The 57,671-nt window shown below is 68.1% G+C and carries 45 protein-coding genes, 1 pseudogene and 1 riboswitch (2 of these 47 cut by a window edge); of the genes and pseudogenes, 15 read left to right on the top strand and 31 right to left on the bottom strand.

The features are described 5' to 3' along the window. From ARGLB_RS10615 to ARGLB_RS10605, 3 genes are all read left to right on the top strand, one after another. Nucleotides 1-504 carry the 3' portion of an SGNH/GDSL hydrolase family protein gene (locus ARGLB_RS10615; protein ID WP_050934333.1) on the top strand. It extends 369 nt beyond the left edge of the window, so the window shows 504 of its 873 coding nt (coding positions 370-873); the start codon falls outside the window, past its left edge; its stop codon occupies nucleotides 502-504. Nucleotides 505-572: 68 nt separating this feature from the next. Further along, a complete protein-coding gene (locus ARGLB_RS10610; RefSeq protein WP_003802081.1) occupies nucleotides 573-1,742 on the top strand; it encodes a winged helix DNA-binding domain-containing protein in 1,170 nt (389 codons plus the stop codon). Nucleotides 1,743-1,823: 81 nt separating this feature from the next. Continuing rightward, on the top strand, nucleotides 1,824-2,441 hold the full coding sequence (locus ARGLB_RS10605) for a hypothetical protein (RefSeq protein WP_003802079.1): 618 nt from the start codon (nucleotides 1,824-1,826) through the stop codon (nucleotides 2,439-2,441). A gap of 648 nt (nucleotides 2,442-3,089) precedes the next feature. Here ARGLB_RS10605 and ARGLB_RS24515 read toward each other — a convergent pair. Next, nucleotides 3,090-4,587 (bottom strand): annotated as a pseudogene (locus ARGLB_RS24515) (HNH endonuclease signature motif containing protein). Here ARGLB_RS24515 and ARGLB_RS23850 point away from each other — a divergent pair. Beyond that, nucleotides 4,546-4,866, top strand: coding sequence for a hypothetical protein (locus ARGLB_RS23850; RefSeq protein WP_003802071.1), 321 nt, complete (start codon nucleotides 4,546-4,548; stop codon nucleotides 4,864-4,866). The pseudogene ARGLB_RS24515 and the gene ARGLB_RS23850 sit on opposite strands and share 42 nt — an antisense overlap. A gap of 143 nt (nucleotides 4,867-5,009) precedes the next feature. Here ARGLB_RS23850 and ARGLB_RS10595 read toward each other — a convergent pair whose 3' ends face one another. Together ARGLB_RS10595 and mmsB are read right to left on the bottom strand one after the other, a co-directional pair. Beyond that, nucleotides 5,010-6,494, bottom strand: a complete 1,485-nt coding sequence (locus ARGLB_RS10595) for a CoA-acylating methylmalonate-semialdehyde dehydrogenase (protein WP_003802068.1) — start codon at nucleotides 6,492-6,494, stop codon at nucleotides 5,010-5,012. A gap of 61 nt (nucleotides 6,495-6,555) precedes the next feature. Further along, nucleotides 6,556-7,515 (bottom strand): 3-hydroxyisobutyrate dehydrogenase, encoded by a 960-nt coding sequence (mmsB, locus tag ARGLB_RS10590; protein ID WP_373279108.1) that lies wholly within the window; start codon nucleotides 7,513-7,515, stop codon nucleotides 6,556-6,558. Between the two features lie 55 nt (nucleotides 7,516-7,570). Here mmsB and ARGLB_RS10585 point away from each other — a divergent pair, with 55 nt between their 5' ends. Next, nucleotides 7,571-8,503, top strand: a complete 933-nt coding sequence (locus ARGLB_RS10585) for a LysR family transcriptional regulator (protein ID WP_003802064.1) — start codon at nucleotides 7,571-7,573, stop codon at nucleotides 8,501-8,503. A gap of 56 nt (nucleotides 8,504-8,559) precedes the next feature. On the opposite strand, the gene ARGLB_RS10580 is transcribed toward ARGLB_RS10585, so the two are convergent. From ARGLB_RS10580 to metX, 3 genes are all read right to left on the bottom strand, one after another. Next, a complete protein-coding gene (locus ARGLB_RS10580) occupies nucleotides 8,560-9,696 on the bottom strand; it encodes an alcohol dehydrogenase catalytic domain-containing protein (protein ID WP_003802062.1) in 1,137 nt (378 codons plus the stop codon). A gap of 102 nt (nucleotides 9,697-9,798) precedes the next feature. Next, on the bottom strand, nucleotides 9,799-11,181 hold the full coding sequence (locus ARGLB_RS10575) for an MFS transporter (RefSeq protein WP_003802059.1): 1,383 nt from the start codon (nucleotides 11,179-11,181) through the stop codon (nucleotides 9,799-9,801). 214 nt (nucleotides 11,182-11,395) lie between these two features. Further along, nucleotides 11,396-12,568, bottom strand: coding sequence for a homoserine O-acetyltransferase MetX (gene metX, locus ARGLB_RS10570; RefSeq protein WP_003802057.1), 1,173 nt, complete (start codon nucleotides 12,566-12,568; stop codon nucleotides 11,396-11,398). Nucleotides 12,569-12,580: 12 nt separating this feature from the next. Then, a riboswitch (SAM riboswitch) is annotated at nucleotides 12,581-12,696 on the bottom strand. A 230-nt stretch (nucleotides 12,697-12,926) separates the two neighbouring features. Here metX and ARGLB_RS10565 point away from each other — a divergent pair. Then, nucleotides 12,927-13,565: a VOC family protein gene (locus ARGLB_RS10565; protein ID WP_003802054.1), complete on the top strand. Its 639-nt coding sequence runs from the start codon at nucleotides 12,927-12,929 to the stop codon at nucleotides 13,563-13,565. A gap of 129 nt (nucleotides 13,566-13,694) precedes the next feature. On the opposite strand, the gene ARGLB_RS10560 is transcribed toward ARGLB_RS10565, so the two are convergent. Further along, complete coding sequence (locus tag ARGLB_RS10560; protein ID WP_003802052.1) at nucleotides 13,695-14,474, bottom strand: CPBP family intramembrane glutamic endopeptidase; 780 nt, start codon at nucleotides 14,472-14,474, stop codon at nucleotides 13,695-13,697. A gap of 119 nt (nucleotides 14,475-14,593) precedes the next feature. On the opposite strand from ARGLB_RS10560, the gene ARGLB_RS10555 reads away from it, so the two are divergent. Then, nucleotides 14,594-15,274 (top strand): histidine phosphatase family protein, encoded by a 681-nt coding sequence (locus ARGLB_RS10555; protein ID WP_043418715.1) that lies wholly within the window; start codon nucleotides 14,594-14,596, stop codon nucleotides 15,272-15,274. Here ARGLB_RS10555 and ARGLB_RS10550 read toward each other — a convergent pair. The 5 genes from ARGLB_RS10550 to tdh form a co-directional block, all read right to left on the bottom strand. Continuing rightward, nucleotides 15,271-16,059, bottom strand: coding sequence for a DeoR/GlpR family DNA-binding transcription regulator (locus ARGLB_RS10550; protein WP_003802049.1), 789 nt, complete (start codon nucleotides 16,057-16,059; stop codon nucleotides 15,271-15,273). The genes ARGLB_RS10555 and ARGLB_RS10550 overlap by 4 nt on opposite strands. Nucleotides 16,060-16,170: 111 nt before the next feature. Next, on the bottom strand, nucleotides 16,171-17,382 hold the full coding sequence (locus tag ARGLB_RS10545) for an amidohydrolase family protein (RefSeq protein WP_003802047.1): 1,212 nt from the start codon (nucleotides 17,380-17,382) through the stop codon (nucleotides 16,171-16,173). An 11-nt stretch (nucleotides 17,383-17,393) separates the two neighbouring features. Continuing rightward, nucleotides 17,394-18,512, bottom strand: a complete 1,119-nt coding sequence (locus ARGLB_RS10540; protein WP_003802046.1) for an NAD(P)/FAD-dependent oxidoreductase — start codon at nucleotides 18,510-18,512, stop codon at nucleotides 17,394-17,396. Nucleotides 18,513-18,540: 28 nt separating this feature from the next. Next, nucleotides 18,541-19,737, bottom strand: coding sequence for a glycine C-acetyltransferase (locus ARGLB_RS10535; protein WP_003802044.1), 1,197 nt, complete (start codon nucleotides 19,735-19,737; stop codon nucleotides 18,541-18,543). A gap of 106 nt (nucleotides 19,738-19,843) precedes the next feature. Further along, the gene (gene tdh, locus ARGLB_RS10530) at nucleotides 19,844-20,890 is read right to left on the bottom strand and encodes an L-threonine 3-dehydrogenase (protein WP_003802042.1); all 1,047 of its coding nucleotides are present in this window, start codon (nucleotides 20,888-20,890) and stop codon (nucleotides 19,844-19,846) included. Nucleotides 20,891-21,024: 134 nt separating this feature from the next. Between tdh and ARGLB_RS10525 the strand changes: the two genes are divergently transcribed. Then, a complete protein-coding gene (locus ARGLB_RS10525; protein WP_043418742.1) occupies nucleotides 21,025-21,933 on the top strand; it encodes a LysR family transcriptional regulator in 909 nt (302 codons plus the stop codon). Between the two features lie 77 nt (nucleotides 21,934-22,010). Here the strand turns inward: ARGLB_RS10525 and gatB are convergent, their stop codons facing one another. The 4 genes from gatB to ARGLB_RS10505 all read right to left on the bottom strand — a co-directional run bounded on the left by gatB (nucleotide 22,011) and on the right by ARGLB_RS10505 (nucleotide 27,002). After that, nucleotides 22,011-23,519, bottom strand: a complete 1,509-nt coding sequence (gene gatB / locus ARGLB_RS10520; protein ID WP_003802038.1) for an Asp-tRNA(Asn)/Glu-tRNA(Gln) amidotransferase subunit GatB — start codon at nucleotides 23,517-23,519, stop codon at nucleotides 22,011-22,013. Beyond that, the gene (gene gatA, locus ARGLB_RS10515; protein ID WP_003802036.1) at nucleotides 23,519-25,081 is read right to left on the bottom strand and encodes an Asp-tRNA(Asn)/Glu-tRNA(Gln) amidotransferase subunit GatA; all 1,563 of its coding nucleotides are present in this window, start codon (nucleotides 25,079-25,081) and stop codon (nucleotides 23,519-23,521) included. The genes gatB and gatA overlap by 1 nt, the downstream gene beginning before the upstream one ends. A 3-nt stretch (nucleotides 25,082-25,084) precedes the next feature. Next, nucleotides 25,085-25,381 carry an Asp-tRNA(Asn)/Glu-tRNA(Gln) amidotransferase subunit GatC gene (gatC, locus tag ARGLB_RS10510; RefSeq protein ID WP_003802035.1) on the bottom strand — a complete coding sequence of 99 codons (297 nt, stop codon included), beginning with the start codon at nucleotides 25,379-25,381 and terminating at the stop codon, nucleotides 25,085-25,087. Between the two features lie 127 nt (nucleotides 25,382-25,508). After that, nucleotides 25,509-27,002: a CitMHS family transporter gene (locus ARGLB_RS10505; RefSeq protein ID WP_003802032.1), complete on the bottom strand. Its 1,494-nt coding sequence runs from the start codon at nucleotides 27,000-27,002 to the stop codon at nucleotides 25,509-25,511. A gap of 233 nt (nucleotides 27,003-27,235) precedes the next feature. Here ARGLB_RS10505 and ARGLB_RS10500 point away from each other — a divergent pair, with 233 nt between their 5' ends. Both ARGLB_RS10500 and ARGLB_RS10495 read left to right on the top strand, forming a co-directional pair. Beyond that, complete coding sequence (locus tag ARGLB_RS10500) at nucleotides 27,236-28,963, top strand: sensor histidine kinase (protein ID WP_003802030.1); 1,728 nt, start codon at nucleotides 27,236-27,238, stop codon at nucleotides 28,961-28,963. A gap of 24 nt (nucleotides 28,964-28,987) precedes the next feature. Then, nucleotides 28,988-29,650, top strand: a complete 663-nt coding sequence (locus ARGLB_RS10495) for a response regulator (protein WP_003802029.1) — start codon at nucleotides 28,988-28,990, stop codon at nucleotides 29,648-29,650. A 6-nt stretch (nucleotides 29,651-29,656) separates the two neighbouring features. On the opposite strand, the gene ARGLB_RS10490 is transcribed toward ARGLB_RS10495, so the two are convergent. Then, the gene (locus tag ARGLB_RS10490) at nucleotides 29,657-30,040 is read right to left on the bottom strand and encodes a RidA family protein (RefSeq protein WP_003802026.1); all 384 of its coding nucleotides are present in this window, start codon (nucleotides 30,038-30,040) and stop codon (nucleotides 29,657-29,659) included. 39 nt (nucleotides 30,041-30,079) lie between these two features. Then, nucleotides 30,080-30,592 carry a GNAT family N-acetyltransferase gene (locus tag ARGLB_RS10485; protein WP_003802024.1) on the bottom strand — a complete coding sequence of 171 codons (513 nt, stop codon included), beginning with the start codon at nucleotides 30,590-30,592 and terminating at the stop codon, nucleotides 30,080-30,082. A 283-nt stretch (nucleotides 30,593-30,875) separates the two neighbouring features. On the opposite strand from ARGLB_RS10485, the gene ARGLB_RS10480 reads away from it, so the two are divergent. From ARGLB_RS10480 to ARGLB_RS10460, 5 genes are all read left to right on the top strand, one after another. After that, nucleotides 30,876-32,000 (top strand): ABC transporter substrate-binding protein, encoded by a 1,125-nt coding sequence (locus ARGLB_RS10480; protein WP_003802021.1) that lies wholly within the window; start codon nucleotides 30,876-30,878, stop codon nucleotides 31,998-32,000. After that, on the top strand, nucleotides 31,997-32,878 hold the full coding sequence (locus ARGLB_RS10475; RefSeq protein WP_003802019.1) for an ABC transporter permease: 882 nt from the start codon (nucleotides 31,997-31,999) through the stop codon (nucleotides 32,876-32,878). The genes ARGLB_RS10480 and ARGLB_RS10475 overlap by 4 nt, the downstream gene beginning before the upstream one ends. Beyond that, complete coding sequence (locus tag ARGLB_RS10470; RefSeq protein ID WP_003802017.1) at nucleotides 32,854-33,618, top strand: ABC transporter ATP-binding protein; 765 nt, start codon at nucleotides 32,854-32,856, stop codon at nucleotides 33,616-33,618. The genes ARGLB_RS10475 and ARGLB_RS10470 overlap by 25 nt, the downstream gene beginning before the upstream one ends. A gap of 60 nt (nucleotides 33,619-33,678) precedes the next feature. Next, nucleotides 33,679-35,037, top strand: coding sequence for an LLM class flavin-dependent oxidoreductase (locus tag ARGLB_RS10465; protein WP_003802014.1), 1,359 nt, complete (start codon nucleotides 33,679-33,681; stop codon nucleotides 35,035-35,037). A 116-nt stretch (nucleotides 35,038-35,153) separates the two neighbouring features. Beyond that, nucleotides 35,154-35,666, top strand: a complete 513-nt coding sequence (locus ARGLB_RS10460; RefSeq protein WP_003802013.1) for a cupin domain-containing protein — start codon at nucleotides 35,154-35,156, stop codon at nucleotides 35,664-35,666. A gap of 42 nt (nucleotides 35,667-35,708) precedes the next feature. On the opposite strand, the gene ARGLB_RS10455 is transcribed toward ARGLB_RS10460, so the two are convergent. From ARGLB_RS10455 to ARGLB_RS10395, 13 genes are all read right to left on the bottom strand, one after another. Then, a complete protein-coding gene (locus ARGLB_RS10455; protein ID WP_003802011.1) occupies nucleotides 35,709-36,548 on the bottom strand; it encodes an inositol monophosphatase family protein in 840 nt (279 codons plus the stop codon). Next, nucleotides 36,545-38,836: an NAD-dependent DNA ligase LigA gene (gene ligA, locus ARGLB_RS10450; protein WP_003802009.1), complete on the bottom strand. Its 2,292-nt coding sequence runs from the start codon at nucleotides 38,834-38,836 to the stop codon at nucleotides 36,545-36,547. Before ligA ends, ARGLB_RS10455 begins: the two co-directional genes overlap by 4 nt. A 50-nt stretch (nucleotides 38,837-38,886) precedes the next feature. Continuing rightward, a complete protein-coding gene (locus ARGLB_RS23235) occupies nucleotides 38,887-39,537 on the bottom strand; it encodes a hypothetical protein (RefSeq protein ID WP_139023312.1) in 651 nt (216 codons plus the stop codon). 88 nt (nucleotides 39,538-39,625) lie between these two features. Continuing rightward, nucleotides 39,626-44,098, bottom strand: coding sequence for a type VII secretion EssC family protein (locus tag ARGLB_RS10440; RefSeq protein WP_003802005.1), 4,473 nt, complete (start codon nucleotides 44,096-44,098; stop codon nucleotides 39,626-39,628). Further along, complete coding sequence (locus ARGLB_RS10435; RefSeq protein WP_003802002.1) at nucleotides 44,095-44,799, bottom strand: hypothetical protein; 705 nt, start codon at nucleotides 44,797-44,799, stop codon at nucleotides 44,095-44,097. Before ARGLB_RS10435 ends, ARGLB_RS10440 begins: the two co-directional genes overlap by 4 nt. A gap of 75 nt (nucleotides 44,800-44,874) precedes the next feature. Next, complete coding sequence (locus tag ARGLB_RS10430; RefSeq protein ID WP_003802000.1) at nucleotides 44,875-46,482, bottom strand: serine/threonine-protein kinase; 1,608 nt, start codon at nucleotides 46,480-46,482, stop codon at nucleotides 44,875-44,877. Further along, entirely contained in the window at nucleotides 46,479-48,359 is a 1,881-nt protein-coding gene (locus ARGLB_RS10425) for an FHA domain-containing protein (protein ID WP_003801999.1), read from the bottom strand. The genes ARGLB_RS10430 and ARGLB_RS10425 overlap by 4 nt, the downstream gene beginning before the upstream one ends. Further along, on the bottom strand, nucleotides 48,346-49,224 hold the full coding sequence (locus ARGLB_RS10420; RefSeq protein ID WP_003801995.1) for a PP2C family protein-serine/threonine phosphatase: 879 nt from the start codon (nucleotides 49,222-49,224) through the stop codon (nucleotides 48,346-48,348). Before ARGLB_RS10420 ends, ARGLB_RS10425 begins: the two co-directional genes overlap by 14 nt. Further along, a complete protein-coding gene (locus ARGLB_RS10415) occupies nucleotides 49,221-50,576 on the bottom strand; it encodes an RDD family protein (protein WP_373279106.1) in 1,356 nt (451 codons plus the stop codon). The genes ARGLB_RS10420 and ARGLB_RS10415 overlap by 4 nt, the downstream gene beginning before the upstream one ends. Beyond that, complete coding sequence (locus tag ARGLB_RS10410; protein ID WP_043418738.1) at nucleotides 50,573-52,996, bottom strand: transglutaminase TgpA family protein; 2,424 nt, start codon at nucleotides 52,994-52,996, stop codon at nucleotides 50,573-50,575. The genes ARGLB_RS10415 and ARGLB_RS10410 overlap by 4 nt, the downstream gene beginning before the upstream one ends. Then, complete coding sequence (locus ARGLB_RS10405) at nucleotides 52,993-54,273, bottom strand: DUF58 domain-containing protein (protein ID WP_003801989.1); 1,281 nt, start codon at nucleotides 54,271-54,273, stop codon at nucleotides 52,993-52,995. The genes ARGLB_RS10410 and ARGLB_RS10405 overlap by 4 nt, the downstream gene beginning before the upstream one ends. A gap of 61 nt (nucleotides 54,274-54,334) precedes the next feature. Beyond that, complete coding sequence (locus ARGLB_RS10400; RefSeq protein WP_003801986.1) at nucleotides 54,335-55,306, bottom strand: AAA family ATPase; 972 nt, start codon at nucleotides 55,304-55,306, stop codon at nucleotides 54,335-54,337. Between the two features lie 63 nt (nucleotides 55,307-55,369). Then, nucleotides 55,370-57,671, bottom strand: the 3' end of a protein-coding gene (locus ARGLB_RS10395; protein ID WP_003801984.1) for an Ig-like domain-containing protein. Its footprint extends 3,788 nt past the window's final position; 2,302 of the gene's 6,090 nt are visible here — the last part of the coding sequence; its start codon lies beyond the right edge, outside the window — the gene reads right to left on this strand; the stop codon is at nucleotides 55,370-55,372.

Genomic DNA, 57,671 nt, shown 5'->3' with positions numbered 1-57,671 from the left:
CTGGCGATGAGCGGAGCCACCGTGGTGCTTTTCAACGGCCCGGACACAGGATCGTCCGTCCTTGGGCGGATCCGCAGCAAGGTGGCCATTTACAACGAAAACCTCCGTACCATCGCCGCCCGGCACGACGCGATCATCGCCGACATGTGGTCGCTCCGGCAGCTGAAAGACCCGCAGATGTGGAACGAGGACCGGCTGCACTTCTCGCCGCTGGGACACCACACCATCGCCGCCATGGTGCTCGAAGCCCTGAACGTCCAGCACAGCCTGGAGCCATTCTCGCCGAAGCCGCTCCCGCCGCGCAGCTGGCGCGAGGCCCGCAGCGAAGACCTGGTCTGGGCCCGCGAGTACTTTGTGCCGTGGGTAATCCGGCGCATGCGCCACCGGTCCTCCGGCGACGGCATCGCCCCCAAACGGCCGACGCCGGGACCCGTATTCGGTCCGGGTGTTCCGTTGGGTTCGGGTGAAGGGCCGCTGGGCCTGGGTGATCCCGTCCGGCATTAGCCGGCGGATGGCTGGGGCAGGTGACCGGTTGGTAACTGAACTGCCAAAGGTGAGGAGCGGCGTCGGGCATGGAACCCCATGAGGTGCTGCGGACCCGCCTGGCCGGCCAGCAGCTGAGGGATCCGCGGGCCGCCGCGGCGGAGGATGCCCTGAAAAACCTGCTGGCGGTCCAGGCGCAGGAGTTCCCCTACGCGCGCTGGTCGCTGGCCCAGCGGACCACCGGCGCGGCGGCCGCCGACGTGGAGCAGGCAGTTGCCGACGGACGGATCCTCCGGACCCACATCCTGCGGCCCACCTGGCATTTTGTGCACCGCGCTGACCTGCCATGGCTCCGGGCCCTGTCCGCACCACGGCTGCACCAGGCGAACGCCGGCACGTACCGCAAGACCGGGATCGACGATGCGGCAGCGTCCCGGAGCGCCGGCGTGCTGGCGGAAGCGGTGTCCGGCGGCGTGCACCTCACCCGTGAGCAGCTGGCGGCAAGGCTGCAGGGTGCGGGATTCCCGGCCAAGGGACTCGCCCTCGCATACCTGATCATGCACGCCGAGATCAGCGGGGTGCTGGTGAGCGGCGCTCCCGTCCGCAGTCCCGGCGGCGCGCTGCGGCAGACGTACGCGGCGTTCGATGAGCGCGTGGCCGGGGCCACCCCGGCTGCCGCGCCCTCACGGGAGGAATCGTTGGCGGCCCTGACTCTGAGGTATTTCGGAAGCCGCGGGCCCGCCACCGTCCGGGACTGCGCGGACTGGTCCGGACTCACGATGACTGATGTGCGCAGGGGGCTGGCACTGGCAGGAGAGATCGCTCCGGGCACCATCGTTTCCGCCGGCTTCGACGGCGCCGAGTTCTATCTCCGGCCGCCGGAGGCTGAGGAGGCGCAGGGGCGGGGCGGGGAATCGGCGCCGGCGGGTGCCTGGGATGGCCAGCCGCAGATCGACCTGATCCAGTGCTACGACGAATACATCATGGGCTATTCGGTCTCACGGCACTACTTCGGCGGAAGCGCGCCGGCCTATCCCTTTGGCGACAATCCCATGCACGTGGTCCTGCTCGACGGGGTACTGGCGGGCTCCTGGCGGCATTCCCTGGTCCGGCGGGGGTCCGCCGCACAGCGCTGCGTACTGGACATCCGGCTCTCCCGGCCGCTCGGATGGGAGCTGGAAAACGCGTTGGACCTGGCGGTGGCAAGGTACGGGGACTTCCTCGGCATGCCGGCGGTCCGGATTCCGGCTGGCACCTGACGTCCAGTGCGGCCCTCCAGCGATGATGTGCGCCCTGGGCATAAGGATCCTGGATGCGTTCCCCGGCGGGACTAAGCTGGAATGGACACTCACCGAGAGGGCCCCACCGTGTTCGACTTGTTTTTCTGGATCATCATTCTGGCCGTCCTGGTTCCCATGGGCATGCGGATGTACCGGCGGTCGGTCCAACAGCGGAACCAGGGGCCCGGCCTGCCCGGACAGTACCCCGGCCAGTTTCCCAACCAGATCGACGACCAGTTCGGCAACCAGCCAGGCAGCCGGTTCGGCGGCCCGTTCCAGGGCCGTCCGGACAACCGGCCCGGGGACGGCTACACGCAGCAGGACTACTTCAGCGGTGGATTGGCGTTTCCGCAGCGCGGTGGCCGGGAAGAGCTTCCGCCCCTGAATCAGCCCTACCCGGGTCAGCCGTACCCCAACCAGCCCGGTCCCGGCGGCACCGGTGCGCCGTCCTGGCGGCAGGGGCCGGTCCCCTACGAGGACAGCCCCGAATACCGGGCCAACCCGCCCCAACCACAACAGAACCCGGTTACTGGCCCGGCGCCCTCCGCTCCCCCGCCGCCGTCGGCCCCGCAGGGTTTCCGGGCGCGGAAACTGGCCGAACTGGACCAGCAGTACAGCGACGGCCAGATCTCCATGGAGGAGTACATGGCCCGGCGCAACGACATCATGAACGGTTAGGCAGCCGGCCGCCGCTGTAGGCTACGGGCTGACCGCCAGGGTGACAGGTGCTGCCGTCGAGGGTCCGCCGCAATCGGCCGTGCCACCGATCCGCTGCCAGTTCAATTGCACCTTTTCTTCCGCGAGAGTCCCGCCCACGGCGTCCAGAGCCCGTACGGTCGCTGATCCGGGAGAGTCCATGTCGAAGCTAAAGCGCCAGGTGTCCGCGCCGACGTTCTCGACCGCGATGCGGTGAACGGCAGGACCACCACCCGGGGGGAAACCGAGACCGTTGGCGCCGGTCGGTGTCGTGGTCGGGCTTGGAGATACCGGCTGCGGGGTGGGGCGTTCGGTCGCCCGGGAACACGCGTCCGGCGTGCACAGCTGGACCCAGGCGACGTTACGGGTGTCCCCAGCCAGGGCCACAGTGACTGAGTTGTTCCACCCGATTGCCGGGCAAACCCGCGCGCATCCCGTTACCGGCAGGAGCCCTGACAGCAGGACTGCAAGGCAGGCAGTGGATCTCAGCCGGGGCATGCGGCCAGCATAGATCCCCCAATGCCCGCAGGATAGGTGCCCGCAGGATAGGTGTCCGCCGGCCGTCGCGTTTGGCCGGTCCTTCCCGGCAGGCTGACCGGCAGCCGGTGGAGGCCCGCATCGGAACTGCGCCTACGCAGCGAGCGGATCCTGATTGCGTTCACGCTTCAGGGACTTGGCACGATGAAGCAGCTCCCGTTTGCGGCCTAGGCGTGTGGCTATAGTCGGGGTCCCAGACGCGGGCGGCGGTGCAGTGGAATGGCTGGTGAAGCTGGTTAGTCCGTGGTTTTCGGGCAGGCCGGGGTCAAGGCCGTTGAGTATGGCTTGGATTTGTGGTGGCCAGTGGGGTGGTTCCCAGTCGGGTTGTTCGCTGGGATAGTGGCGGCCGGTGGGTGAGGTCCAGCCGGGAGGGTCGTTGGCGGTGGCGGCGGTGGGGGCCCAGGCGGAGCCGTGTTTGAGGCGGTGGTGTTTGGGGCAGGGTTGGCTAAGGTTGCTGATCCCGGTGGGTCCGCCGCGGGCCCAAGCCAGGAGGTGGTCGGCGTCGTTGTCCAGGGAGTGGTTGTTGCAGGCCGGGAACGTGCATTTGGCGTCCCTGAGCCGGAGCCATTGCCGTATGGGTTTGGGGATGCGGTAGCTGGTCCGCCCGATTTCCAGGGGAGCGCCGTCGCGGGGGTCGGTCAGCACCCTGCGGAATGACGGTGCCTCGGCGACGAGTGCACGGGCCATGGAGGGCGGGATCGGCCCGTACCCGTCGAGCAGGGCCGGTTCCTCGGTCAAGCCGAGCAGGGAGAACGCCGGAACCGTGACCAGGACCTGGGCCACGGGCGAGGGGACGCCCCCGACCGGCGCAAGGCCTTCCCGTGCCCTTCAACAGTACTGCCGCCGGTGTGGCCGCTCCCCGGGCCACCCGCAACGCCGCCAGACCCGGTACCGTCCGCCGCCCCCTCGACGATTTCACCCGTGATACTGACCGGCGTGGGTTCGAGGCCGGTGTGAGGAGCCAGGTTGAGGCGATGTCGGCGCGCAGCTGGGTCAGGGTCCTGGCCTCGGCCGGTCCCTGCATGGCCCGGGCGGCGGCGGTGGTGCGGTCCCAGATCCCGGCCGCCTGCGCCGCGGGCAGGTTGGCCGAAAACCAGGCCATCCCGTCCCGGTCCGGGGCGTACTCCACCCGCCGGTCAGTGGCACTGCGGCTGTGGCGTGTTTCGATGCTGACCCGGTGGTGCCGCTCCCGCCAGGTGCGGACCTTCGCCCGGAACCGGCACGGAACAAGCTCCCCCGCCGGGCAGCCCCTGGCCGGGACCGGCGCGGCCGGGTCGAGGAAATGCGCCTCCAACGCTGCCGCCCCGGCCAGATCGAGGTCCGCGGTCTCGTCCACCATAATCCGGGCGTGCTGCCAAGAAACGGACCCTGCCTGCAGCGCGGACAACGTCAACCGCAGCCCGGTGATCAGGATGCCGGCCTCGAACCGAAGTGCACTGGCGGCGCGTTCGCTGATGGTCAGGACACCGGCGATCTCCGATGTCACGGCCATCTCCCTGACGGTACGGTCCTGCGGGGACGCGGCTGGCGGCGTCACGGCCTTCTCCACGTGGGCGTAACCGGCAACGAGCCGCACTTTCAAAGCCGCCATACGCGCTTCCATTTTGGCCAGCTCGGCCAAACCATCAAGGCACGCATCCGCCCGATCCCGCAACGGATCGGCCACGCCCCCGTCCACGCCCGAGATCTGCCCACCCTTCAGCGGGCCATTTCCCATAGCGAGATCAACAAAAACAGCCAGCGCACCGACCGAGGCGCCGATAGCCTCCACCGTCTCCACAGCTGCACTGCTTTCCATACCCGAAGCATCTCACCGGGCACCGACATTTTTACTGCGCGGGCGCGGCTCTGGGGCCACACCTGCCTGTGAGGACCGTTCGCGCGAAATCCCTTACGGCGCCGGGAAAAGGAACAGCCCGCGGCCCGCTGCTTGTGGCTGCGGGACGCGGGCTGAGGCATAGGCCGGTCGTGACCGGCCCAAACTCAAGTTTTGATGTAAACCGAGTTTCGAGTTTAGTCGATCTGCGGGAAGCCGAGGTCAATGACCGAGGTGGACGGATCCGGCCAGCGCGTGGTGACCACTTTGCCGCGGGTGTAGAACCGGATGCTGTCCGGACCATACATGTGGGTGTCGCCGAACAGCGAGTTCTTCCAGCCGCCGAACGAGAACGTGCCCACCGGGACGGGGATGGGAACGTTGACGCCCACCATTCCGGCATCGACGTCGAACTCGAACTGCCGTGCTGCGCCGCCGTCGCGGGTGAAGATGGCCGTGCCGTTGCCGAACTCGTTCTCGTTGACCAGCCGGACGGCGTCGCTGTAGGTGTCGACGCGGACCACCGACAGGACCGGGCCGAAGATCTCGTCGTCGTACACCCTCATGCCGGGCTTGACGTGGTCAACCAGGCTGACGCCGATGAAGAAGCCGTTCGAATCGAACTGCTGCGAGCGCCCGTCGACGACGACCGTGGCGCCTTCGCTTTCCGCTCCCGCAACGTAGGAGGCCACGCGGTCCCGGTGCTCCGCGGTGATCAGCGGACCCATCTGGGAGGCCGGATCGGTTCCCGGACCAATCTTGAGGCCCGCCATGCGGCTGGAGATCGCCTGCACCAGGTCGTCCGCGATGTTGCCCACTGCGACAAGGACGCTGACGGCCATGCAGCGTTCGCCCGCCGAACCGTAGGCAGCGGAAACCGCGGCGTCGGCCGCCATGTCCAGGTCGGCGTCGGGCAGCACCACCATGTGGTTCTTCGCCCCGCCCAAGGCCTGGACGCGCTTGCCGTGGTCGGCTGCCCGCTTGTAGATGGACTGCGCGATGGGCGTGGAGCCCACGAAACTCACCGCTTTCACATCGGGGTGCTCGAGCAGGACGTCGACGGCTTCCTTGTCCCCCTGGACCACGTTCAGCACGCCGGCGGGCAGCCCCGCTTCGGCAAAGGCCTCGGCGATGAAGATGGCGGCCGAGGGATCCTTCTCGCTGGGCTTCAGCAGCACGGTGTTGCCGCAGGCCAGGGCGCTGCCGATCATCCACAGCGGCACCATGGCCGGGAAATTGAACGGGGTAATGCAGGCCACCACGCCCACCGGCTGGCGCACGGAGTGGACGTCGATGCCGCTGGAGACCTGCTCCGAGCGCTCACCCTTGAGCATGTGGGACAGGCCCGTGGCGAACTCGATGTTCTCCAGGCCGCGGGAGATTTCCCCTTCGGCGTCGGAGAGGACCTTCCCGTGCTCACTGGTGAGAATGGCCGCTAGCTCGGGCTTGCGCTGGTTCAGGATTTCGCGGACCCGGAAGAAGATGTTGGTGCGCTTGGCCAGGCTGGTTGCCCGCCACGCCGGGAGCGCGGCGCGGGCGGAGGCGATCGCCTCTTCAGTCCGCGACGCCGAGGCGAGCGCCACCTGCTTCTCCTGTTCCCCGGTGGCGGGGTTGAAGACGGGACCGAAACGTTCGGCGTCGCTGACGCGGCTGCCGTTGATGAAATGCGGAATGGTTTCCAAGGGAAGTCTCTCTTCGTGCGTTGCTGGCAGGTGGGACTGGGAAAGTGTCTGGCCGTGAGGGCTACTTCGCGGAGCCCAGCGAGCCGTCGGCGAGCTTGATGATCATCGAGCAGTCCTTGCCCGCCTCACCGGCGTCAATGAGCTGCTGGAACAGCTGCTGGACGTGCTTTCCGATCTCGAGCGGCGTGCCGGTGTCCTCGGCGGCGCTGATGGCCAGGCCGATGTCCTTGTTCGCCAGTTCGGTGGTGAAGGTGGGCGCAAAGTCGTTGTTCGAGGCCGCGGTGGGGACGACGCCGGGCACCGGGTACCAGGTCCGCAGCGCCCAGGAATCGCCCGAGGAGACGGACGCGATGTCCCAGAAGACCTGCTTGTCCAGGCCCAGCCGGTCAGCCAGGACCGCACCCTCGGCGGTGGAGGCGAGGTTGATGAAGAGCATCAGGTTGTTGCAGATTTTCGCTGCCTGCCCGGTGGTGGCGCCGCCGGTGGGGATGATGTTGGCTGCCATCGGGCCGATGTAGCCGGTGGCGTCCGCAACGGCGCCCGCCTCGCCGCCCACCATGAAGGTCAGCGTCCCCGCCTTGGCACCGCTCATGCCGCCCGAGACCGGGGCGTCCACAAAGCGGAAGCCGGCGGCAGCAGCGGCGTCGTGCAGTTCCTGGGCGGACGCGATGTCGATGGTGGAGGAGTCCACCAGCAGCGTGCGGGTGTCGGCATGCGCGAGGACGCCGTCTTCACCGAGGTAGACCGCACGGGCGTGCTCGCCCTTGGGCAGCATGGTGAACACAACGTCAGCGCCGTCGACGGCCTCGGCAATGCTGCCGACCGGCTTTACGCCGGCCTCCTCTGCGGCGGCCAGCGCTGCGGGATTGAGGTCAAAACCGCGGACATCGTGCCCCGCCTTGGCCAGGTTCGCGGACATGTTGCCGCCCATGTTTCCGAGGCCAATCCAGCCGATTACTGCCATTCGTAAGCTCCTTTGCTTCGGATCCGGCCGCTCGGGCCGGAAGCTCTGTGTCCACAATCACACCCTGCTAGAGTGCAATCAAGGGGAAAAATTACAGGCGGTATGTGCACTGATGCACACAGATGAAAGGCCTGCCGTGGACCTGAGGCGGCTTCCGAGCCCGGACGACCTGCTGATCCTGCTGACAGTTGCGCGTCTGGGCAGGTTCAACGCGGTGGCGGAAACCCTGGGCACCACCCACACCACCATCTCCCGCCGGATCCTCGCCCTGGACAAGCAGCTTGGCGGGCGCACTCTTGAACGCAGCCCGCAGGGCTGGGAGCTGACCCAGCTCGGTGCCGCCGCCGTGGAGGCGGCGGAAGCCATCGAGAACACTCTTGGATCACTTTCCGGCCTGATCAGCCAGGACCAGAGCGCCCTGTCCGGGCTGGTGCGGGTGGCGACGACGGACGGTGTGGGAGCCGTGTTCGTTACGCCGGCGCTGGTCCGGCTGCAGCAACAGAACCCGCAGCTGAACATCGAGATGCTGAGCGCGACGCGGAAGGTCAGCCAGAACAGGTCCGGCGTGGACCTGGAAATCGTGGTTGGCCGGACGGATGTCAGCAACGCCCAAACGATCTTCCTGAGCAATTACTACCTGCGCCTCTACGCCAGCCCCGGCTACGCCGCGGAGCATGGACTGCCGGAAACGCTCGACGACGTCGGGCAGCACGGCTTTGTCTCTTACGTTGAGTCTGCGCTCCAGGTGGCCGAGTTGGGGCACCGCTGGTCCTCGCAGCTGCCGATGCCTACCTCGAGCTTCCAGGCCACGAGTGTCTTCGCCCAGGTGGAGGCGGTGCGGCAGGGCGCAGGCATCGGGCTGCTGCCGAACTTCATGGTGGCCGGGCAGCCGGATTTCGTTCCCGTGCTCGCCGGCGACTTCGAGCGCCAGCTGCCCATCTGGGCGGTGGCGCGGCCGGAGTCCCTCCGCTCGGCCGCGGTGCAGGCCGTCATCGCGTCACTCAAGGAGGAGGTCAAGGCCCGGGCGGGCCTGCTGGCGGGCTGACGCGCGCCTGCCAGCCGTCCCCCGTCAGGCCGCGCCCCCGTCAGGCCGTGCCCCCGTCAGGCCGTGAACAGCCGCCGCACCACTTGCCCGGACGCCAGCGCATCCAGTCCCTCGTTGATCTCGGTGAGCGGCCTGGTGTCGGTGTGCAGCAGTTCCACCGGCAGCCGGCCCTCCCGCCAGTAGCCGAGATAGAGCGGGATGTCCCGCCCGGGAACGGCATCGCCCATGTACGAACCGAGCAGGCGTTTGCCGGCCCCGGCGAACTGCAGCGCCGGCACTGTCAGCTCTGCCGAGGGATGGGGCAGGCCGACCGAGACGACGGCGCCGCCCCGGGTCACGTGCCCGAGGCACGCGGCGATCACGCCGGCCGAGCCAACCGCTTCGACGGCGACGTCGACCCCGTCCCCGGCGGCTTCCGCGATGAGTCCGGCCGCGTCCTCGGGCGTCCCCACGGCGGTGGCGCCGCAGTCGAGGGCGAGCTGGTGCTTGCCGGAATTGGGATCGATGGCGATCACGCTGCCGGCTTCCGCGAGGGAGGCGGCCATGACGGCGGAAAGGCCCACTGCCCCCAGCCCGAAGACGGCCACCGACTGGCCGGCCGTGACGGCGGCGGTGTTGAGCACAGCGCCCATGCCGGTGAGCACGGCGCAACCGAACATCGCCGCAACGGTGTCCGGGACGTCGTCGTCAATTACCACCACGGACTCCCGGGCCACTACGGCGTAATCGGCGAAAGCCGAGACGCCCAGGTGATGGTTGATGCGCTCCCCTGCCGGCGTCCGCAGCAGCGCCTCGCCGTGGAGCAGGTCGCCGGAGCCGTTGACCTCGGCCGCCTGGTGGCAGAGGGCGGGACGGCCGGACCGGCAGGCACGGCAGTCCCCGCAGCTCGGCACGAAGACCAGCACCACGTGGTCCCCCACGGACACGTCGGAGACGCCGCCGCCGACAGACACGACCCGCCCCACGGCCTCGTGGCCCAGTGCCATGGGCAGGGGCCGGACCCGCGAACCGTCCACCACGGAAAGGTCCGAGTGGCACAGGCTGGAGTAGGTGATGGCAACGCCCAGCTCGCCGGCGCGCGGCTCGGGCCGGGCCAGCTCCTGCACCACCAGGGGCCGGGCGTCCGCGTAGCTGGGCTTCTGCGATGCACTACCGGTGCTGGGGACGGCGGAGTAGAGGACTGCTGCTTTCATGGAAATCCTTGGTCTCGGTGAACGGGCAACTGCCCGGCCCCGCACGGGTGGCGGGTCCGGGCAGCTGCTGGATGCTCGTCAGGGTCGAGGCTAAAGCCGGGCTTACTTCTTGCCGGCTGCGAGCAGGTCGGCAGTGCCCTGGGCGTCGGCCGCGTCCACGTCGTGGAGCGAGATGCCGCGGGTTTCCTTCAGGAAGAACACCGCGACAGCGGTGATGGCGCAGGCAATCAGCAGGTAGATGGCCACCGGGACGGAGGACTTGTAGGTGCTCAGGAGCGACGCGGCGATGATCGGGGCCAGCGAACCGGCCACGATGGAGGTTACCTGGTAGCCGAGCGAGACGCCGGAGTAGCGCATCCGGGTGGGGAACATTTCCGCCATGATCGCAGGCTGGCCGGCGTACATGAGTGCGTGGAACAGCAGGCCGATCATGATGGACGCCAGGATGATGACGTCGTTCTTGGTGTCCATCATCGGGAAGGCGAAGAAGCCCCAGGTGGCACCGAGGATGGCCCCGGCCATGTAGACGGGCTTGCGGCCGAAGCGGTCCGACATCTTGCCCACCAGCGGAACGGCGGCGAAGTGCACGGCATGGGCCAGCAGCAGCAGCAGCAGGATCCGGGTCGTGTCGGCCTGGACAACCGTCTTCAGGTAAGTGATGGAGAAGGTCACCACGAGGTAGTAAAGGATGTTCTCGGCAAAGCGCAGGCCCATGGCGGTGAAAACGCCGCGCGGGTAGCGCCTGAAGACCTCGGCCACGCCGTAGCCCTTGTGCCCGGCCTCGACCTCTTTGCGGGCTTCGAGGAAGATCGGGGCGTCGTTGACCTTGGTGCGGATGTAGTAACCGATGAGGACGATCACCGCGGAGAGCCAGAACGCGACGCGCCAGCCCCAGCCGAGGAAGGCTTCCTGGGTCAGGGTGGAGGACAGGATGAACAGCACGGCCGTAGCGAGCAGGTTGCCCATGGGCACGGCGGACTGCGGCCAGCTGGCCCAGAATCCGCGGGACTTGCTGGGGCTGTGCTCTGCCACGAGGAGGACCGCGCCGCCCCATTCGCCGCCGACCGCGAAGCCTTGGGCGAACCGCAGGAAGACCAGGAGCGCGGGCGCCCAGTAGCCGATCTGCTGGAACGTCGGGAGGCAGCCCATGAGGAAGGTGGAGACACCGACCAGGATGATGCTCAGCTGCAGCAGCTGCTTGCGGCCGAACTTGTCGCCGAAGTGCCCGAAGACGATGCCGCCGATCGGGCGGGCAATGAAGCCGACCGCGTACGTGAGGAAGGCGGCGATGATGCCGTCCAGCTCGGTGCCGGCGTTGGGGAAGAAGGTCTTGCCGAAGACCAGGGTGGCAGCCGACGCATAGAGGAAGAACTCATACCACTCCACGACGGTGCCGGCCATGGACGCCGTGACAACTTTCTTGAGGCCTGTGGCCTTGATATCGGTTTCCTCTGCACGCCTTGCGGCGGAGCTTTCCGTACTCATTGCGAACTCCTTCGGCGTCTTCCTCGACGCCACGGGGACCAGTCGATGGCGAACTGGTGTGATGCGCACCACGAACGCCGGATTCAACGAGTATGGTCTGCCGATGACGCAAGCTCAACGCCAAATAGTGCAGGGCACATCTGCATAAATGCACATATGCGGCATCGGCATTGCCACGATACGGTCGGCTCGGCGGCACGGACCGGCCCTGGAGTCAGTTCAGGAGGTGTGCCCTGAGCTGGGCGTTCAGCTGGCCGATCTCCGTGAGGAAGCCGTCGTGGCCGATGGGCGAATCGATCATGTGGACATCCACGTCCCCGGGCAGGGCCTCGGCGAGTTCCAGCGACTGGGCGGGGAAGTACAGCCGGTCCGTCTCCACGGCGGCAACGAAGAAGTCCGCGGAGGCCCGCGCCAGGGTTTCCTTGAGCGTCCCTCTCCCCCGGGTGACGTCATGGCTCATGAGCGCTTCCGTCAGGGCGATGTAGCTGTTGGCGTCGAAGCGCCGGACCAGCTTGCTGCCCTGGTGGTCGAGGTAGCTCTCCACCTGGTACCGGCCACGGCCCGCCAGGGCGTCGGCCTGCAGCGGCTCTTCGGCGGCCTGGGCGTTCCTGCCGAACCGGAAATCGAGTTCGTAGGCAGACCGGTAGGTGATGTGCGCAATCCGCCGTGCGAGCGCCAGGCCCTCCACGGGTTCCGGCCCGCCGTAGTAGTCGCCGCCGTTGAAGTGGCGGTCCTGCCGGATAGCAAGAGTCTGCGCCTGGGCGAAGGCGATCTGTTCAGCCGTGCTCCTGGCACCGACGGAGATGACACCGCAGCGGCGCACCCGCTCCGGGAAAGTCACCGCCCATTCGAGGGCGCGGGCCCCACCCATGGATCCGCCCACCACGGCGTGCCAGCTGCTGATGCCGAGCCGGTCGGCGAGCCTGGCCTCGGCGAGGGTGGAGTCCCTGAGCGTCACCAGCGGAAAGCGTGAACCCCAGGGTTTGCCGTCCGGAGCGGCCGACGACGGCCCCGTGGACCCGTAACAGCCGCCCAGGATATTGATGGAAACGACAAAGAACCTGTCAGTGTCCGCCGGCGCACCGGGCCCGGCGAACTGTTCCCACCAGCCCTCCTCGTCACCGGCACCCCGCGTCACGTGCGTGCTGCCGGTGAGGGCATGCTGAACGAGGATGGCGTTGGAGCCGTCCTCGTTGAGGGTTCCCCAGGATTCGTAGGCCAGTGTGACGTCCGGCAGGAAGCCTCCGGCCTCGAGCTCCAGGCCGCCAATGTTGACGTACCGGACTGTGCCGTCCTGGTTTGCGCCGCCGGGAACGGTGCCGTCCAGACCCGTCGGGTGCGGAGCCCCGGCGGCCGGAAGGTCGGTGCTGCTGACAGAAATCGTCATAGGTAAACCTCTTCTTCGCGCTTGCCCGCCGACAGCTGTCCGGCAGGCCAGGTCTTCACCCGGGGCACCCCACCGCGGAAGGAGGGTTGCCGGCCAGCAAGCCGGGGCTGTCGCTGGCACTCATGACCTGTTGCCCAGTTTACGAAACAGGCGGACATCTGCGCGAAGAATGTGACGGCTGTGTGACTCCCGGGCCTTTTCCGGGGCCTTTTTCGCCGGCACTCATGACCTGCGATCAGTGCACGAATGGCTCTGTTACGCGCACAGCTTTGTGACGAACTTCGACAAAGTATGGACTTTCCTCCAGGTTAGGCAACCCTAAGCTGAGAGCCCCGTCACAAAGTGCCAAGATGAGGGCATGCGCATGGATCACGTCTCTTACGCCTGTGAACACGATGGCCTCGCGGCCACCACCGAACGTATCTCCTCTGCCCTCGGCGTCGAAGCCGTAAAGGGCGGAGTGCACCCCCGGTTTGGAACCCGGAACATGATCATCCCCCTGGCAGGCCACAAGTATCTCGAGGTTGTTGAGGTCCTGGACCACCCGGCGTCGGACAAGGCACCGTTCGGCCAGGCCGTCCGGGCCCGGTCCGCAGCGGGCGGCGGCTGGATGGGCTGGTGCGTCGAAGTTGACGACCTTGCCCCCTTCGAGGAGCGTCTGGGCCGCTCCGCCGTCAACGGCAACCGCAAGTTCCCCGACGGCCGAGAGCTGGTCTGGAAGCAGATTGGCATCCTGGGCCTGATCGCGGACCCGCAGGTTCCGTACATGCTGAAGTGGGAGGGCGATCCGGGACTGCACCCGTCCAACGCCTACGACAGCAATGTGAAGATGTCCAGCCTCACGATTGCGGGCTCTGCCGAGCGCGTGACCGAGTGGCTCGGCGAGCCCGTCGAACGGCCGCTTGAGGATGTCGCAGTGAACTGGGTGGCCCCGCACGGCACTCCGGGAATCCTCTCCGTCACGTTCGAAACCGCGGCAGGCGCCGTCACCATCTGACGCATTTTCTGCCCTTAACTTCGGCCGCCATCAGCGGGTGCCAAAGACGCCACCCGCCGATGGCGGCCGAATCATTTTTAACGGCTGCCAGCGCAGGACCGATGGCCTGGGACCGCCAGCCGAGGACCACTAACCCAGCCCGGCCGCCTTGCCGAACAGACTGAAGCCGACGAACGCCACGATGTCCAGCAGCGCGTGCGCGATGACGAGCGGCATCACCCGGCGGGTTTTGGTGTAGACCCAGGCGAAAACGACGCCCATGACCGCGTTTCCGATGAAGGGCCCGAACCCCTGGTACAGGTGGTAGCTGCCGCGAAGCATCGAGGAGGCAAAGATCGCCAGGGGCATGGACCAGCCGAACTTGGCGAACCGGTCCAGGAGATAGCCCACTACAATGACTTCCTCCACGATCGCGTGGCGCATGGCGGACAGGATCAGCACGGGCACTGTCCACCAGTATGCGTCCAGGCCGCTGGGGATGATCGCCGTCGTAATCCCCAGGGCACGTCCGGCGGCGTAGAGGCCCAGCGACGGGATGCCGATCAGGGCGGCCAGCCCGAGCCCCTGCACCAGGTCCTTTCCGGGCCGGGCAAAGTTGAATCCCAGCTTCCGGAAGGCGGAGCCGGCGTCGTGCCCGGACCCGGCCTTCGCCTGGCGCTGGTCTGTCATGAAGTAGATCACCAGCAGGACCGGCACCAGGGCGAAGATGATGTCCAGCAGCTGGTACGTCAGGTCGAAGTACTCCCGGGTGCTTTGTGACCTGTTCAGCGTGGACGTCCCCTGCGCCAGCGGTGCCCGGGTCATCTTGTCCAGCAGCTGCACCACGGAATAGACGGCGGACTGCCCCAGCGACAACCCCAGGACAATCCAGACTTCGAACCGCAGCCGGCGGCGGGAGGGAACCAACATGTTCCTATCTTGCCTGTACCTGCTGGTACTTTCCTGTCAGCCTGCCGGCTCCTGCCATTCGCTTCCTGCTGGCCAGTCGGTTCCTGTCCGGCTGCGGGCTGACCCTATGCTGGGAAACTATGAGCGCTCCCGGGAAAATCATCATGATCCGGCACGGCCAGTCGGCGGCCAACGCGGACACCTCCATCTACAACAGGGTGCCCGACTACCGGATTCCACTGACGGAGCTCGGACTGGAGCAGGCGAAGGCCGCCGGGGAGCGCATCCGCCGGGAGCTGGACGGGCGGCAGGTGAGCGTCTACGTGTCTCCGTACCTGCGCGCCTACCAGACCCTCGAGGCGCTCAACCTGGGAGCCCTGACCGAGCGGGTGATCGAGGAGCCGCGGCTGCGGGAGCAGGACTGGGCCAACTTCCAGATTTCCGGCGACATCGAGGACCAAAAGGAACTCCGCAACGCCTACGGCCACTTCTTCTACCGCTTCCGGGAGGGCGAGTCCGGCTCCGACGTCTACGACCGGATCTCCTCGTTCATGGAAACCCTGTACCGGCACTGGTCCAAGCCGGACTACTCCCCCAACGCCCTGCTGGTCACGCACGGGCTGACCATGCGCCTGTTCTGCATGCGCTGGTTCCACTGGTCGGTGGAGTATTTCGAGTCGCTGAACAACCCCGAAAACGCCGAAGTCCGCATGCTGGTGCGCAACAGTCTGGGCAAGTACGAACTCGACACGCCCTTCACCCAGTGGGTGGACCGGAGGGTGGACGAGACGGTGCTGGACGCACCGCCGGTAATCTTTTAGGCGCCGGCCACGATCACGTCGGTGCCGCGGGCCTCGAACGCGGCCTTGTCCGCCGCAGAAATGCCGGCATCGGTGATAAGCCGGGTGAAGTCGTAGCCGTCCATGGTGGCGAACGCCCGGCGGCCCACCTTCGAGGAATCTGCGATCACGTAGGAGACGCTGGCACGGCTGGCCAGCAGCGCATTGACCGTTGCCTCGGCCTCGCCGGTGTTGGTTGGCCCCACCTCGGCGTCGACACCGTTGACCCCGATGAAGGCGATGTCCAGCACTACCTTCTGCATGATGATGTCCGTGTACGGGCCCACGAGCTCATAGGACCGGGTGTTGAGGATGCCGCCTGTCACCATCACCTTGATGTTGGGCCGGACGGCAAGCTGCGAGGCGATGTTGATCGCGTTGGTGACCACCGTGAGGGTGGGCTGGTTCGACGGCGAGTTGAGGTCCTCGCGGGTGGCCAGGATCTGCGCCAGGGCGGTGCTCGTGGTGCCGCCGCAGAGCCCGATCACCATGCCCGGGGCAATGAGCGCCGAGGCGGCCAGGGCAATCTCCTGCTTGGCCACGGCGTGGTCGTCCCGGTTGTACCTGCCGGGAAGGTCGTAGGCCAGGGCGCCGGTGGTGGCGCCGCCGCGGGTCCGCGTCAGCAGCCGCCGCTTGGCCAGGCTGTCCAGGTCGCGCCGGGCGGTTGCGGGTGACACGCCGAGCCGGGTGACGATCTCCTCGACTTCCACCTGGCCGGTCGCGGCAAGGAGATCAAGGATGGCCGTCAGTCGGTCGGTGCGGGTCATGCAGGGCCTCTCAGGATCCAAAAGCGCCACGAAAAATGACGCTTTGTGATTGTAGCAGACCCCTAATGATCACGTTCCGTCACGAACGTCGGGTGGTGGCCCCGCCTGACACTACCGTGCGCGCACCCCTGCGCGCCAAACCGCGTGGGTGAGCGGCATGCCGGGCCGGTAGGCGAGGTGGGTGGCGGACGGGGCGTTGAGGACGTGCAGGTCCGCCCGGTGCCCCACGGCGATGGAGCCCACTGCGCGTTCGCCGTCGACGTCGTTTCCGGACTCGCGCTGCAGCGCCAGGGCGCCGCCGTACGTCGCCGCCCGGACGGCCTCGTGGACGCTCAGGCCCATCTGGAGGACGGCGGTGGTGACGCAGAACGCCATGGAACTCGTGTAGGACGTGCCGGGGTTGCAGTTGGACGCGAGCGCCAGGGGCACACCGGCGTCCAGCAGTTGCCGGCCGGGGGCCAGCGGCTGCCGGGTGGAAAGGTCGCAGGCCGGCAGGCAGGTGGCCACCGTTCCACGCCGGCCCGTTCCTGCGGCGGCATCCCAGCCGGTCCAGCCGGCGGCGAGGCCGGCGATGTCCTGCTCCGAGAGATAGTTGACGTGGTCCACGCTCGCTGCGCCGAACTCCACGGCGAGGCGGACCCCGGCCCCGTGACCCAGCTGGTTGCCGTGCACCCGCAGCCCCAGCCCGGCGTCGCGGCAGGCCTGCAGCACGGAGCGGGACTGCTCCTCCGAGAAGGCGCCGCGTTCGCAGAACACGTCGGCCCACCGGGCGTAGGGGCGGACCGCGTCCAGCATCGGGCCGCAGACGAGTTTGGCGTACTCCTCCGCGTCCATCCCGGCCGGCACCAGGTGGGCGCCCAGGTAGGTGACCTCGTCCGCCACTGTTGACGCGATCCGGGCGCTCCTGGCCTCCTGCTCGACGTCGAGGCCGTAGCCCGTTTTCGTTTCCAGGTACGTCGTGCCTTGCGATACCGCTTCGGCGACGCGCCCCTGCGCCAGCCGTGTGAGGTCGTAGTCGCCGGTGGTCCGGGTGGCTTCGGTGGTGACGGCGATGCCGCCGGCGCTGTAGTCCTCCCCCGCCATCCGCGCTTCGAATTCGGCCGTCCGGTCACCGGCGAAAATCAGGTGCGTGTGGGAGTCCACCCAGCCGGGCAGCACGGCCCGGCGGCCGGCATCCACGGCGTCGTCGGCCGCCGGGGCGCCGGATGCCTGGCCAATCCACGAGATCCGTTCCCCCTCGATCACCACTGCCGCGTCCTTGAGGACACGGTGTTCCGGGTCCTGGGTCATCAGTTCGGCGATGTTGGTGATCAGGGTGCTCATGGATCCATTCTTCAGCGCCGGATGGACCAGCGCGTCGCAGCCAGCGCATCCGCCGTCCGGGATACCGGACCGGCACTGGTTTCTCCCGCGGCGGTGGTTTCCGGACCCGCCAGGATCTGGGCCGCGGCCAGTTCCGCGATGCCGGACGACGTCTGGAACCCGTAGCCGCCCTGGCCGGCGAGCCAGAAGAACCCGCGGGCCTCGGCGTCGAACCCCACGACCGGGACGCCGTCGGCCGCCTCGGTGCGCAGGCCGGTCCAGGCCGTCCGGACGGGGCCGATCCCCAGCGTCGTCAGCGTATTGAGCCGGGCGATGAGCCGCTCCACGTCCCCGGGACGGGGACGTGCGTCCTCCGCCGGGCTGGCCACGTGCTCCGACGGTGAGATCAGCACGTCGCCGCCTTCCCTGCGGAAGTAGAAGGAGTCGTCGGCGGCAGCCACCATGGGGCTGCCCTCCGGCAGCGGATGGTCGACGCCGACAATCGCCGCCGTGCGCCGGTACGGCTGCAGGCCGATCTTCTCGACGCCGCTCAGCACCGCCAGTTCGTCCGCCCAGGCGCCGGCGGCGTTGACCAGGACGCCGGCGGAGAAGCCTTCCTGCCCGGCGCCGATCTCCCATCCCGTTCCGAGCCGCTGGGCGGAGTGCACGCGGGCACCGGTAATGATGTCCACGCCGGCAGCTTCGGCACGCTCCCGGTGCCTTTCCAGCAGCACCGGGGCGTCACACCCGAAGGACCCGGTGTCCAGCCCCGCGGCGGAGAAGGACTCCGGTTTCAGGGCCGGGCACAACCCGAGCGCTTCCCCGTGGCTGATCAGGCGCATCTCGCCGCTGGCCTCGGCCCGCACCGTCTGTTCGTCCCCGATGAGCATAAAGCTTCGCGGCGTCAGCACGGGCTGGGGCTGTCCGGCGTCGTCCGCTGCAATCAGCTCGAGGGTGCGGACCGTGAGTTCCTGGACCACCGGCGGACCGTAGCTGGGGATGAGCTGCCGGGCCGAGCGTGAGGACGTGTGGTAGGCCAGCTGCTGCTCCGCCTCCACGAGCGCAACGGTGCATTTGCCGGCCAGCGCGGAGGCCAGTGAAAGGCCGGCAATCCCGCCGCCCGCAATGACCACGTCATAGGTTGATGCCATGGGCTCAATCTTTACAGATAGCCATAACCTACGCAGCCACCGCGTCGCGGCTCTTGACGAACGCCTGGACGCAGGTTTCGACGTCGTCGGCGCTGTGCGCGGCGGAGAGCTGGACGCGGATCCGGGCGGCGCCGCGCGGCACCACGGGGAAGCTGAAGGCGGTGACGTAGACCCCGTGCTGGAGCATCTGGTCGGCCACTTTTGCTGCCAGCACGGCGTCGCCGAACATGACCGGCACAATGGCGTGCTCGCCGTCGAGCAGTTCGAAACCTTCCTCCGTCATCCGGCGGCGGAACAGCTCCGCGTTCCGGAACAGGCTGGCCCGGAGTTCCCCGGAGGTCTGCACGAGCTCCAGCGCTTTGATGGTGGCCGCCACGATGGCCGGCGCCAGGGAGTTGGAGAAGAGGTAGGGGCGGGCCTTCTGCCGGAGCATCGCCACCACTTCGCTGCGGCCGGACACGTAGCCGCCCGAGGCGCCGCCCAGCGCCTTGCCGAAGGTGCCGGTGAAGATGTCCACCCGGTCAGACACGCCTGCGTGCTCGGGGGTCCCGGCTCCGGTGGCGCCCATGAACCCGACGGCGTGGGAATCATCCACCATCACCAGGGCGTCATGCTTCTCGGCCAGGTCGCAAATGGCCTCCAGCGGGGCCAGGTAGCCGTCCATGGAGAAGACGCCGTCGGTGACGATGATCTTCCTTCGCGCATCCTTGGCCTCCACCAGCTTCGCCTCCAGGTCAGCCATGTCCTGGTTCGCATACCGGAACCGCTGCGCCTTGCAGAGCCGGATCCCGTCGATGATGGAGGCGTGGTTCAGGGCGTCGGAGATGATGGCGTCCTCCGGGCCGAAGAGCGATTCGAAAACGCCGCCGTTGGCGTCGAAGCAGCTGGAGAACAGGATGGTGTCCTCCGTGCCCAGGAACTGTGAGACCTTCGCTTCGAGTTCGAGGTGGAGATCCTGGGTGCCGCAGATGAACCGGACACTGGCCATGCCGAAACCGCGGTCGTCCATGGCGGACTTGGCCGCCGCGATGATTTCCGGGTGATCGGCCAGGCCCAGGTAGTTGTTGGCGCAGAAGTTCAGGACGGGCGAGCCGGCCTCACCGATCTGCCCGGCCGTGATGTGGCTGGCCTGGGCGGAGTCGATGTGGCGCTCGGTCTTGTACAGGCCTGCGGTGCGGATGTCGTCGAGCTCGGCGCGGAGCTGGTTCTTGATGGCTGAGTACATGGCGGGTTCTCCTCGGCTGGGAAACAGTTAAAGACTATGGGTGGGAGGTGGCAGGGGCAGGCCCGGTGCGCGTCAGGTTCCGGGCGCCGTCAGCTTTTGGCGCAGGTCAGATTTCCGACCAGTCGAGCACGACCTTGCCGCCGACCCCGGCCTTCGCGATTTCGAAGCCCTTCTCCCACTGGGTGGCCGGCAGCACGTCCGTCACCACGGCGGAGATGCTGGCGTGCAGTGCAGGGTTGGAGGACAGCATGGCACTCATGGCGTACCAGGTCTCGTACATCTCGCGGCCGTAGATGCCCTTCAGGGTGAGCATGTGCGTGACCACCTTGCCCCAGTCGATGTTGATGGACTGGCTGGGCAGGCCGAGCATGGCGATGCGTCCGCCGTGGTTCATGTTGTCGATCATCTCCGGCAGCGCCGTGGGGTGGCCGGACATTTCCAGTCCAATGTCGAAGCCCTCGCGCATGCCCAGCTCCCGCTGCGCTTCCCGGACCCGCGTCTTGGAAACGTCGATGGCGAGGTCCACGCCGAGCTGCCGGGCAAGCTCGAGCCGCGGGGCAGAGACGTCAGTGATGGCGATCTTGCGGGCGCCGGCGTGGCGGGCCACGGCGATGGCCATCAGGCCGATCGGCCCGGCGCCGGTGATCAGGACGTCCTCACCCACCAGCGGGAAACTCAGCGCGGTGTGCACGGCGTTGCCGAACGGGTCAAAGATGGCGCCGAGCTCGGGTGTGACGGACGGGTCCTGGTGCACCCAGACATTCGTCTCGGGGATGACCACATACTCGGCGAACGCGCCGTCCCGCTGCACGCCCACGCTGACCGTGTGGATGCACATCTGCCGGCGGCCGGCGCGGCAGTTGCGGCAGATCCCGCAGACGATGTGGCCCTCGCCGGACACGCGGTCGCCGACTTTGACATAGCGCACGTCCTCGCCGGTGGCCACCACTTCGCCGTAGAACTCGTGACCGGCGATCAGCGGGGCCTCGATGATGCCCTGTGCCCAGGCGTCCCAGGACTGGATGTGCAGGTCAGTGCCGCAGATGCCGGTGGTCAGCACGCGGATCTTGACCTCGCCGGGTCCCGCCTCGGGTTCCGGGCGGTCGGTCAGTTCAAACCCGGCGTGTGCGCCGGCCTTGTAGAGGGCCTTCATTGGCTTCCTTACGTTCGGCATGCAGTGGCATGCGGGGGAAATCTCCCTTCATTAGAGCCACCTTGGACCCGTTAGCACAAGGGGAATTTTCTCAATCGACGATTAAGGAATTGCTAAGGAATAGGATGGAGCGCATGGAGATCCACCAGCTCGAAATGCTGCGGGAGCTTGGCGCGCTGGGAAGCGTCAAGGCCGTGGCCGACACCCTGCTCGTCACACCCTCCGCCGTGTCCCAGCAGCTCGCCCAGCTGCAGAAAAGCGTCGAGGTGCCGCTGACCCGCAAGGAGGGCCGGAACCTGGTCCTCACTGAGGCCGGCCAGGTGCTCGCGGACGCGGGTGCCGCCGTCGTCAGCGCCATGGCCGACGCGCGGATGGCGATCGGTGCGTACCACAGCTCAACCGTGGCGCCAGTGACGGTGTGCGGATTCCACAGCGCCGGGCAGGCGCTGTTCGCGCCGCTGGCGCGGCTTCTGGACGGCCCGGACAAGCCGAAGGTGCTGCTCTCCGACGAGGACGTGGCCCAGCAGGAATTCCCCGCGCTGACCGCGAGGTACGACCTCGTGCTGGCGCACCGGATGGACCACAGTCCCAAGTGGCCGGAGGAAAGGGTGGCGGTGATACCGCTGGCCCATGAGCCGCTGGATGTGGCGCTGCCGGCCGGCCACCGGCTGGCGGGCCAGGCGGCGCTGACAGCGTCCGAGGTCGTCGGCGAGCCCTGGGTGACCAGCCGCGCCGGCTACTCGCCCGCGGACGTGCTGTCCGCCGTCGCCGCGGTATCCAGCCGGGAACTGAACATCGTGCACCGGATCAATGACTATTCCACGGTGGCGGCGCTGGTGGCCTCGGGAAGCGTGATCGGCCTGCTGCCGCGGCATACCGCGCGGCCGGTGCTGAACCCGGACATCGTGCTGCGGCCGCTGCACGGGATCAGCACCCGGCGCCGGATCGATATCCTGGCGCGCCCGGAAAACCTCAAGCGCGCCTCGGTCCGGGTAGTGTGCGAGGCGCTGCAGGACATCATGGCCCGGCTCAGCCACGGTTAAACCCAACTGGGTCGCAGCACAGGGCGTTCTGAGCGCTCAGAACCCCCACAGCTGCGACCCAGTTGGGTTGCAAACCGCTAGGCGTTGACGCCCAGCTTCTCCAGGATCAGCTCCTTGACGCGGCCGGCGTCGGCCTGGCCGCGGGTGGCCTTCATGACGCCGCCGACGATGGCACCGATGGCCTGAAGCTTGCCGGCGCGGATCTTGTCCGCGACGTCGGGCTGCGCGGCGAGGGCTGCGTCGATGGCTTCCAGGAGCGGGCCGTCGTCCGATACCACGGCGAGGCCGCGCTTCTCGACGACCTCGGCCGGGGTGCCTTCGCCGGCGAGCACGCCGTCCAGCACCGCGGACGCCATCTTGTTGTTGATCTTTCCCGCTTCCACCATGCGGCTCAGCTCCACGATGGTGGCCGGTTCGATGCCCAGCTGGCCGGGGTCGACGTCGGCGTTCTTGGCGCGGCCCACGATCTCGCCCATCCACCACTTGCGGGCCACGGATGCCGTGGCGCCGGCGGCGATGGTTTCCTCGATCTCGTCCAGCACGCCGGCGTTGACGACGTCGCGGAACTCCAGGTCCGAGTAGCCCCAGTCCTGCTTCAGCCGCTTGCGGCGCTCGGCCGGCGGCTCGGGCAGGGTCGCGCGGAGCTCCTCCACCCACTCCCGGGAGGGAACCACGGGAACCAGGTCCGGCTCCGGGAAGTAGCGGTAGTCGTCGGCGTCGGACTTGGCCCGGCCCGACGTCGTCGTGCGCGTGTCCTCGTGCCAGTGGCGGGTTTCCTGGATCACCGGCTCACCGGAGTCCAGGACGGCGGCGTGGCGCTGGATCTCGTAGCGGACGGCATGTTCGACGGCGCGCAGCGAGTTCACGTTCTTCGTCTCGGAGCGGATGCCGAAGCGTTCGCGGCCGTGCGGGCGCAGCGAAACGTTGGCGTCGCAGCGGACGTTGCCGCGCTCCATCTTGGCGTCCGAGACGCCGAGGTTCTTGACGATTTCACGCACTGCCGCCACGTAGGCCTTGGCCAGCTCGGGGGCGCGGGAACCGGCACCCTCGATCGGCTTGGTGACGATCTCCACGAGCGGAACGCCGGCGCGGTTGTAGTCCACGAGCGAGTATTCCGCGCCCTGGATGCGTCCGGCCGAGCCGCCGAGGTGGGTGAGCTTGCCGGCGTCCTCCTCCATGTGCGCGCGCTCGATCTCGACCCGGAACACGGTGCCGTCCTCGAGTTCGATGTCCAGGTAGCCGTCATACGCGATCGGCTCGTCGTACTGGGACGTCTGGAAGTTCTTCGGGGTGTCCGGGTAGAAGTAGTTCTTCCGGGCGAAGCGGCAGGATTCGGCGATCTTGCAGTTCAGCGCGAGGCCGATCTTGATGGAGGACTCCACCGCGGTCTTGTTCACCACCGGCAGGACGCCGGGCATGCCCAGGTCCACCTCGTTGACGTTGGTGTTGGGCTCGTCGCCGAACACGTTGGGCGCGGAGGAGAACATCTTGGTCTTGGTGTTGAGTTCAACGTGGACCTCGAACCCCAGGACGGGGTCGTACTTCTCCATGGCTTCTTCGAAGCTCAGAATCGCGTCAGCGCTCATTATTTTGCCTCCTGGGTTCCGACAAGCTCAACCAGCGCCGGGGCCTTGTCCAGCAGCGGACCGCCCCACTTCGCCTCCAACAGGGATTCCAGGACAGCGCCCACCCGGTAGAGGCGGGCATCCTCGCGGGCCGGAGCCAGCAGCTGGATGCCGACAGGCAGTCCGTCCTCGTCAGCCAGGCCGCCGGGCAGCGACAGCCCGGGGACCCCGGCCATGTTGGCGGGGATGGTGGCGACGTCGTTGAGGTACATCGCCAGCGGGTCATCGAGCTTCTCGCCCAGCTTGAACGCCGTGGTGGGCGCTGTGGGGGAAATCAGGACGTCGGCCTTGGCGAAGGCAGCCTCGAAGTCACGCTGGATGAGCGTGCGGACCTTCTGCGCGGAGCCGTAGTAGGCGTCGTAGTAGCCGGCGGACAGCGCGTATGTGCCCAGGATGATGCGGCGCTTGACCTCGTCACCGAACCCTGCGGCGCGGGTGGCGCCCATGACGCGCTCGATGGTCATCGGCGGGTCCTCGGGGAGCACGCGCAGGCCGTAGCGGACGCCGTCGAACTTGGCCAGGTTGGAGGAGGCCTCGGACGGCATGATCAGGTAGTAGGCACCCAGTGCGTACTGGAAGTTGGGGCAGGACACCTCAACGATCTCCGCACCCGCGTCTTTGAGCAGCTCAAGGGCTTCGTTGAAGCGGTTTTCGACGCCGGCCTGGTAGCCCTCGCCGTGGAGCTCCTTGATGATGCCGATCTTCATGCCGTCCACGTTGCCGAGGCGCGCAGCGGCCACGAGGTCGCCCAGCGGGTCCGGCAGGGAGGTGGAGTCGTGCGGGTCGTGGCCGCCGATGACCTGCTGCAGCAGCGCCGAGTCCAGGACGGTGCGCGAAACGGGCCCGATCTGGTCCAGCGAGGACGCCATGGCGATGGCACCGTAGCGGGAGACGCCGCCGTAGGTGGGCTTGACGCCCACGGTGCCGGTGACGGCGCCGGGCTGGCGGATGGATCCGCCGGTGTCCGTGCCCAGGGCCAGGGGTGCTTCGAAGGCGGCGACGGCGGCTGCGGACCCGCCGCCGGAACCGCCGGGGATGCGGTCCAGGTCCCAGGGGTTGCGGGTGGGTCCGAAGGCCGAGTGCTCGGTGGAGGAGCCCATGGCGAACTCGTCCAGGTTGGTCTTGCCCAGGATCGGCATCTTGGCGGCGCGCAGCTTCTTGACGACCGTGGCGTCGTACGGGCTGTGCCAGCCTTCGAGGATCCTGGAACCGGCCGTGGTGGGCTGGCCGATGGTGACGATGAGGTCCTTGACGGCGATCGGAACGCCGGCGAGCTCGTGCAGTTCCTCGGCGGCCTGCCCGCCTGCCGCGCGGATGGCGTCCACCTCGGCCGCGACGGCGAGCGCCTCCTCGGTGTTGACGTGCAGGAACGCGTTGACGCCGCGCTCTCCCCCGTCGACGGCGGCGATGCGGTCCAGGTGCGCCTGGGTGACCTCGACGGCGGTGACCTCACCGGCGGCGAGCTTCGCGGCCAGCTGGGCCGCGGAAAGACGGATGAGTTCCGTGCTGTTGGTTTCAGTCATGTTCTAGTCCTCATCCAGGATTGCCGGGACCTTGAAGCGGTCTGCGTCCGAGTCCGGAGCGCCGGAGAGTGCCTGCTCGGCGGTGAAGGTGTGGCCCACCTCGTCCTCGCGGAACACGTTGCTCAGCGGAATCGGGTGCGAAGTGGCCGGAACGCCGTCACCTGCGGCCTCGCTCACGGACTTCACCGCGTCTACGATGACGGCAAGTTCGCCGGCCATCCTGTCCAGCTCTTCAGCACTCATCTCAATGTGCGCGAGCCGCGCTAGGTGCGCGACGTCGTCACGGTTGATCGCAGCCATGGATCTCCCCTGCAATGTAGTTGGTTTCCCCTTAGTCTACGTGGCAAACGACAGTGCCCGCCTGGCACCCTGCAGCGGGTGCCGGACGGGCACTGTCGGCCGCGGCAGGGCCGCGGCAACTGACGGATCAGTGGATGCCGATTGCTCCGGTCAGGATCCCTACTCCGAGCATGACGAGGGCGACGACTGCGCTCCTCCAGAGGACCTTCTTGTGGTGGTCGCCCAGGTCTACCTTGGCCAGCGAGACCAGGAGCAGGATGGCGGGAACCAGCGGGCTCTGCATGTGGAACGGCTGGCCGGTGATGGAGGCACGGGCCATCTCGGCTGCGCTGATGCCGTAGTGGGCGGCGGTCTCGCTCAGGACCGGCAGCACGCCGAAGTAGAAGGCGTCGTTGCTCATGAAGAACGTCATGGGGATGCTGAGCACGCCGGTGATGACTGCCATGAGCGGGCCCATGCTGGACGGGATGATCTGGACCAGCCAGGCGGACATCGCCTCAACCATGCCGGTGCCGGTCAGGACACCGGTGAGGACTGCAGCTGCCATGACCATGCTGACGACGGCGACGATCGACGGTGCGTGGGCCACGAGCTGCGCGCCCTGGTCCTTGACGTGCGGGAAGTTCACCAGCAGGGCGATGGCCGAGCCCACCATGAAGACGTACGGCAGGGGCACGAGGTCGGCGATGAGCATGCCCATGACGGCGACGGTGAGGGCCAGGTTGAACCACTGCAGCTTGGGGCGCAGGGTCTTGCGGTTGGGGTCCAGCGCGGTGTCCGCCATGGCCGTGTCGCTGTCGTCGACCAGGATCTCAGTCCGTTCCAGGACGGCGACCGAAGAGCCTTCAGGGGAACCGCCGACGGCGGGGCCTCCCGTTGCGGGAACAGGTGCAGACCCTCGACCGGAACCGCCCGAACCACCGCGGCCGGTGCGGCCGCCGCCGGCGGGGGTACCGCCGTCGAACGCTTCAGCCGTCTCCGGCGTTCCCCACATCTCCGGCTGCGTGGCGCGGAGGCGGTTGCGTTCCTGCAGGCCGAGGACCCAGGCGAAGACCAGGACGACGGCGAGGCCGGCGATCAGCGACGGGATCATCGGAACAAAGACTTCGTTGACATCGATCTTCAGGGCGCTGGCGGCGCGGGCCGTGGGGCCGCCCCAGGGAACGATGTTCATGGTGCCGTTGGCCAGGCCGGCCACGCAGGTGAGGACCACGGGGCTCATCTTCAGCCGGAGGTAGATCGGCAACATGGCGGCGGTGGTGAGGATGAAGGTGGTGGAGCCGTCGCCGTCGAGGGACACGGCAGCGGCCAGCAGCGCGGTGCCCAGGACCACCTTGGCGGGATCATTGCCGAGCTTGCGCAGAATGAACCGGACCAGCGGATCGAACAGCCCGACGTCGATCATCAGGCCGAAGTAGATGATGGCGAACATCAGCAGCGCCGCGGTGGAGGTCATGGACTTCATCGAGTCCATGACCATGTCGCCGATGCCGAGGCCGGCACCCGCGAAAAGACCGAAAACGGTGGGGACGATGATCAGCGCCAGCACTGGCGTCAACTTCTTCGTCATGATCAGCACCATGAAAACCGCGATCATGGCGAATCCAAGTAATACCAGCACAGCCGGCTCCTTCTACGTGAACGGCACCACCCCGGTGTGATGCGTACTACAGACGTTAGAGTGGCCCCGGTCACGGCAGTGCCTTTGGCTCAATTGATTGGCATACTGCTTATTGGGAGCATTTTGCGCATTTTGCTCAAACGCCCTCCGCGCCGCGACAAACACCGCTGCCAGCCCCAAACACCCGGCAGCCCGCTTGACCCACGAACCCGCTCGACCCACGAAGGAGTGCCATGATGAGCCCCGCCGGCAGGCTTCCGCTCAGGTTCTCCACCCAGACCCTGCTGCTGCAGCTGGGCGTGGTTCTCCTCGTTGTGCTGCTCAGTGGCGCGGTGCACGCGTGGCTCACATTTGAACGGCTGGGCCGTGAGGCGGAAAACCAGGCACTGACGCTGGCCCGGACTGTGGCCTCGGACCCTTCGGTCCGTGCCAACGTGCAGGCCATCAGCCGGCAGGCCGGTACTCCCCCGCCCGCAGAGCTGAAGACCGGGCCACTCATGGCAGTGGCGGAGGGCGCCCGGACCCGCACCGGTGCCTTGTTCGTGGTGATTACCGACGAAACTGGCCTGCGGCTGGCCCATCCCGACGCCGACCGGCTGGGTGAGCGGGTAAGCACGGACCCGTCCGAGGCGCTCGCCGGCCGCGAGGTGACCACCCGCAACACCGGCACGCTGGGTCCGTCGGCCGGGGCGAAGGTCCCCGTCTTTGCCCCCGGCACGGGTTCGGGTTCCGATTCCGGTTTGGGTTCCCGGACCGTGGTGGGCGAGGTCAGCGTCGGCTATTCCACCGAGTCCATCGGGCAGAGCCTGGCCCGGGACATCGTGCCGATCGTGCTGACCGCCGCCGGCTCGCTGGTGGCGGGGATCCTGGCCTCATTCCTGCTCCGGCGCCGGCTGCAGCGGCTCACGCTCGGCCTGGAACCGGAGGAAATCGGCGCCCTGGTGCATGACCAGGTGGCGGTCCTGGAGGGTGTGGATGAAGGTGTCGTGGGCATCTCCGCCGACGGCCGGATCAGTGTGTTCAACGCCGCCGCCCAGCGCCTCCTCGGCCAGCCCGACCTCGCCGGCCAGCTCTGGCAGGACGCCCCGGTGCCAGCCCGGCTCAAAGCCCTGACCCTGCCCGATGCCCGGGAGGGCGAGGCAGCGGAGCTGGTAGCGGGCGAACAGGTCCTGGTGGCCAGCGCCCGGAAGGCGCTGCACCGCCGCGAGGACCTGGGCTGGGTGGTCATGCTCCGTGACCGCACCGAACTCCAGCACCTGACCCGGCAGCTCGACGCGGTGGGAACCATGTCCACGGCCCTGCGCGCCCAGCGGCATGAGTTCGCCAACCAGCTGCACACGATCGCCGGTTTCATGAGTATCGGCCAGCACCAGCAGGCGCGGGAATACCTTGAGCGGCTCGCCGCCACGGGCCCGCTGAAGTTCCCCGTGGACCAGGCCGAACTGTTGCAGGACCCGTACCTGCAGGCATTCATCGGCGCCAAGGGCGTCGAGGCCGACGAGCGGGGGGTATCGTTGCGGATCGGGCCGGAAACGTTGGTGCGGGGCCAGGTATCGGAGCCGCAGGACGTCACCACGGTGCTCGGAAACCTGATCGACAACGCGGTCAACGCCGCGGTGGCCGGCACGGCTGCCGAGCGCTGGGTAGAGCTTGAGCTGCTGGACGAACCGGGAGCCGACGGCGGGACGCTGCACGTCGTCGTCGCCGACTCCGGCAACGGGCTGCCGGACGGCGGCGATCCGGAAGCGGTTTTCGCCGAAGGGTTTACGACGGCGGCCGGCGGGGTTCTCCAGGGACAGGTCCGGCCCGCGGGCGGCCAGGGCCTGGGCCTGGCTCTCGCACGGCAACTGGCGCGGCGGCGCGGCGGCGACGTTACCGTGCTGGAACCGGGGAACGTTGGTGGACCCGGCGCCGTCTTCATGGCCACGCTGCCCGGAACCACCACGGCACGCAAAGACTGATGGATAGCGGACGGAAGGACGAGGATGTCTGAGGATTTCAGGGTGCTGATCGTGGACGACGACTTCCACGTCGCCAAGCTCCACGCCGCCTATGTGGATTCCGTGGCCGGGTTCCTGGCGCTGCCGCCGGCGGGTTCGGCGTCGCTGGCACTGCAGTCCATCCACAGCCTGCGTCCGGACCTGGTGCTGCTGGACGTGTACCTGCCGGATGCCTCGGGCCTGGATCTCCTGCATCAGCTGGACGTGGACACGATGATTCTCAGTGCGGCATCGGACGCCGCGTCGCTGCGGACGGCCTTCCGGCGGGGCGCCCTCGGGTACCTGCTCAAGCCGTTCACGGCCGAGTCCTTGTCCCAGCAGCTGCGGTCCTACGCCCGGTACCGGCGGATCCTTGGCCAGCCGGGTGCCCTGGACCAGGACACCGTGGAGCGGGCGAAGCGGGCGCTCATTCCGGGTGACGTCTCGCCGTCGGCCAAGCCGCGGTCGGCGACGGAGGCGGCGGTGCTGGAGTCTCTGATTCCCGGCGAGCAGTACTCGGCGGCCGACGTCGCGCGGAGGGTAGGCGTGTCCCGTGCCACCGCCCAGCGGTACCTCTCCTCACTGGCGGACGACGGCGCCGTCGAGATCCAGCTCCGCTACGGCACCACCGGGCGGCCCGAACACCGCTACGGCCTCCCGGCCTCTTAGCCCGGGTTAGCTGGCGCTTTTCTGCGCGACGAGCTCGATCTCGACGAGCATCTCCGGGTCCAGGAACGGCAGCACGTGGACCAGTGACAGCGTGGGGCGGATCTCGCCGAAGACCTCGCCGTGCGCACGGCCTGCGTCCTCCCACTTGCTGATGTCCGTCAGGTACAGCTTGGACTGCACGACGTCGGCGAGCGCGAATCCGGCGTCGGCCAGGACGGTCTCCAGCTTCTGCAGGATGAACCGGGTCTGCTCGTAGAAGTCGCTGCCGACGATGCCGTTCTCGCCGCTGGCCGAGGTGGCCGAGATGTACAGCGTGTTGTCCACCTGGACCGCGCGGGAGTAGCCGAGTTTCTGTTCCCAGACCGAGCCGGTGCCAAACGTCTTGCGCATGCTGCGCCTTTCACTAGGGAGTTCTAAGTCGGCTCCACTCTAGGCGGGCTGGACGTCGAGCCTGAAAACCAGCAGCTTTATGTCGGTGCCGGGCACATACCAGTCGCGCTCGGGCACCCGCCGGAAGCCTGTTTTCCGGTAGAGACCGTGGGCGCTCTCCCAGGTCCCGCCGGTGGTCAGGGCCACGGCACGGATCCCGTTCAGCGATCTGGCGTGCGCAATGATCGCTTCGACCATGGCCAGGCCGGCGCCACTGCGCTGTACGGCCGGATCCACCACCAGCATGCGGAACTCAAGCTCGTCGTTCAGCGCGATGTCGGCATACTTCTCACCGGCCAGCGCCAGCGTCACCGAGCCGACGATGGTGCCGGCCCGCTCTGCCACCCAGATGGTGGCCCGCTCCGCGCGGGTGGCCACGTCCTGGATCTGCTTCATGTACGGATGGTCCGCGCTCTCGAAGTAGCCGGCCGCCAGGTAGGCGTCCCGGGTGATGCGGGCGATGGCCGCAAAGTCGGCGGGGACGGCGGGACGGACGGTGATCTGCGGCTGCACCCGTCAATGGTAGTGCCGAGGGACTGATGCGCGGTGCGAAACAGCTGTTTCCGTGACTGAACTATCACGGTCCGGCGACGGTCCGGAACCGCTGCCGGAGCGGCCACCCGGTGTTACGCAGCGGGGCTCCGGAAGGCTCCGGATAACCCGACGTTGCGGCTTCTTTGCGCCGGATTTCCGGCGCATTTCCGGGGGTTTCGGCGTACGACCCGCGCAGTGGCGGCACCCATCAGGGGCGTGTTTAGTGGTGTCCACCCGCACCGCCAACCAAGGAGGATCCCCCATGCCGCCGCACCCGGACCGAACGAAGCGTCACACCCGCCGCCAGCTGCTGGCCTGGTCGGTTGCCCTTCCCGCCATTGCCGCGCTCACCGCGTGCAGCGTCCAGGCCACTGCAGCCGGGGAGGCAGACTCTGGCGCGCTGAAGGCCCCGCTGGCGTCCGAGGTCCCGGCCGGCACCGAACTGGTCGTGGGTGATCCGACCACGCAGGTTGCGCTGGAGTTGTCCGGCGAGATCGATAACTTCACGTTCCCCGTCAAGTTCGCCAATCTGTCCGGCGGCCCGCAGACCACCGAGGCGTTCCGCGCCAAGGCGCTCGACGTCGGCTCGGTAGCGGACATCCCGCCGATCCACGCCACATGGACGGGCCTGGAGGTGAAGATCGTCGCCAGCCAGTACCGGGCGGATGCGGTCCGCTTCCCCGTCTACGAACTCGGCATAGCCCCGCATGCGGGCATCAGCAGCCTGGCCGACCTCCGGGGAAAGAAGATCGCCTACAGCCCGGGCCAGGCGCAGGGCGCGCTGGTCCTGCGGATCCTGGAAAAGGCGGGGCTCAAGCAGAGCGACGTCAAGCTCGTGGAGCTGCCCAGCACCGGGGACGTCTATCCCACCGCGCTGGCGGCAAAGCAGGTGGACGCCGCACCTCTGGGCGGGGTCAACATCAAGCGCTACCTGGCCAAGTACGGCGGTGAAGGTGCCAGCACCATCAGGCACGGGCTCCGGGACAATCCCGGACATCTGTACGCGCCGGTACAGGTACTGCAGGACCCGGCCAAGGCCGCCGCCCTTCGTGAATACGTACAGCGCTGGGGCGCCGCACAGCGCTGGATCCAGGACCATCCGAAGGAATGGCGCGACGGGTACTACGTCCGCAACCAGAACCTGAGCACGGAGGACGGCGACTACCTCATCAAGGCCGCCGGACGGAAAGACATCCCCACCTCGTGGACAGACGCCATCGCGCGTCACCAGCAGACCATCGATCTGCTGGCACGGGAACAGCAAAAGCCGCAGTTTGACGCCCACAGCCTGTACGACACGAGGTTTGAATCGATCGGCGGCACCTCCTTCGCAGATGCGGCCACCTCCCCCGCACCATCCGCCCCGGCCACCGGAGCCCGGCCATGACCGCCGCGGTGCTGGTGCGGAAACTGGCGTACGGCGAACCCGGCAACAGCCAACGGGGCACCGGAGGCACGCCTCCCGGGACAGCCGACCGGCGCCCGCTGACCAGGCGGCTGGGCCCGGGACCCCGGCGCCGGTTCGCCGCCCTCGCGGGCCCCGCGCTGCTTCTGGCCGCCTGGTGCCTCGCCTCCGGCACGGGCCTGCTTGACCCGCGCATCCTCTCCGAGCCCTGGACCGTCGTCGCCACCGCCAGTGAGCAGCTGGCCTCCGGAAAACTGCAGGAGCACCTGGGAATCTCTGCCCATCGTGCGGCCCTGGGGCTGTTCTTCGGCATTGTCCTCGGCGTCGTCCTTGCCCTGACTGCCGGGCTGAGCAGAATCGGCGAGGCCCTGGTGGACGGGCCGGTACAGATCAAGAGGGCCATTCCGTCTCTGGCGCTCCTGCCCCTGCTTGTCCTGTGGTTCGGGATCGACGAGACGATGAAGGTCCTCACCATCACGCTCGGCGTATTCGTTCCCATCTACCTGCAGACCCATGCCGGACTCCGCAGCATCGAAACCAAGTATGTGGAGCTGGCACAGACAGTGCGCCTGAGCCGCCTGGCGTTCATCAAAAAGGTGGTGCTGCCGGGTGCCCTTCCTGGATTCTTCCTCGGCCTCCGGTTCGCGGTCACTGGCGCCTGGGTCTCCCTCGTCGTCGTCGAACAGATCAACTCAACCAGCGGCATTGGCTACATGATGGAGCTCGCCCGCACCTACGGCCAAACCAACATCATCGTCCTCGGCCTGGCCGTCTATGGGATCCTCGGACTCCTCTCCGACGGCGCCGTCCAACTCCTGCAACGAAAGGCACTGTCATGGCAACGAACGATGGCCGGCTGACCCCGGCCGCCAAGGCCCCCACCACGACGGTCAGCGTGCGCGGCCTGATCCGCGGCTACGGACCCAAGGGCGTCCTGAACGGCGTGGACCTGGACATCGCCCCCGGTGAGTTTGTGGCGCTGCTGGGTCCGAGCGGCTGCGGCAAAAGCACCCTGCTCCGCGCACTGGCGGGGCTGGACCACGAGGTCAGCGGAAGCGGAACGGTCACCGTTCCCGCCAAAGTCTCAGTCGTCTTCCAGGACTCCAGGCTGCTCCCCTGGGACTCCGTGCTGGGTAACGTCACGCTGGGCCTGCAGGATCACGACGCCGGGGAACGCGGCCGCCGTGCGCTCGCCGAAGTGGGACTGGCCGGACGCGAACGGGCCTGGCCGCATCAGCTTTCCGGCGGTGAGCAGCAGCGTGTTGCACTGGCCAGATCCCTGGTCCGCGATCCCGAACTGCTGCTGGCGGACGAACCTTTCGGGGCGCTGGATGCCCTGACCCGACTCAAGATGCACAGCCTGCTCGCCCACCTTGTGGCCGCCCACCAGCCTGCGGTGCTGCTGGTCACCCACGACGTGGATGAGGCGATTGCCCTGGCGGACCGCATCGTTGTGCTGGACCACGGCAAGGTGGCGCTGGAACGGGAGGTCATCTCCGGGACCAACCGGGCCCCGGACGACGCCGGGTTCGCCACCCTGCACGCAAGCCTGCTGGGAGCCCTGGGCGTGGACCGCCACCGGGCCCTCGCCACTGCATGAAAGCCGCCTAAAGGCCGCCCCCGAAGCCCACGCCCAGACACCTTCGAAAAGGACCGAACCATGAGCACCCCCGGACGCACGCTCCACCTGAACGCTTTCCTCATGAGCACCGGACACCATGAGGCATCCTGGCGGCTGCCGGAAAGTGATCCCGTGGCAGGAACCGATGTCCGCCACTTCCAGAACCTCGCCACGATCGCCGAACGCGGAAGATTTGATTCCGTGTTCTTCGCGGACTCCCCCGTGATCTTCGGGGATGTAGGCCGGCGGCCCGCCGGACGGCTGGAGCCCACAGTGCTCCTGACCGCCCTGGCTGCCGTGACCGAGAAGATCGGCCTGATCGCCACGGCCTCCACAACGTACAACGATCCCTATAACCTGGCGCGGCGTTTCGCCTCCGTCGACGTGGTCAGCGGCGGCCGGGCCGGCTGGAATGTGGTGACGACGGCGGGCCCTGATGCTGCCCGCAACTTCGGCATCGATGACCAGCCGTCCCACGCAGCGCGATACGAGCGGGCGGCGGAGTTCCTCGATGTTGCCGGCAAGCTGTGGGACAGCTGGGACGACGACGCCGTGATCGCGGACAAGGAGTCCGGGGTCTGGGCCGATCCTCACCGTGTCAGGCCCATCAACCATGCCGGCAAGCACTTCAGCGTGCAGGGGCCGCTGAACGTTCCGCGCTCCCCGCAGGGCTATCCGCTGCTGGTTCAGGCGGGCTCGTCCGACGATGGCAAGGACCTGGCGGCCAGGTACGCCGAGGCGGTGTTCACCGCCCAGCAGACCCTCGGGGACGCGCAGGCCTTCTACTCGGATCTGAAAGGCCGGGCTGCCGCCGCGGGGCGGGATCCCGAGGGGATCAAGATTCTCCCGGGCATCGTGCCGGTGATCGGGTCCACCGAAAGCGAGGCCCGGAAGCTGGACCAGCAACTCGAGGACCTCATCAAGCCGGAGTATGCAAGGGCCCAGCTGGCCAAGACGCTGCGGGTGGATCCCGCCGACCTTGCCCTGGACCGGCAGCTCCCGGCGGATCTCCCCAACGAGGACGAGATCGAGGGTGCGAAGAGCCGGTACACGCTGATCGTCCAGCTGGCCCGCCGGGAGAACCTCACCGTCAGGCAGCTCATCGCCCGGCTTGGCGGCGGACGGGGGCACCGGACCTTCACAGGGACGCCGGAACAGGTGGCAGATGCCATTGAGCTGTGGTTCCGTAACGGCGCTGCGGACGGCTTCAACATCATGCCCGCAGTGCTTCCGTCAGGGCTGGAGGCGTTCGTGGACCACGTGGTTCCGGTACTCCGGGCCAGGGGCCTCTTCCGCAACGAATACACGGGGAACACGCTGCGCGAGCACTACGGACTGGCCCGGCCGCTGAACCGTTACTCCGGCGCACTCGCCGCAGCGGGAGCGTCAGGCGCATAACCGTCCCGTCCGCTGATGCAGCCGGTTGATCCCTGCCGTGTTTTCGGTATGGACCGGCGGGGTTGGCGGGACGATAATGCGTGCACCGCAGAGTTCACCGATTGAAGGGAAGAGCCATGAACGAGGAAGGGGCTCCGCGACTTACCGTCGTGCAGCCCGGCGAGGGACGCGAGGCATCGCTTGGCGGCATCGGGGTCGTGTTCAAGCTCTTCGGAGAGCACACAGACCAAAAGCTCTCGATCGTGGAGCACCCGTTCCCGGTCGGCGCACTGGTGCCTCCGCACATCCACACCCGCGAAGACGAATACTCGATCGTCATCGAGGGCGAAATAGGATTCCGGTCCGGTGACCGCGAGGCGGTCCTGGGTGCCGGCGGGTACATCACGAAGCCACGGAATGAACTTCACACCATGTGGAACGCGGGCAAGGTGCCTGCCCGGATGATAGAGGTGATCAGCCCGGCCGGATTTGAGCACTTCTTCTGGGGGCTTGCCAACCACATCGAAGCCGGGCTTCCGGACCCCGAGACAATCGAGAAACTCGCGGCCCACTTCGGCCTGCGCTTCGCCGAGGCGCCCTGGCTGCCGGACATCATTGCGCGCTACAACCTGACTCCGCCGCGCATGTGAACCAGGCCCCGGCCGTAAGCGGCCAGGGCTCGGGCCACCCGGCTACAGCGGGAACTTGCCGGACATCTCAAGTGTGCCCGCGCAGGTCCACGCGGACAGACGTTCCTCGGCGGAGGGTCCGCCGTCGAGCGGGCTGGCGAGCCGGGGACGCCGGACCCAGCATCCGGCTTCCTCGGCCACAAGCGCGCCGGCGGCGAAGTCATGCTCATTCAGTCCCCGCTCGCCGAAGGCATCGACAGTGCCGTCGGCGACCATGCAGAGATCCAGGGCCGCCGAGCCGAGCCGCCGTACGTCCGCAAAGCCGTCCACGAAGCTCCCCAGCGCCGCAAACTGCTCCGCGCGCACCTCAGGGTCATAGCTGAAGCCGGTAGACAGGATCTGGCCGGTGCGGCCGGGAACGGGACCGGTGAGCTGGACCCGCTTCCCGTCCTGCTCCAGCCACGCGCCCTGTCCCTTTGAGGCGTAGTACACGCGCCCCAGCGCGGGGGCGTGGACGACGCCGGCCAGCCACACGCCGTCGGAATCGGCAACGGCCACCGAGGTGGCGTAGTAGACGATATTGCGGATGAAGTTGGTGGTGCCGTCGAGCGGGTCAATGGACCACCGAAGCCCGGTCGGTTCCTCCGGACGGGTTGTCCCGTGTTCCTCGCCGGTGATCGCATCGCCGGGACGCGCGCTGCGGATGGCAGTGCGGACGGCTTCCTCCGCGGCCACGTCGAAGGCGGTGACCCAGTCGCCGGCTTCGCCCTTGTTGGTCACCGTCCCTGAGTCCAGGGCTCCGTGGCTGCGTTCGGCGAGAACACCGGCACCGGCGGCCGCAGCCGCCTTGGCTACTGCGAGCAGCCCGTTCAGGTCCTGGGAGCCGGTCAGGTCTTGCGTCATTCGGAATCCTCCTGGTCGCGCGGATTGGCGGTTGCCTCGGGGTCGTCCGCCTCCGTTTCACTATTTTCCCCGGCAGGCGCCGGCCCGTTGGCCAGCAATTCCCGGAACCCGTCCTCGTCCAGCACCGGCAGGCCGAGCTGCTCGGCCTTGTCCAGCTTGGTTCCGGCGTTCTCCCCCGCCACGACGTAGCTGGTGTTCTTTGAGACGGAACCCGCTGCCTTGCCGCCCCGGATGAGAATGGCCTCCTTGGCTTCGTCGCGGCTGAAGCCTTCGAGGCTTCCGGTGACCACGATGGTCAGCCCTTCCAGGGTCCGGGGAACGGATTCGTCCTGCTCGTCCTCCATCCGCACGCCGTCGGCCGCCCAGGTGTCAACGATTTCGCGGTGCCAGTCCTCGGCGAACCATTCCTTCAGCGCCGCGGCGATGACCGGGCCCACGCCGTCAACGTGGGCCAGGTCCTCTTCCGAGGCCTGCCGGATGGCATCCATCGAGCCGAACGCCGTGGCGAGCGCCCTCGATGCCCGAGGCCCGACGTGCCGGATGGACAGCGCAACCAGCACACGCCACAGCGGCTGGGTTTTGGCTTTCTCCAGTTCGGCGAAGAGCTTTTCGGTGGTGGCGGTCGGCTTCGACGGCGACTTGGCCGTGCCCTTGCTGAAGAAGTAGGGGACCAGCTCGAACTCACCCGTGCCCACGCCTTTGGACCGCTTCTCGCGCCGGATGCGGACCCCGGCGAGGTCCTCGCGCGTCAGCCGGAACAGGGTGGCCTCGCTGGTCAGAGGTGGGGTTTCCGGCTCGGCCGGCTGGGTCAGGGCGATGGCAGCTTCCCAGCCAAGCGCCTCAATGTCGAAGGCACCACGGCTGGCCACATGGAACACACGTTCTCGCAGCTGTGCCGGGCAGGAACGCGAGTTGGGGCAGCGGATATCCACGTCCCCTTCCTTCCCGGGGGCCAGCGGCGTGCCGCAGGAAGGGCAATCTGTGGGCATAACGAAGTCCCGGACCGGCGGATCCTGCTGGTCGCGGAGGGCAAGGACCGGCCCCACAATCTCCGGGATGACGTCCCCGGCCTTGCGCAGCACCACGATGTCGCCGATTTTCACGCCCTTGGCCTTGACCACATCCTGGTTGTGCAGCGTGGCCATTCCCACGGTGGAACCGGCCACCTTGACGGGTTCCATGATGCCGAAGGGGGTGACCCGTCCGGTGCGGCCCACGTTCACGGCGATGTCCAGCAGCTTGGTGTGGACTTCCTCCGGCGGATACTTGTAGGCCACAGCCCAGCGCGGTACGCGGGACGTATACCCGAGGGCGCGCTGGGTGGCGAAGTCGTCCACCTTGACCACGATGCCGTCGATTTCGTGGGTGAGGCTGTGCCGCTTGTCGCCGTAGCGCTTGATGAAGTCGAGGACTTCCTTGAGGCTCCCGAGGAGCTCGAAGTACGGGCTGGTGGGCAGGCCCCACTCGGCAAGCTGGCGGTAGGTGTCCGACTGGCTCACCGTTGCCAGTCCTTCACGGGCGCCGATGCCGTGGACGTACATGCGCAGCGGGCGCTTGGCGGTTTCCGCCGGGTCCTTCTGGCGCAGCGAGCCGGCCGCGGCGTTGCGCGGGTTGGCCAGCGGCGCCTTGCCGGCCTCGATCAGTGCCTCGTTGAATTCGGCGAAGGCCTGGGACGGAATGAAGACTTCGCCGCGGACCTCCATTTCGGCCGGGAAGTTTCCGCCGCTCAGCTGCTGCGGGATTTCCTTGATGGTCAGCACGTTGTGAGTGATGTCCTCGCCCGTGTAGCCGTCCCCGCGGGTGGCCGCGCGGACGAGTTTGCCGTCACGGTAGAGCAGGTTGACCGCCAGGCCGTCGATCTTGAGTTCGGTGAGCCAGGTGGGGCCGGCGCTGCCGTTGCCGAGCTTGGCCACGCTGGCCTCGGCCTTCGCAACCCATGCCTCGAGTTCCCCGATGGAGAACACATCCTCCAGGCTGTACATCCGCTGGAGATGTTCGACGGCGGCAAAGGCCGCTGACACTTCCCCGCCAACCTCCTGGGTGGGCGAGTCATTGGAAACGAGCTCCGGGTGCAGCGCCTCGAGTTCTTCCAGCCGGCGAAAGAGAGAATCGAACTCGGCGTCGGAGACGAGCGGCTCGTCCTCCTGGTAGTACGCGAAGCGGTACTTCCGGACGAGGTCCGCCAGGTTCTCGTACTCATCCCGTACTGACCCGGAGGGAATGGCTTCCGGCTCAAGCTGGTCAGTTCCGGTGGCTGCAGTGTCTGTGGGGCCTGATGATGTGCTCACAGACCTATCTTGCCTTACAGCCCGGACATTTTGCCGAGGCGGCGGGCTGCCTACCAGTGACCGGGGCGGTTCCGGCTCCACAGGGCGAAGGCCAGTCCGCCCAGGCCAACCAGGAGGACGCCTCCCATGATGGCGAACAGGCCGAAGATGCCGATGCCGGAACTCTTTTCCACGGACACGACCGCGGCGGCCTGGCTGGCTGCCGGTGTGGCGATCGGTTTGGTCCAGCTGGACTCGGTCATGGTCGCGGACGACGACGGGTCCGGGCTGGAGGAGGCAGAGGTGACCGGAACGGCCGCGGGTGTTGCCACCTGAACAGGGTCGGCCGCCACTCCGCCAGTGAATGTTGGGGCGGTTAAGGGTGTGAGGGTAGGCACGGGGGCAGGCCGGGCCGGTGCCGGGGCAACGCCCGGCGCCTTTGGCTGCACAGGGGCAGGTGCAGGTACCGGTGCCGGAGCAGGTGCCGGCGCCCTTTGCGCCGGCGGCGGCGCCGGAGCGGGCGTCGGGACGGGAGCCGCCGTCGTCGGAGTCGGTGAACCGGACGACGGCGGGGCGACCGGTACCGGCGATTCAGAGCACTGTTGCTCCGGCAGGCAGGCTGCCCGGGCCGCGCCGGCCGCGCCGGCCACCACCGTCAATGCCAGCATGGCGGCGGTAATTCCGGGCAGCAGCGCGCCGCGCAGACGAGTGATTCGAATCATGGAAGTACCTTTGCAGCCGCGCAGGACTCCCCGCGCCGAGTTTTGTCCCGGGTATCTTCCTACAGTCCCGCGCGGCGCGCCAAATTGACTACTGCCGGTTTTCCGGCGGCAGCGCGATCTGGAGCTTGCGCACCTTGCCCCTGCCAACGATGTAGCCGCGTCCCGGAATGAAGTCGGTGCCGACCTGTCCCAGTGAGGTATTGAGGAGGCTGTCGCCGTCGATATCGCCCGGATTGATCAGCAGTCCCCGCCTGCCCGACTTGAACGGTTGCGCCAGCGACCACGCCGATGACCAGGTGGAGGTTTCGGATTCCCCTACCACCCACTGGTCGGCCTTGATGGACGCCGCCACGAGCCTTTCGATGCCGGACTCGGCCAGGGTGTCCGTGAACTCCGTGAGTCCCTCGATGAATATGGCCACCCTGCCCGGGTTGGCCGAGGCGTGGTCCGTGAGCGCTTCCACCGCCTCTTCGACGTCGTCGGCCCCCACCAGCGAGCGGTCCCAGACCGGAAGGGAGGCCACGGCGGACTTCCTGGCGGCAAGGTAAACCAGTTCGGTGCCGGGGTTGGACCGGCGCAGCGCGTACGCCATGGTCACCAGGGCCACGGTGCGGCCGGCGCCGGGCGGGCCGGCGAGCAGCAGCGGGCCCTTGGCCATGAGCGTGGCGGGCTGCAGTGTTTCATCGTCCACACCGATGACGGGAAGGTCCGGCACCCCGGCAGGCAGGATGTCCAGGTCGATCTGCTCGGGCAGCCGCTCAATCCGCGGAGCCCTTTCCACGCCCTGGCGGAGCATGGCCTCGCTGAGTTTGTGCACTTCACGCGCCTGCAGGGCCAGGTTGGAGTTGCCGCCCAGGACGGCGAGCTGCACCTCATGGCCGCCAAGCAGCCCGCGGCCGGGAGGCGAGGCCTGGCCGAGGACGTCCTTCGGCACGTCCATGGTCAGGTAGTCGTCCTCGGCGGACAGCCGGAGCACCAGCCGCCGCTGGATGGAGGCGAGCAACGACGCCGGGACCGAGTTGGGGCGGTCGCCGGTGACGACGAGGTGGATACCCAGGGGACGGCCGTCAGTCGCCAGCTGCAGGAAGATGTCCCAGAGGCCGGAGAGCTTGCTGTATTCGTAGGCCTCTCGGAAGGCCGACATGCCGTCGACCAGCACGAAGATGCGCTTTTCATCCGGCATGCCGGCGAGCGTGCGGTACTCCCCGATCGTGGAGGCGCGCACCTCGGCGAAACGCCTCGCCCGGTCCTCGGCGAGGTCGCGGATCCAGCGCAGCAGCCTGCCCACGCGCTCCACATCGTCGCCGTCGATGATCCCGCCCACGTGCGGGAGCTCCTCGAGCATTTTCAGCCCGGCGGAGCCGCAGTCGATCCCGTAAACGTGGACGGGACCGCCGCGGGGCGTGACGGCGGCCGCGATGGCGATCCCCCGCAGCGCCGCGGACTTGCCCGAGCCGCCCGTGCCGTAGATAGCCATGTTGCCGTCTTTGTCCGGCTCGTAGAAGACAGTGGGCTGGTCCTGGTGGGCGGGGTCGTCCGCAACTCCCAGCAGGAGCCGTTCATCCGTGCGCGGGTTGGGCAGCAGGGAGAAGTCGTACGTCGTTGCCAGCTGGTTCAGCCACGGCTTCCGCGGCGGCTCGATGGCCAGCAGGTCCGCGGCGGCGATGACGTTGGCGGTCATCCTGGCGATGTCGTTCGGCCCGGCGGGTTCATCCTGCCCGGCGGTGTCGGGGGCCGGTGTCTCCCACGCGGGACCCGATCCGAAGGCCATCTCCACGATGTCGATCTGCGGGCGCTGCGGGCGTTCGGTGGTCCAGCCGCCGGCGTACCCGGTCTGGAAACCCTGGATGCGGCCCGGGCCGGTTTTCGCCGCGCCGCGCCCGGGAATGGAGGGGTCGAAGTAGGCGGCGTCCGGAACGCCAAGGATGTCCGTGGCGTCGTCCTCATCGGCCATGCGCAACGCCACCCGAAGGTTGGTGTTGGCACGCAGGCTTTCCTTGATGACGCCGGCGGGCCGCTGGGTGGCGAGAATCAGGTGCAGCCCCAGGGACCGGCCGCGGGCGGCAACGTCAACCACGCCGTCCACGAACTCGGGCACCTCGGTGGCCAGGGCAGCGAATTCATCCACCACGATGACCAGGTAGGGCGGGGTCTCGGGGTCGGCCTCGCGCTGCAGCGCGAGCAGGTCCTTGGCCTTTTTCCTGTTGAGCAGGTGTTCCCGGTAGTGGAGCTCGGCCCGCAGCGACGTGAGGGCGCGGCGCACCAGGTGCGGCGAGAGGTCGGTGACCAGGCCCACGGTGTGCGGAAGGCGGACGCAGTCGGCAAACGCGGCGCCGCCCTTGTAGTCCACGAACAGGAAGCTGACACGGTCCGGGCTGTAGGCAGTGGCCATGCCCATCACCCAGGACTGCAGGAACTCGGACTTTCCGGCGCCGGTGGTGCCGCCCACCAGCGCGTGCGGGCCCTCGTTTTTGAGGTCCAGGTGCAGGGGCTCCACGCCCTTGGACCCCACGAGGGCACGCAGCGATCCGTTGTCCTTGCGGTTGGCAACGGCGGTGGAACGGACGGAGTTGTTCTCCTGCCAGCGTTCGGCCACGGCCTGCGGGTTGTCGAGGAAGTCCTTGCCCACCAGCGCCGCATAGGACACGGCCCGCGGCAGGTTCGAGTCGTCCTCCACGGGCTTGCCGGCGTCGACCACGGGCGAGAGCATGCGGGCCAGCTGGCCGGCGAGTTCGGCGTCGAGGCTTTCGCAGCTCACCGGGTAGGTGTGGCGTCCCAGCCGGACCTGGCCGGTGGTGGTGCCGTGCTCGCCGTCCACCGCCATGAAGTCGCGGCAGGCCGCCGGAAGGGATGCGACGCCGGCAGCCACCCACAGCACGTGGACACCTGCATCGGGTCCGCGCTCCACGAGCCGGGTCAGCCGGCCGCGGTCCACCGGCGCGTCATCCTCGACGATGACCAGCACCGAGGGCAGCACCGGCGGCGGAACGTCCGCGGTTTCTTCGACGATGCCGGGCCGCTGCGCCGGACCCTGCGCTGGGCCCTGCGAACGCGTGGTGGCTTCCCGGACTTCCACGAGGTCCTCGATCCGGGCGAGCAGGCTGGTGCCGCCTGCCGAACCGGCAGCAAGGTGGTCGCCGCCGAGCGGACTGTGGCTCGAGCCGACGTGCGGCAGCCACTGCAGCCAGTTCCAGCGTTCCCTGGACCGTGCCGAGGTGATGGCGGCCACGGCTACTTCCGCGGGCGAATGCAGGCCCACGAGCTGGAGCACCACTCCCCGTGCCACGTCATCGACGAGTCCGCGCGGCCCGGCGAGGCCGAACGAGCCGGCGGACCGCAACTGGGAGACCACCGGCACGCCCTCGATGTGCCGGAACTGGTCCAGGCAGTCCTCGATCTCGCGCCGGTACTCCGTCTCGGTTTCCGAAGTGTTGGGTTCCTCGAACGGGATCCGGGACGGCACCGTGCCGAGCCCGAACCGGAGTGCCAGGAACCCGGAGTGTTCCGGCCGGTGGGTCCAGAGCAGGGGGCCAAGCTTGTAGATGGAGTCAACGGTGTCACTGACGGACGGCGCTTCCTGGAGCCGGACGGCCCGCTCCACGCGCTGCAGCTCGGTGGTGTCCTGCCGGAAGGCTGCCATGGCCTCCCTGAACTGCTTCAGCTGCTCCTTGCGTTCGCGCTTGTTTTGCAGCTTCTGGTCCACATAGTGGCCCACGATGAACAGCGGCATCATCAGCATGAACAGCATGGACAGCAGGCTTTGGGTCACAGCGAACAGCACCGCGCCCATCATCAGCGGCGCGATCAGCATGATGTACGGGAAGGGGTGGTGGTCCTGCCGTTTTGGCCCCGCGGGCGGCACCCGCTTTGAAGGGTTGAACCGGGGAACCACGCGCGGGGAACGGTTGAAGTCCACCAGGGGCGACGTAGGAGCTGCCGCACCGCTGCGCGCCAGCGGCACCACGGTCAGCCCGGTGTCGCCCAGCGTGACGGTGTCGGAGGAATTCAGGGTGGCCCGGGTGACCGGCAGCCCGTCCATCTGGAGGCCGTTGGCGGAGTTTGTGTCGACGATCTCGATGCTCTCCCCCACGGTGATGCGGGCGTGCCGCTTCGACGTCAGGGGGTCGGTGAGCCGGACGTCCACGTTCCGGTCCCGTCCGATGTAGCTGGTGCCGGAAGGCAGCGAAAACTCCCGGCCGACGTCGGGCCCGGAGACGATCCGGAGCGTCGCCGCGGCGGGGCCGCGGTCCGCGGCCGGGCCGGCGTCGTTCGGGTTGCCGAACTGGTCGCTCACCTGGGTGAGCGAGACGACGGACCCGGGCCGCAGCCCGGATTCGAGGAGGTTGTCCGCCCGGTCGAGGACGATGCCGCGCATGCCACCGGCCACGAATGCCTCGTCGATCCGGAGTGAGAGGTTCGGCGGTGCGGTCTCCTGCCGCCGGGCGGGGTCGGCGGTCCACAGCTCGGTGGCGATGTCCGCGACGGTGGCGCGGCCGTCCACGGTGACGGCCAGGTCCTTGGCCTCCGCAGGGTCCCGGCGCAGGGTCAGTCGGATCCTCATGCTTCGCCGTCCCCGCGCATCTTTTCCAGGAGGTGGAGGTCGTCGGCGGTGACCAGGTGCGAGGTGACCGCGTGCTCCACGAGGCGTGCACGGCGGTTGGTGGCCAGCTTGCCGCCGCCTCCGCGAAGGCCGGCCACGCCGGCCCGGTCCAGTTTGTCACACACGTTGTCCAGCTTCCGGTTGAACCGTGTGATGGCCCAGCCCAGGGTCCGGGCCGCCTCTGCCGACGACGGAATGGCGCTGAATCCGGTGCCTTCGCGCCGGAGCATGGGCTCGGCGAGCGCCACGATGAGTGCTTTCTGGGAGTCCGTGAAGACCACCGGGCCGATGGTGGTGTCCCCGCTGCTGGCTTCGCTGCTGGTCTCCTGCCGGAACGACGGCGTTTTCAGGTGGACGGCGAATTCGTAGGTGGTGGGTCCGGCCGTGAAGATGACGCTGGTGTGGCTGAAGACGAGCGGCAGCCGGGCGCCGGGTGAGAGCCAGGCCTGCATGCCGCCGGATCCGTCGGCCACCGTGGCGGAGAGCCGGCTGCCCACGTTGCTGAGCCACCAGATGCCGTCGTACCTGGCAATCTGGAGGAAGCGCCGGTGCAGGTACGGGTTGTCGTCCACCTCGAGGTCGCCTTCGCGGCCGATGCTGAAGATGTCCTCATCGGTCGGTTCGTACCACTCGCCGCAGAAATCTATGGCCAGGTCTCCCATGGTTTCCCGTCTTGTCGTTGGGTCTGTTGATGCCGGGCGGCAGTTGATGCTTCTCATGCCTGCCGCTGCGGGGTGCTAAAGGCAGGCGATGGAGTCCTCGCCGGCGGGTGATGCCGATCCGTCGGCGCGGACGATGATCACCTGGACGCAGGTGGGTTCGGCCGGATTCGCCGTGACATCCACCCGGGTGGCCGACGTCGACAGGTAGTTTCCGCCGCCTTTGACCGTTTTGATCCGCCACTTGTAGGTGTCCCCGGGCTTCGGCTGGGGGTTGGTCCAGGTGAACCGGACCTTACCCTGCGCGCCCGCGCTGCCGGCCAGCTTGGCGACGTCGGGCACGGACCCGTCGTCGATGGCGTCGGCGGGCGGCTTGCTGACCGTTTCGGTGGGCCGGACCTCCGGCTGCGGCGCGGACGATGCCATCACGATGCCCACGATGACCGCCAGCGCCAGGAGCGTTCCGCCGGAGATGGCGAGCCACAGGTTGCGTTTCCCGTGGTCCGCCGGCTGGTCTCCCGGCTGGCCGGGCGCATCATCCTCCGCAGCTTTGGGCTGGTTGCTTCGCAGGACCGTGGCGTCGTCCCAGTCGTCCGCCGCCGGCCCCGGCGCCGGTACAGCAGAGCCCGACGGCGGGATGCCCGGTGCCTGCCCGCTGACCGGGCCTGGCGCCGGTGCGGGCCCACCGTCCAGCGGCTTGGTGCGGGCCGGGAACGTGGGGGCGCTTCCGGTCCGGTCCGGGTCGATGGACGCGACGTTGCGGACGCGGGTCTCCTCCACGCCGTCGTCCAGGTGCACGTCCTCCGGCAAGCGTTCCTCGAGCACCTCGAACGGCGTGACGGACAGGTTGAGCTCGGCCTGGATCCGCTGCAGCGCCAGGGCGAAAGCGTGGGCCGACGAATAGCGTGAGGCCGGCGGCTTGGCCATCGCCGTTGCCAGGGCCAGTTCAAGGGAGTCCGGCACGTCGGCGCGGCTCAGCCGGGGTACGGGCATGTTGGTGATGCGAGAAATGAGCTCACGCTGGGAGTTGTCCCCGCCCGGCAGCACGAACGGCGACCGTCCGGCGAGCAGCGTGTACAGCGTGGCGCCGAGGGCCCACACGTCCACCAGCACGCCGTCGACGCTGCCGTCCCTGAACTGTTCCGGCGGGGACCACGGGATGGACATCCCGGCGTCCTCGTCGACGTCGCCGGCCAGCGTGCCGGAGATGCCGAAGTCGGTGAGCGCCGGACGGTTGTAGTCGGTAACCAGGATGTTGGCGGGCTTGATGTCACGGTGGGCGATGCCTGCCCGGTGCGCCGTTTCGACGGCGGAGGCCACCTGGATGCCGACGGCCAGGACCTCGTCCACGCTGAAGCGCTGCCGGCGGTACCGGACGTCCAGGCTGGGCCGGGAGCAGTACTCCATGGCGAGGTAGGAATGCCCGTCCTCGGTCACCTCGGCTTCAAAGATGGTGACGATGAAGGGGTGCGAGGACAGCTGGGCCATGAGGTTGGCCTCGGACTCGAACCGGCGGCGGGCGCCCTCGGTCTTAAGGCCGGACAGCAGGACCTTCACGGCAACCTTGCGGCGAGGCCGGTCCTGCTCGTAGAGGTAGACGTCGGAAAAGCCGCCCGATCCGAGCAGGCTGACGTAGTTGAAACCGGGAATGCGGGGCGGTGGCGCCGCCGGCCGCTTGGAACTCACAGGATCTCCTCGAAGCGCAAGGAAACGTCATCGCCGAGTTCTGCGATGTCGCCGTCCAAAATAATGGCCATTTCGTTCTGGGCAAGGCGCCGCGGCGGCTGGCCCTCGCGGATCAGCACCGTGCCGTTGGTTGCCTTCAGGTCGCAGAGCATGACGTGCCAGCCCTCCAGCCGGACCTCCACGTGGGACCTCGAAATGTCACCGCCGGGGCTGGCAACCTGGACCAGCCGCGGCATGGTGCCGCCCTGGACCCGGGACACGGACGGCTGCCGCCCGATCACGAGCGACTGTTCGAGGTCGATCAGCTCCCCCGTGGACAGCCGCAGCCGGCCGAGCGGGGGGCGCGGCACCTGGCTCGCGACGTCCGGAAGCGGCGCCCCGCAGGTGAAGCACTGGCCGCTGGTGGGAGGGTTGGCGTGGCCGCCGGGGCACACCCGGGCCAGTACCAGGGGACCGTTGCCTGCGGCAACGCCCTGGCCGGATTCCGGTTTCTGCCCTGTCTGCTGGGCCCCGGGTGCGGGGAGAGCGCTCTTGAGGACGGTCTGGCCGTCGTGGTCGCCTTCCGCTGCCTCGCGGGGCCCGGGCACAGAGAGGAGCGACGGCGGGACCTGGGGTCCCGGGAACGGTGACTGGGCATTGGGCGCCGAGAACGACGGCGGGACGAACGACGGCGGGACCTGGGGTCCCGGGGCACGGTCGCCGCCGGTCGCCCACGGCACCGAGTCGATCAGCCCTGACAGCGCAGGTGCCGACGGAGGCGCCGGAGGCGCTGCTTCACGGGCGGCATTGTCTGGCAGGTCAGCGTCTGGCAGGTCAGCGTCTGGCAGGTCAGCGTCTGGCAGGTCAGCTTCCTGGCCCGCTGTTTCCTGAACTGCCTCCTCCCCGGCTGCGGGAGCACCGCCGTCGTCCTCCTCGCCGGTCCGCACGGCGGCGTCCTCGATGCTGCGCACCACGGTCTTGTCCCAGAGGTGGTCGTAGGAGCTGGTGAATTCGGTGGCTGGGCTGTCTTCCCGACTCAGTGATTCCTCGGGCGGCGCGTCCTGGGACGGTGCTTCCTCGGACAGGACTTCCTCGGGCAATGTCCCGGCAGCGGCAGCACCGGTCTCGGTGAAGCCCGTGACAGTTTCCTGCAGCCCGGCGACAGTCTCCGCCGACGCCTCCATAGACGTGGCAGCAACAGACATTGCAGCCGCAGACGTGGCAGCAACAGACATTGCAGCCGCAGACGTGGCAGCAACAGACATTGCAGCCGCAGACGTGGCAGCAACAGACATTGCAGCCGCAGACGTGGCAGCAACAGACATTGCAGCCGCAGACGTGGCAGCAACAGACATTGCAGGAGCAGCAGTTTCCGGCCGGAATGACAGTGCTTGTCCGGGTCCGGTAAGGCTGACGCGCAGGGACTGCAGCAGCATTGCCCCTTCCACCACGGGCAATTCGGCAACAGGCAACGCGCCGGCCGGCTTGCCAGCAACGGAGCCGGGCCCCGACGGAGCGGACTGCCCTGACGCGGCTTCGGGCACCGCCACGCTGAACCACTCGGGTGTATCCAGCCACCGCTCGGTCCAGGTGGTGACGTTCCGGCCGTCGAGGTTCACGGGACCCGACGGGAGCTGGACTGTCAGGTCGATGTCGCCGCGCAGGAAGACCCGCAGCGAGTCACTGAACCCGATGATCCCGAACCACGGGCTGGCGGACAGGGGAGCTCCGAATCCTCCGGTTACGGCATGAAGAATCTCGGCTGCGTCCGGGCCTTTCGCCAGCAGATCCCACACCGTGCTGACCAGCGTGGCCGGAGTGGCGGGGTCGAGGATCACCGCAGTTCCCGACCGGATGAGGCCCAGCCATCCACCGGGGACATAGCTAGCTGCGGCCATTGACGGCGTCCTCGCTGCCGGCACGCGGCAGCGTGTCTTCCTCTTCCGCGTCGGCGGCGGTCCGGGGAGCCGTCGTCGCGATACCGGCATCGTTGAGCACGTTCCTGGCGTCGATGACGATCACCGTGATGTTGTCCCGGCCCCCGCGCCTCAGCGCTGCCTGGATCAGGGCATCCACGGCTTCCTGGGGGTCCTCGACAGTGCTGAGGATCTCCAGCATCTGACCGTCCGTCAGCTCCCCGTTGAGACCGTCCGAGCACACCATCATCCGGTCACCTTCCTCAATGGGCAGGAGCCAGTAGTCGGCTTCAGTCTCGTCGCCGGCGCCCAGCGCGCGCGTCACGACGTGCCGGCGGGGATGAACCGCGGCCTCCTCGGCGGTGATCTCGCCACTCTCGACGAGCTCCTGGACCTCGGAGTGGTCCACGCTGACCTGCGAGAGCCGGCCCTGGCTCAGCCGGTACGTCCGGGAATCCCCGATGTTCATAACCAGCCAGTAGGGAACACCCATCTGCTCCACGACCACCACGCCGCTGAGCGTCGTTCCGGCCCGCGAGCCGGTGGCGGAACGGATCGATTCGTCGGCGCTGGACAGATACTGCTGCACCACTCCCGCGGTGGCTGTCCGCTCCCCCGTGGCCAGTTGCGGCAATTGTGCCAGCGCCCGCACGCACATGCCGCTGGCTACCTCGCCGGCTTCGTGGCCGCCCATGCCGTCAGCGACGGCGAACACAGGATCCGAGGCTATGTACGAGTCCTCATTGAGCTCGCGGCGAAGGCCCCGGTCCGTTCCGTAGCCGTAGCTCAGCCTGAGGCCCGGCTCGCCGCCGGTCCCTGGAGTTCCGGCCACCTGCTGTGAATTCATGCGTGTCCTACGTTGAAGGTGCGGTCCCCGAAATGAACTGTGGTTCCGGGGCTGACATATGCGGGCACGCCCGGCTGCAGCGCCGTGCGCATGCCGTCGGGTGTGGTGACGGCGCTGCCGTTGGTCGAATGCCGGTCGGTGACCCAGAGGCCAGTGCCGTCCGTGAGCAGGTGGAGGTGTGTCTTGGAAATGGTCCTGCCGGGGTCCGGGACCGGCAGCAGCTGTGCCTGCGATTCCCCGGCGGCGGGTGCCGGATTGCGTCCGATCAGGACGGTCCGTTCCAGGCGGAAGTCGCGGCCGTCGTCGAGCGTTATCCTCAGCACCGCCTCAGGCGCGTCCTGGCGCACGCCGGCGCGGACCTGGGTGCGGTCCATCGCATCGTCCGGGTGAGCAGCAGTTTCCGGATGAGCAGCAGTATCGAGGTGAACAGCATGGGCCGCAGGCGGGAGCGGCTCAACCGGGGTTTCGGAAGCAACCGGGCCCGGGACAACCGGCGTCCGGGAAGCCACCGGGGATGCCACGTGCTGCACCGGGGGCAGGTCCAGGGGTGCAAAGCTGTACGGGCCTTCGATGCCGCCGGTGGCCACGGGATTGCGGCCGTTCACGACGTCGAACACAAGGGTCTTGGCCGCACGGTCGTGCCATCCGCGGAGCTTGCCGTTCCGGTCCCAGGCGCTGGATACCACAACGACGGCGGCCCAGGCCGTTCCGAGAAGCAGCAGCGGACCGAGGATCAGCGGGGCGGCATCGAACCACTTGAAGACGGCCACCAGTACCGAGGCAAGGACGGCCAGCAGGATGCCGGCGCCGGTCACGATGCCCCGCAGGAACACAGCCCCGAGGCCCGGCGCGTAGCCGTCCTTGTCGGCGCTGCGGATGCCCATCAGCCGGTTGCCGATGGTGTTGCCTGAGCGGCCCTCGACAGTTGCGACGGCGAACGCGTAGACAAGCGCCAGTCCGGCTCCGATGCTTCCAAGGAGCGCCAGCAGGCTTGTGTCGTAGATGATGAGTCCGGCGCTCCGCGTGCTGGTGATGCCTGCGAACCCGAACGACAGCAGAACCGTCAGGATGGCCACCGGCGCAAGCCAGTCGAGGACGGCTGCGCCGAGGCGTTTGCCCGGCGCCGCTGGAACCAGCGCAAGAGTGCCTGACATGTCCGATCCTTCCCCCAGCCCTACCGGGATGCTACCGGGAATCGGAACGGCTTGCCTCCCGCCCCGGCTGGGCATGGCTCCCCTGTTGGGCAGCGGGGTGCCGCACGCACCGCAAAAGCTCGCCCCGGCCAGGACAGGCTGCCCACAGCGCAGGCACCGGTCTGTTCCCCCGGCAGCTCCGGGCCCCTCGCCGTTCACCGCCGGAACCCCCGCGCGGCCAGGGCCGCCCGGGCCTCAGCCAGCAGCGACCGTGGCGAGAACCGCGCCTGCTGGCGCCGCCAGAAGCCAACGGTTCCGGTCATCTCCCTGAGCGAGCCGTCCACGACGTCCCAGTACTCCCGCACCTCGTCCTCGCTCGGCTGGACCGCCCCGAAGATGGAGGCGTCAGCCCGGTGCGCGAGCAGGGTTGTGGTGGTGCCGGTGGCGGGGAACGCCTCAGCGACTACCGCCGCCGTTTCCCGCCTGGTTGCACGCTTGTCCACATTGGCACCCATGTCCGTTGCCAGGCTGAGGACCTCGTTCCAGCCGCCTCCGACCCGCTGGGCAGGATCGCCGCCGGTGAAGCGGGCCTTCCGGCGCCGGGACTTGAGCAGGGCGATGAGCAGCAGCGGCAGTGCGAGGATGCCTGCGGGAATCATGGCGATGCCGATGGCGGTGAGGATGGGACCCCAGATAAGCCAGGGGTTGTTTTTCTTCTCGTCGGCGTCGAGGGCGTCGGGAGAGGAGTCCGGCGGCAGGTCGGCCGGTTCCTGCGGCGGTGGCGGCGGCTGCAGGACCTGGGGCTTGGGCTTGGACTTGTTTTCCGGATCGGGCGGGATGGGAACGTTGTCCTTGGGCGGGGTGGGGTCGAAGGCCACCCAGCCCACGCGGTCGAAGGCCACCTCCACCCAGGCATGGACGTCCTTGCCCAGGATCCTGATTTCGCCGGCACCGTTCTCCGGGCTCTTCGGGTCGGGATAGAAGCCCATCACCACGCGCGAGGGGATGCCCAAATGGCGAAGCATCAGGGACATCGCCACGGCATACTGCTCATCGTCGCCCAGCATCTGCTTGGCGGTCAGTAGGTCGCGGATGCGCGCCGCGCCGTGCCCCGAGACGCTCGGGAGCTGCCCGTCGGCGATGAGCCCGTTGCTGAAGGCACCCTTCTTCTGGAAGTGGGCCTCGATCTGACGGACCTGGTCCGCGGCGGTCGGGGCGTCCGCAGCGAGGTCGTTTGCCTGGGCGCCCACCACCGGCGGCACGTCGGTGGTGTCGGGCAGGCTGACCTTGGCGAAGTCGTATTGCGTCAGTTGCCCATGCTCGAGCTTCACCGGGTCCGAGACCTGGACGGTGTAGGAATCGCCCCGGGACAGGCCCTGGGTGGTCACCGCGGTGTCGGTTCCGGAGTTGAAGTACAGCCCCGAGGCGGCGGCGGATGAGCCCGGGCCAAAGCTCAGCCCGGTGGTCTTCCGGCCGCCCGGGACGAAGTAGCCCTGGTAGTCATCAATGGTGATGTCCAGGCTGTAGTCGTTCGTCGGCACCGAGTCCGTGGAACCGGCGAGCGTGTTGATCGACTTCGCATCGCCCACCTTGCTGAAGCTGCCGGAGCCGTTCGGATCCATGCTGTAGTTGGTGCCGTTGAAGGAATCGAGTGCCCCGAGCCGGACCCGCGCGTCTTTCGGCAGCCCCTTGACGGTGAACAGGGCGTCGTCCTTCTTGTCCTTGACGAAGTTGCGGAAGCTCGCCAGCGGCGTGACGTAGGCCTTGGGGTCAAAGGGCGGTACGACGACGTTGCGGAGGACTCGCCGCTCGTCACCGGCGGCGATCAGCGGCGATACCGCCGTGGTGATGCCCACCGTCGCCGCCAGGACTGCGGCTCCGGCCGCCAAGCGGCGCATGCGCGCCTTCCCGGCAGTGCCGGCGTCGTGCGGGGGACGGTTCACCGAGACCTTGTGGGTGTCGTGCCGGCGAAGGGCGTCGCGCCGGAAGGTGGCCCAGGCGATGCCCACCACCGTCAGCGCGATGCCCCGTTCCACGGTCAGGAACCCGGCGTTGGTGCTGAAGGCGATGCCCGTGACGAACAGGACCAGGACCGGCAGCAGCGGCCAGTAGGGGCTCCGGATCCGCCATGTGAGGACGCCGGCGGCGGCTGCCGTGATGAGTGAGCTCAGGAAGGGGACGATCAGCACGCCGCCTGCGGTGCCCACGGGCACTCCGACGGTGAGCATGTCCTTCCAGGAGAAGACGACGCCGAGCAGCAGCGTGCGCAGGGATTCCAGGCTGGGCAGGATTCCAGCCACTGCGGCGTCGGGGACGGCGAGGGCCGTCCCCAGTACCAGGTAACCGCCGAAGGCCAGGGCCGTGGTGATCAGCAGGCCCAGCCGGAAATGGGCGTTGCCGGCAGCGATGGCCAGGCCCAGGATGATCCCGCCAAAACCGGCAACCAGGTAATGGGGGTCGCCGCCGAAGCTAAGGCTGAACCCGAGGATACCCAGCCCGAGCAGCATGGTGAGGGCACCGCCGTCGAGCACAAAATGCCACCGCGGCCGGCCGTCCGCGAACGCGGACGCGGCAGCGGGCCGGGCCGAACGGCGGGCGCTGTCTGAACGGCGGGGGCGGAGACCGGGGGCCTCACTCATGCTGCAGCCTTTCGCAGGACGGAGGGAAGGTCGGAGAGGTCACCGACCGTGAGGACGGTCAGGTCGCCAATGTTGGCGCGGGCCGGCGCAGCGCCAAGGTCAACGAGCACGGCGAGGCTGCGGACGCCGGGCGGCACCGAGGCGGCGGCCGAGCGCAGCTGGGTGGGCGTCACTTGGCTGCCCGCGACGAGGAAGACCACCGAGGCGTTGGGCACCGTGTCGGCCAGTGTGCGGGCGAGGTCTACGGTGCTCTTCCGGAGCGGAGTGCCGACGATCCGGGTCATGTCGTCCAGCATGTTGCGGCCGGTCTCGCAGCGCAGCGGACCGGCCTGCGTCAGGACGTCCAGCTCGCGCTGTTCGCGGATGGCCTGGCGGCCGATCGACGCTGCTGCCGATATGGCCAGCTCGAATTCCTCGTCCGACGCGTATTCATCCGTGTTGATGGACAGCGAGATGGCCAGATGCGCGCGGCGGGTTTCTTCAAACTGGCGGACCATGAGCTTGTTGGTTCGGGCTGTGGTTTTCCAGTGGATGTGCCGCCGGTCGTCCCCCGGGACGTAGTCGCGCAGCGCGTGGAAGGAAACGTCCGCGCTGGACAGCTCCGTGGTGGGCATGCCCTCCAGGTCGCGGATGAACCCGGCGGCGGAACCGGCCAGCGCAACAGTCCGGGGGTGCACGTAGAGGTCCTCCGGTTCCGTCCAGAGCACCTGCCGGCGGAGCAGGTGCAGCGGATCGGCCCGGACGGAGCGCACCGGACCCACCACGATGACGGCCCTGCGCGCCGTGGGGATGGTGAAGAGGTCCTCTTGCACCTGCTGCGGCTTCATCCGCGGGAGGTGGAAGACGGCGGTGGCTGCCCCGACGGGCAGTTCGAGGTCGGCGGGCAGGAGCGGCCGGGCAGAGGTGTTGGACACGGCGATGCTTCCGACGGCGCTGTCCCCCACGGCCACCCTGGTCCGGGCGAGGTCGAGCACCACACCGTAGGAGGACCGTCCCAGGATGAAGCCGACGGCGATGACGAAAAGCACCAGCGCCGCAATGGCCGCCGCCTTGGCTTCCTGCCAGCCGTAGGCGCTTCCGGCCGCCCACAGGAGAACCGCGGCGGCCAGCACCGACCAGCCCAGGACGCTGACCACGGACAGGACGGGCCGGACGTGGCGGCCCCATACGCCGCCGGCTATCCGCCAGGCGGGACCCAGCGCCAGGCGCGCGGTGCCGGCGGCATCCGACCACACCCTGGACGGGCGGCCCTGGGGCCGCAGCCCGGGCGGCCGCATTCGGGGCAGCCCTGTCCTGGGCAGCCGAACTTTGGATGCCTGCACCCTAAAGCGCTGCACTTTAAACGGCGGCGCGCTGCTGCGGCGCTGCGACATCGGCCAGGACGCGTCCCAGAACGGCTTCGGCCGTTGCCCCGGAGAACTCGGCTTCGGGGTCCATCACGAGACGGTGGGTCCAGACGACGCCGGCGAGGTCCTTGATGTCGTCCGGCAGGACGAAGTTGCGTCCCTGGCCCGCGGCCCAGACCTTGGCGGCCCGGACCATGGCGAGGGCGCCGCGCACCGACACGCCCAGGCGGGTCTCCGGAGCGTTGCGGGTCTCCTCGCAGAGCCGGGAGATGTACTCCAGCACGGCGGTGTCGACGTGCGTGGTGGCGGCGAGGTCCGCCATGTCGGCCACTGCCTGTGTGGTGATGACCGGCTGCAGGTCCCGGGACCGGTCCTTTAGGTTGGTTCCGCCCAGGAGCTGGACGGTGGAGGCGTGGTCCGGGTATCCGATGGAGGTCTTGATCAGGAAGCGGTCCAGCTGGGCCTCGGGCAGCCGGTAGGTGCCGGCCTGCTCGATCGGGTTCTGCGTGGCCAGCACCATGAACGGCCGGCCGGCTTCGTAGGTGGTGCCGTCCACGGTGACGCGGGACTCCTCCATGACTTCCAGCAGCGCCGACTGCGTCTTGGGCGAGGCCCGGTTGATTTCGTCGGCAAGCACGATGTTGCTGAAGATCGGCCCCTTGTGGAATTCGAACTTCTGGGTCTTCTGGTCGTAGATGGTCACACCGGTGACGTCAGAGGGCAGCAGGTCCGGCGTGAACTGGATGCGGCTGTTGGACCCCTGGACGGTGGCCGCCAGCGCACGGGCCAACGAGGTCTTTCCAGTGCCAGGGGCATCTTCGAAGAGGACGTGGCCCTCCGCCAGCATCGCGGTGAAGGTCAGACGGATGACGTGCGCCTTGCCCAGGACAGCCTGGCCCACGTTGGCGACGAGCTTCTCGAACGTCCCAGCAAACCAGGCGGCCTGCTCGCTAGTCATTGTCATGGTTGGTCCTTTTCTGTGTCATTCCAGGCGTATTCGTTCTCAGCAGGCGGTGGTCCGGCACGGTCAGCACTGGCCCACGCCGGGGCCACGGAGGTCCACGGTGATGCCCTTGACGTACCAGCCGGAGTGCGGCCCGTCGTTCATCAGGTACCAGCGGCTTCCGTTGTTGTAGATATCGGACCAGCAGGGGGTGGCGATCCAGCCGTCGGAATATGACACCCAGTTGGCGTCGCTGCCGCCGCAGCTGCGGGTGGCGGCGTCGTACCGGTCGGGGACACCGGGCTTGCCGGGGCAGCTGTTGTTGTCCGACCGCTTGACCCTGACCTCGGTGAGCGGGGGCGTCGGATCCGCTCCGCTGGTAGCACTGTCACTGCCGGCCTGTCCGTAGACCACAGTGAACGCCCTGACGCGCAGCGAGTGGGTGCTGTCCCAGCCTCCCGCCGGGCGGTCGTAGCGGTTGCTCAGTCCGACGCTGATCCAGCCGCCGCCGTCGAAGCTCACCTCGAACCGCGTGATGGCGCGCCCGTTGCTCGCCGGGTTGTTCCAGGTCCAGTGCACGTCACCATCGCCCTTGGCGGACCTTTGGCCGGTGACGTTCGGCGCGTTCGGCGGCGCGTACGGGTTGCCTGAGCCTATGGCCTTGCCGTCGCCGGACACGTTGTTCTTAGTGGAGGCGGCGATGATGTTAACCGTCACGTCCCGGCCATTCGGCTGGCCGGTGATAGTCCCCCCGCCAGTGCTGATCGGACCGGATCCGTACGCCGTGGACCAGCGGTAACTGATCTCTGACGCCTGGGAACCGTTCCGCTGCGCCTCCGTGAGCGGCGTGAACGTAACGTCCAGCTGGCCGTCCTTACCGTTCGCCCGCACAGTTCCGCCGTCCACCGTCCCCGGCTTGCCGGCGGCGCGGACCGGTGCCGACTGTGCACTGGTCCCGGACGTACCGGCCTTGTTCGTGGCGGAAACCGTGAATGCGTAGTCAGCTTCGGAGTTGTCCACCGTGACGTTCAGCGACGTTCCGGAAGCCACCTTCTGGCTCTTGACCACGGACCCGCCCCGCAAGGTGGTCAGCGTGTAGGCGGAGACGGCGTCGCCATTGTTGTTTGGGGCCGTCCAGCTGACGTTCAGCTGGGACTGTGGACCCACGGAACCGGCCCCCGCCGCGGTGGGGGCCGCCGGCGTCACAGGCACGCCGGCCGGCACCTCGGCCGCGGAGTAGGTGCTCCATTCCGACGGGTCCTTGGCATCATTCCTGGCGAGGACACGCACCTTGTAGGCCACGCCGTTGGTGAGACCCTTCCAGACGTAACTGGTGGATGTCAGGTTCTGGATCTGCGGATTCTGGCCACTGGGTGCCGGCGAGATTTCAAGGTCGTAGGACTTGACCGGCGACCCCTTGCTGGCCGGCGCCTTCCAGGCGATGGAGAGCTGCTTGTCGCCGAACTTCAGCGACGGAGCCAGCGGCATTTCCGGCTTTACGTCGGGCCGGACCTCAGCCGAAGCCGGTGAACGGTCGGACTCGCCGAATTCGTTCGTCGCGGTCACCTGGAAGTGGTATTTGGTGTTGTTCACGAGGTTGTCCAGGGTGCACGAGTTGGCCGGGCAGTCCTGTTTGTAGCCGCCTTCGCCGTACACCGTGTACTTGGTGATCGGCGATCCCCGGTCGGCCGGCGCCGTCCAGTTCAGCAGCGCAGTCCGGTCACCAACGCTCTGCGCCTGGGGCGTGGTGGGGGCGAGCGGCTTGTCCTTGACCGTGAGCCGGATCCGGGCGGTCGCGTACCGGGACGAGTCCTCGGTCTTGTCCCCCACGGTGTAGGACACAATCAGGGTGCCGGAGAACCCGGCGGACGGCGTGACCGTCACGGAGTCGCCGCTGATGGCGGCCGTGCCCTGGCCCGTTTCGGTGGCGACGCCGATGATTTTCAGCGGGGTATCGGGGAAGGGGTTGGCATCGTTCGCCAGCACCTTGACTGTCACCGGCTTGCCCGCCGCGGCGTTTTCCTCGACGTCGTCGTTGGCGACGGGCTTGGCCCGGTTGGTTGCCGTGACGGCGAGCCGGAACGTGGCGGTGGATTCAAGGCCGCGCGGGTCCTTCGCCGTCACCTGCACGGCACCCCCGTCTCCTGTCCTTGTGCCGTCCTTCGCCGAAACTTTGAGGGACGCGCCCTCAATGGCCACGTTGAAGCCCTGGGAAACCGCGCCGGCGATCTCGTACTTCATGTTCGCGGCGTCGTCGCCATCGGGGTCGGTGGTCAGTTTGGCCAGGTCAGCGGCGGCGGAGTCACCCAGCGGAACATCCACCGAGCCGCCGAGCAGCACCGGCGGGTTGTTGCGGTTGGGGTCCGGCAGCACCTTGGTGCGGATG

This window comes from Arthrobacter globiformis NBRC 12137 (genome assembly GCF_000238915.1).
In the GTDB taxonomy this organism is placed as follows: Bacteria; Actinomycetota; Actinomycetes; order Actinomycetales; family Micrococcaceae; genus Arthrobacter; species Arthrobacter globiformis.
Note: the sequence above shows the minus strand (reverse complement) of the source record. Positions and strands in the feature narration are given on the sequence as shown.

Coding starts and splice junctions, on each gene's coding strand:
- ARGLB_RS10605 (WP_003802079.1), top strand. CDS start 1,824: ATGGACACTCACCGAGAGGGCCCCACCGTGTTCGACTTGTTTTTCTGG.
- ARGLB_RS10575 (WP_003802059.1), bottom strand. CDS start 11,181: ATGAGTACGGAAAGCTCCGCCGCAAGGCGTGCAGAGGAAACCGATATC.
- ARGLB_RS10460 (WP_003802013.1), top strand. CDS start 35,154: ATGAACGAGGAAGGGGCTCCGCGACTTACCGTCGTGCAGCCCGGCGAG.
- gatB (WP_003802038.1), bottom strand. CDS start 23,519: ATGAGCGCTGACGCGATTCTGAGCTTCGAAGAAGCCATGGAGAAGTAC.
- ARGLB_RS10410 (WP_043418738.1), bottom strand. CDS start 52,996: ATGAGTGAGGCCCCCGGTCTCCGCCCCCGCCGTTCAGACAGCGCCCGC.
- ARGLB_RS10425 (WP_003801999.1), bottom strand. CDS start 48,359: ATGGCCGCAGCTAGCTATGTCCCCGGTGGATGGCTGGGCCTCATCCGG.
- ARGLB_RS10435 (WP_003802002.1), bottom strand. CDS start 44,799: ATGGGAGACCTGGCCATAGATTTCTGCGGCGAGTGGTACGAACCGACC.
- tdh (WP_003802042.1), bottom strand. CDS start 20,890: ATGAAGGCCCTCTACAAGGCCGGCGCACACGCCGGGTTTGAACTGACC.
- ARGLB_RS10465 (WP_003802014.1), top strand. CDS start 33,679: ATGAGCACCCCCGGACGCACGCTCCACCTGAACGCTTTCCTCATGAGC.
- ARGLB_RS10455 (WP_003802011.1), bottom strand. CDS start 36,548: ATGACGCAAGACCTGACCGGCTCCCAGGACCTGAACGGGCTGCTCGCA.
- gatC (WP_003802035.1), bottom strand. CDS start 25,381: ATGGCTGCGATCAACCGTGACGACGTCGCGCACCTAGCGCGGCTCGCG.
- ARGLB_RS10580 (WP_003802062.1), bottom strand. CDS start 9,696: ATGAAAGCAGCAGTCCTCTACTCCGCCGTCCCCAGCACCGGTAGTGCA.
- ARGLB_RS10440 (WP_003802005.1), bottom strand. CDS start 44,098: ATGAGGATCCGACTGACCCTGCGCCGGGACCCTGCGGAGGCCAAGGAC.
- ARGLB_RS10560 (WP_003802052.1), bottom strand. CDS start 14,474: ATGTTGGTTCCCTCCCGCCGCCGGCTGCGGTTCGAAGTCTGGATTGTC.
- ARGLB_RS10610 (WP_003802081.1), top strand. CDS start 573: ATGGAACCCCATGAGGTGCTGCGGACCCGCCTGGCCGGCCAGCAGCTG.
- ARGLB_RS10475 (WP_003802019.1), top strand. CDS start 31,997: ATGACCGCCGCGGTGCTGGTGCGGAAACTGGCGTACGGCGAACCCGGC.
- ARGLB_RS10420 (WP_003801995.1), bottom strand. CDS start 49,224: ATGAATTCACAGCAGGTGGCCGGAACTCCAGGGACCGGCGGCGAGCCG.
- metX (WP_003802057.1), bottom strand. CDS start 12,568: ATGACGATTTCTGTCAGCAGCACCGACCTTCCGGCCGCCGGGGCTCCG.
- ARGLB_RS10495 (WP_003802029.1), top strand. CDS start 28,988: ATGTCTGAGGATTTCAGGGTGCTGATCGTGGACGACGACTTCCACGTC.
- ARGLB_RS23235 (WP_139023312.1), bottom strand. CDS start 39,537: ATGATTCGAATCACTCGTCTGCGCGGCGCGCTGCTGCCCGGAATTACC.
- ARGLB_RS10585 (WP_003802064.1), top strand. CDS start 7,571: ATGCACACAGATGAAAGGCCTGCCGTGGACCTGAGGCGGCTTCCGAGC.
- ARGLB_RS10500 (WP_003802030.1), top strand. CDS start 27,236: ATGATGAGCCCCGCCGGCAGGCTTCCGCTCAGGTTCTCCACCCAGACC.
- ARGLB_RS10405 (WP_003801989.1), bottom strand. CDS start 54,273: ATGCGGCCGCCCGGGCTGCGGCCCCAGGGCCGCCCGTCCAGGGTGTGG.
- ARGLB_RS10400 (WP_003801986.1), bottom strand. CDS start 55,306: ATGACAATGACTAGCGAGCAGGCCGCCTGGTTTGCTGGGACGTTCGAG.
- ARGLB_RS10545 (WP_003802047.1), bottom strand. CDS start 17,382: ATGAGCACCCTGATCACCAACATCGCCGAACTGATGACCCAGGACCCG.
- ARGLB_RS10565 (WP_003802054.1), top strand. CDS start 12,927: ATGCGCATGGATCACGTCTCTTACGCCTGTGAACACGATGGCCTCGCG.
- ARGLB_RS10540 (WP_003802046.1), bottom strand. CDS start 18,512: ATGGCATCAACCTATGACGTGGTCATTGCGGGCGGCGGGATTGCCGGC.
- ARGLB_RS10480 (WP_003802021.1), top strand. CDS start 30,876: ATGCCGCCGCACCCGGACCGAACGAAGCGTCACACCCGCCGCCAGCTG.
- ARGLB_RS10550 (WP_003802049.1), bottom strand. CDS start 16,059: ATGACCCGCACCGACCGACTGACGGCCATCCTTGATCTCCTTGCCGCG.
- ARGLB_RS10525 (WP_043418742.1), top strand. CDS start 21,025: ATGGAGATCCACCAGCTCGAAATGCTGCGGGAGCTTGGCGCGCTGGGA.
- ARGLB_RS10535 (WP_003802044.1), bottom strand. CDS start 19,737: ATGTACTCAGCCATCAAGAACCAGCTCCGCGCCGAGCTCGACGACATC.
- gatA (WP_003802036.1), bottom strand. CDS start 25,081: ATGACTGAAACCAACAGCACGGAACTCATCCGTCTTTCCGCGGCCCAG.
- ARGLB_RS10490 (WP_003802026.1), bottom strand. CDS start 30,040: ATGCGCAAGACGTTTGGCACCGGCTCGGTCTGGGAACAGAAACTCGGC.
- ARGLB_RS10470 (WP_003802017.1), top strand. CDS start 32,854: ATGGCAACGAACGATGGCCGGCTGACCCCGGCCGCCAAGGCCCCCACC.
- ARGLB_RS10555 (WP_043418715.1), top strand. CDS start 14,594: ATGAGCGCTCCCGGGAAAATCATCATGATCCGGCACGGCCAGTCGGCG.